This is a genomic window from Solimonas flava DSM 18980 (assembly GCF_000426685.1).
In the GTDB taxonomy this organism is placed as follows: Bacteria; Pseudomonadota; Gammaproteobacteria; order Nevskiales; family Nevskiaceae; genus Solimonas; species Solimonas flava.
On record NZ_AUFV01000010.1, the window covers coordinates 1 to 57259 of the forward strand.

Genomic DNA, 57259 nt, shown 5'->3' on the forward strand with positions numbered 1-57259 from the left:
GGGCCCGAGTACATCAGCGGCGCCTTGTTGGCGTGGGCCGAGCGTGCCGGCATCCGCATCGAGCACATCCAACCGGGCAAGCCACAGCAGAATGCCTATGTCGAGCGCTACAACCGCACCGTGCGTTACGCGTGGCTGGCTAGAACCCTGTTTGACTCGATTGAGCAGGTGCAGGACAAGGCCACTCGTTGGCTCTGGACTTACAACCATGAGCGCCCGAACATGGCGCTTGGCGGCATCACGCCAATGCAGAAACTTGCCTTGGCAGCTTAGCTCCACTTTTGGCGACCGCTGAAAGCGGGGGGATTACCCGTTGTGCTTCCATCCCCAAATCGCCCCAGCCGTTGCGACTAGCAAAGCACGAAGCCATTCGGCTTGAGGGCGCAGCCGGAGCGCGAACGGCTGCGGAGCTGGCCTAGTCGACGAACAGCGTCGCCGGGTATTCGAGCCGCGCCTTGATCGCCTGAATGAAGGCGGCCGCGTCCCAGCCGTCGACGATGCGGTGATCGAACGAGGACGACAGGTTCATCATCAGCCGCGGCACCACGGCCCCGTTGCGGATCATCGGCCGCTCGACCATCTTGTTGACGCCGACGATCGCGACTTCGGGCGCGTTGATGACCGGCGTCGAGACGATGCCGCCCATCGCGCCGAGGCTGGTGATCGTGATGCTCGAACCGGACAGCTCTTCGCGCTTGGCCTTGCCGTCGCGTGCGGCGTCGGCGAGGCGGCGGATCTCGGCGGCGGCCTGCCAGAGATCCAGCGTTTCGGCATGGCGCACGACCGGCACGACCAGGCCGCCCGGCGTCTGCGTGGCGACGCCGACGTGCGAGGCGGTGTGGCGGTGCACCAGATTCTGCTCGTCGTCGTAGGTGGCGTTGATCTGCGGAAACTCGGCGCGCACCTGCACCATTGCGCGCATCAGGAACGGCAGCAGCGTCAGCTTGCCGCGCGTCGCGCCGTGGCGGCCGTTGAGATGCTGGCGCAGCGCTTCGAGTTCGGTGACGTCGACTTCCTCGACGTAGGCGAAGTGCGGGATGCGCTGCTTGGTGCGCTGCATCGCTTCGGCGATCTTGCGGCGCAGGCCGATCACCTTGATCGTTTCGACCGCGTCGACCGGCGCGGTGGTGGCGCGCGCCGCGGCCGGCGCCGTCGCGCGGCCCGCATAGGCGGCGAGATCGTCGTGCGTGATGCGGCCGCGCGGACCGGTGCCCGGCACGCCATCGAGATCGATGCCGAGTTCGCGGCTGCGCTTGCGCACTGAAGGCGAGGTCTGCGGCTTGCCGCGCGCCGCGCCCAGCGCGGCGCTGCCGGGCCGCGCCGGCGCAGCCGGCGCGCCGGCCGCAGCGACGGCTGCCGGGGCGGCCGGCGGCACGGCGCCGAGCGCCGTGGCCTTGCCGGCCGTGGTGTCGCCGGGGTCGATACTGACTACGTCGCCGGCCGCGGTTTCGAGCACCAGCAGCGGCGCACCGACGGCGATCTTGTCGCCTTCGGCGCCGCAGCGTTCGATGACGATGCCGGCGACCGGCGACGGAATCTCGACCGCGGCCTTGTCGGTCAGCATGTCGACCAGTGGCTGGTCCTCGACGACGCGCTCGCCGACCTGCACGCGCCAGGTGGCGATTTCGGATTCGGCGATGCCTTCGCCGACGTCCGGCAGCTTGAATACGTAACGCGCCATGGTTCAGGCCTCCACGACGTTCTTCATGGCCTTGGCGACGCGCGCCGGGCCCGGGAAATAGGTCCACTCGAAGGCATGCGGATACGGCGTGTCCCAGCCGGTGACGCGTTCGATCGGTGCTTCGAGGTGCCAGAAGCAGGCTTCCTGCACCTGCGCCATCAGCTCGGCGCCGAAGCCGCCGGTGCGCGAGGCTTCGTGCGCGATCACGCAGCGGCCGGTCTTCTGCACCGAGCGCGCGATGGTGTCGAGGTCGAGCGGCACCAGCGAGCGCAGGTCGATGACCTCGGCGTCGACGCCGGCTTCCTCGGCGGCAGCGAGGCAGACATGCACCATCGTGCCGTAGGCCAGCACCGTCAGCTGCGCGCCGGGGCGCACGATCGATGCCTGGCCGAGTTCGATGCGGTAATAGTCCTCCGGCACTTCGCCGGCCGGGTGCTTGGCCCACGGCGTCAGCGGCCGTTCGTGATGGCCGTCGAACGGGCCGTTGTAGATGCGCTTGGGCTCCAGGAAGATCACCGGATCGTCATCCTCGATCGCGGCGATCAGCAGACCCTTGGCGTCGTACGGCGTCGACGGCATGACGGTCTTCAGGCCGCAGACGTGCGTGAAGATCGCCTCCGGCGACTGACTGTGCGTCTGGCCGCCGAAGATGCCGCCGCCGCAGGGCGCGCGCACCGTCAGCGGCGCATGGAAGCCGCCGCCGGAGCGGTAGCGCAGGCGCGCCGCTTCCGATACCAGCTGGTCGAAGGCCGGGTAGATGTAATCGGCGAACTGGATTTCGATGACCGGACGCAGGCCGTAGGCGCCCATGCCGATCGCGGTGCCGACGATGCCGCCTTCGGCGATCGGCGTGTCGAACACGCGCGTCTTGCCGTACTTCTTCTGCAGGCCGGCGGTACAGCGGAACACGCCGCCGAAGTAGCCGACGTCCTCGCCGAACACGACGATGTCCGGGTCGCGGCCCATCGTCACGTCGAGCGCCGAGTTGATCGCCTGGATCATGTTCATGCTGGCCATGCTCAGGCTCCCTTGAGTTCGGCGAGTTGCCGCTGCAGGTGCGGAGGCATGTCCTTGAAGACGTCCTCGAACAGCGACTCGACGCCGGCCGGCGGCGTGCCCAGCGTGCCGAGCGCCTCGGCTTCGCGCAGCTGCGCCTTGACGTGTTCCTCGAGTTCGCGCGCCAGCGCTTCGTGCTGCGCTTCGCTCCAGGCGCCGAGCCCGATCAGGTGCTGCTTGAGACGTTCGACCGGATCGCCGAGCGGCCAGCGCGCGGCCTCGTCCTGCGGCCGGTAGGCGGACGGGTCGTCGCTGGTCGAGTGCGCCGCGGCGCGATAGGTGACGAGCTCGATCAGCGTCGGTCCGTAGTTGCGCCGCGCGCGTTCGGCGGCCCACTGCGTGACCGCGTAGACGGCGAGGAAGTCATTGCCGTCGACGCGCAGGCCGGGGACGCCGTAGCCGATCGCGCGCGCCGCGAAGGTCGTGCGCTCGCCGCCGGCGAAACCCTGGAACGAGGAGATCGCCCACTGATTGTTGACGACGTTGAGCAGCACCGGCGCCTGGTAGACGGCCGCGAAGGTGAGGGCATAGTGGACGTCGCCCTCGGCGGTCGTGCCGTCGCCGACCCAGCTCGCGGCGATGCGCGTGTCGCCCTTGATCGCCGAGGCCATCGCCCAGCCGACCGCCTGCGGGAACTGCGTGCCGAGGTTGCCGGAGATCGAGAAGAAGTTCTTCTCCGGCACCGAGTACATCACCGGCAGCTGGCGGCCTTTGAGACGATCGCCGGGATTGCTGAAGATCTGGCACATCAGGTCGACCAGCGGCCAGTCGCGGGCGATCAGCAGACCCTGCTGGCGGTAGCTCGGGAACAGCATGTCGCCGTCGTCGAGCGCATAGGCCTGGGCGACGGCGACCGCTTCCTCGCCGGTCGACTTCATGTAGAAGCTGGTCTTGCCCTGGCGCTGCACGCGCAGCATGCGGTCGTCGAAGGCGCGCGTCAGCATCATGTGGCGCAGGCCGGCGCGCAGGCGCTCCGGCGTCAGCGCCGGCGCCCACGGTCCGACCGCGCGCTGCGCGTCGTCGAGCACGCGGATCAGGGCGTACGGGTATTCGCGCAGCGCCGGCTCGTCGGCGTCGATCGGCGGGCGCGCCAGCGTGCCGGCCGGCGGCACGCTCATGCCGGAGAAATCGGGTACCTCGCCGGGCCGGGCCTTGGGTTCGGGGACGTGCAGGCGCAAGGCCGCGCCAGGTTCGTGCGCAGAGGACGTCATGGGATTCAGCCTCGATGCGTGGTGCGTGCGCCGACGGTCGTTGCCCCCGGCGCGTCGAGCATGGCACGCGCCCGCGCCGTGCCGATGTCAGCGACCGGCCTGCCGGTTCGTGCGGATGCGACGCGTCTACCGCCGCCGCCGTGAGTTCTCGCGTGCACTGCCATATCTCCTCGCGCAGGCCCGGCTTCTCGGTCCGGGCGATGCGGACAGAATAGAGCGGGGCGCGCGGGATGGGATTCCGGAAAAGTCCTCTGTGACCGGCGAATCGGTTGTTTGTTCCGGAAGCCCGCTATAGATTGGAACGATGTCCCTGACGCTCGATACCCTGGATTTGCGCATCGCCGAGCTGCTGCAGCGCGACGCGACGCTGCCGATCGCCGACATCGCCGAGCGCGTCGCCTCGTCGAAGACCGTCGTCTGGCGGCGCATCCAGCGCCTCGTCGAGGCCGGCGCCATCCGCGAGCGCGTGGCGCTGCTCGATCACGAGAAGCTCGGCTTCGGCCTGCTGGTATTCGCGCACATCAAGATGGCCCGCCACGGCCGCGACGCGCTGCCGAAATTCATCGACGCGGTGAAGCTGCTGCCGCAGGTGATCGAATGCCACACGCTGATGGGCGACGTCGATTTCCTGCTCAAGATCCTCGTGCGCGACATTCACGAGTACGAACACTTCATCTGGCAGAAGCTCTCGCAGATCGACGGCGTGCAGGACATCAGCTCGTCAATCTCGATGAGCCAGCCGATCAACACCACGCGCCTGCCGCTGAAAGCGCGCTGACGGCGCGCCGGCGCGCGCTCAGGAGGCGGCCGTCGCCGCAGCCGCAGGAGCGGAGAACTGCAGCACGCCGTCGTCGAGGCGCCCGTGGCGCAGCGTCAGCACGTCGAGCGCGTAGTTCTGGTGCAGCTTCCACGGCGCGCGCGAGCCCTGCTTGGGGAAGCGTGCGATCGCGCGCTGCACGTAGCCGGACGAGAAGTCGATCAGCGGCTCCTCGGCGATCGACGGGTCGCGGCGCAGCGGTACGCACTGGCGGTAGCCGTGACGGTCCATGTGCTCGATCAGGCGGCAGACGAACTCCGAGCTGAGGTCGCACTTGAGCGTCCACGAGGCGTTGGTGTAGCCGATCGCGAAGGCCAGGTTCGGTACGCCGCTGCACATCATGCCCTTGTAGCTCAGCGTCTTCGCGAAATCGACCGGCTGGTCGTCGACCGCGAAGGCCTGGTCGTCGACCGCGAAGGCGATGCCGCCGAGCACTTCGAGCTGCAGGCCGGTCGCCGTCACCACCACGTCGGCGTCGAGCTCGCGGCCGGAACGCAGGCGGATGCCGTGTTCGGTGAAGCGCTCGATGTGATCGGTGACGACCTCGGCGCGGCCGGCGCGGATCGCGTCGAACAGGTCGCCGTTCGGCACCAGGCACAGGCGCTGGTCCCAGGGCTTGTAGTGCGGATTGAAGTGCGTGTCGACGTCGTAGCCGGGGCCGAGCGCGCGCTGCACGCGGGCGCGCAGCAGCTTGCGCACCAACCCCGGCGCGCGCCGGCACAGCTGAAAGAAGGCCATGCCGAACAGCACGTTCTTCCAGCGCGTCAGCGCGTACGCCAGCCGCGCCGGCAGCAGCGCGCGCAGCGTGTTGGCGATCGCGTCCTGGTCCGGCAACGACAGGATGTAGGTCGGCGAGCGCTGCAGCATCGTCACGTGCGCCGCGCGCTTGGCCATCGCCGGCACCAGCGTCACCGCGGTCGCGCCGCTGCCGATGACGACCACGCGCTTGCCGGCGTAGTCGATGTCCGGTGTCCACTGCTGCGGATGCACGAGGCGGCCGCGGAACTGCTCGACGCCGGCGAAGTCCGGCGTGTAGCCGGCGGCGTAGCGGTAGTAGCCGCTGCACAGGTAGAGGAAGTTGCAGCGCAGCGTGCGGCGTTCGCGCTGCGGCCCGCATTCGACCTCGACCGTCCATTGCGCCTCGGCGCTCGACCACGCCGCGCCGACCACGCGGTGCTGGTAGCGGATCTGGTGCTCGATGCCGTACTCGCGCGCGGTGTCGCGGATGTAGTCGAGGATGGCCGCGCCGTCGGCGATCGCCTTGGCCTGTCGCCACGGCCGGAACGAATAGCCGAGCGTGTACATGTCGGAGTCCGAGCGCACGCCGGGATAGCGGAACAGATCCCAGGTGCCGCCGATCGCCTCGCGCGCTTCGAGGATCGCGTAGCGCTTGTCCGGGCACTGCGCCTGCAGGTGGTAGGCGGCGCCGATGCCGGACAGGCCGGCGCCGATGATCAGCACGTCGAAAGATTCGGACTGCATGGCGCTCCTCGTGTTCTGTGCCGCCACTGTAACCGCCGCGCCGGCATCGGCCATGGCCGGCGCGCGCGGCCGGCTGGCGCGGGGGCCTTGCGCCGCGCCGCTCAGTTGCGCAGCCGGTAACCGGACTTGAAGATCCAGCGGATCAGCAGCAGGCAGGCGACGAGGAACACGCCGATCATCGCCGCGCTGACGCCGACGTGCACGTCGGAGACGCCGTAGAAGCTCCAGCGGAAGCCGCTGATCAGATAGACGACCGGGTTGATGAGCGCGATCTTCTGCCACAGCGGCGGCAGCATGTTGATCGAATAGAAGCTGCCGCCGAGGAAGGTCAGCGGCGTGATCACCATCAGCGGCACGATCTGCAGCTTCTCGAAGCCGTCGGCCCAGACGCCGATGATGAAGCCGAACAGGCTGAAGGTGACCGCCGTCAGCGCCAGGAACGCGACCATCCAGAACGGATGCGCGATCTCGTACGGCACGAACAGGCGTGCGGTGACCAGGATCAGCGCGCCGAGGATCATCGACTTGCTGGCGGCGGCGCCGACGTAGCCGACCAGCGCCTCGGCCCAGGATACCGGCGCCGACAGCAGCTCGTAGATGGTGCCGGTGAACTTCGGCATGTAGATGCCGAACGAGGCGTTCGAGATGCTTTCCGACAGCAGCGACAGCATCACCAGGCCCGGGATGATGAAGGCGCCGTAGCTGATGCCGTCGATCGCGCCGATGCGCGAGCCGATCGCGGTACCGAAGACGATGAAGTACAGCGAGGTCGACAGCACCGGCGAGGCCAGGCTCTGCATCAGCGTGCGGCCGAAGCGGGCCATCTCGAAGCGGTAGATCGCGCGAATCGCGTAGAAGTTCATGCCTGCTCCCGGACCAGGCTGACGAAGATGTCCTCGAGCGAGCTTTCGCTCGACTGCAGGCTCTTGAAGTCGATGCCCTGCTCGTTGAGGCGGCGCAGCAGCGCACCGATGCCGGTCGCCTCGCTCTGCGCGTCGAAGGTATAGGTCAGCGCGTTGCCGTCGGCCGACAGTTCCAGCGGCTCGCCGGCGAACGCGGCCGGGATCTGCGCCAGCGGCGCCTGCAGATGCAGCGTCAGCTGCTTCTTGCCGAGCTTGGCCATCAGCGCGGCCTTGTCCTCGACCAGCAGGATGCGGCCGCGGCTGATGACGCCGATGCGGTCGGCCATCTCCTCGGCTTCCTCGATGTAGTGCGTGGTCAGGATGATGGTCACGCCGCTGGCGCGCAGACCGCGCACCATCTCCCACATGTCGCGGCGCAGCTCGACGTCGACGCCGGCGGTCGGCTCGTCGAGGAACAGGATCGTCGGCTCGTGCGACAGCGCCTTGGCGATCATCACGCGCCGCTTCATGCCGCCGGACAGCGTCATGATCTTGGCGTCCTTCTTGTCCCACAGCGAGAGCTGGCGCAGCAGCTTCTCGACGAACGCCGGGTCGCGCGGCTTGCCGAACAGACCGCGGCTGAAACTGACCGTCGCCCAGACCGTCTCGAAGGCGTCGGTCGACAGTTCCTGCGGCACCAGGCCGATCTTGGTGCGCGCGGCGCGGTAATCGCGGGCGATGTCGTGGCCGTCGGCATGAATGCTGCCGCCGCTGGGCCGCACCAGGCCGCAGACCGCGCCGATCAGCGTGGTCTTGCCGGCGCCGTTCGGGCCGAGCAGCGCGAAGATCTCGCCGCGGCGGATCTCCAGGTCGATGTGCTTGAGCGCCTCGAAGCCGGAGGCGTAGGTCTTGCTCAGACCGCGGATGCTGATGATGGGGGTCACGCCTGCTCCTCGTCGCTGGTGCGCATCCTAATGCGAGTTGCGCCGCCGTGGCATTGACAGTCTGTTGCCGTCTGCCGAAGATCGCCGCATGTCCCTCCTGACGCCCTGCTGCCGTTTGCAGTTGCACGCCGGAGCCGTCGTCGCAGGCGGCTGAGCCCCGGGCCGCGCCCTCCCGTTTGTTCCGGCCCGGGGATCGCAACACCTTCCTCAGCCCAGCTCGACGGGCGCGCCGCGCGCGTCCACGGAGGTTTTCCATGTTCCCGGTCCGGATTCCGCGCGCCGCACGGCGCGCGCGCGTTGTTCCTTTTGCTTGCCTGGCGCACGCGCGCGCACCGGAGCGGCGCCGATGAGCCGCGCGTCGCGGCCGGCGCCGCCCTTGCTGATCGAGCGCGGCCAGTACGAGCGCCTGCGCGCGGTGGCGCTGGCCGCGCTCGATGCGCTGCCGGAGCTGGCCGGCACGCTGCTCGACGAGATCGAGCGCGCGACGCTGGTCGGTGCCGACGCGCTGCCGGCCGACGTCGTCGCGCTCGGCCGTGCGGTTCGCTACCAGGACGAGGCCAGCGGCGCGATCCGCAGCGTGCGCGTGGTGCTGCCGCACGAGGCCGATCCGGCGACGCAGCGGATCTCGGTGCTGACCCCGGTCGGTGCCGCGCTGATCGGCCTGCGCGAGGCGCAGCGCATGCCGTGGACGCTGAAGGGCGAGACGCGCGTGCTCAGCGTGCTGCGCGTCGGCGAACTGTCCTGAGGCCTGCCGCCGGCCGGCGTGCCTATTCGGCGCGCGCGGACTCGGCGTGCCAGCCGCCGCCGAGCGCCTGGATCAGCGCGACCGCGGTGGTCTGCCGGTCGAGCGCCGACTGCACCAGCGCGCGCCGCGCGCTGGCCGCCGAGGCCTGCGCGACGACGACTTCGCTGAAGCTGATCTGGCCGGCGCGGTACTGGTTGAGGATCAGGCGCTCGTTCTCGTCGGCGACCGCCGAGGCCTGTTCGCGCAGCGCGTGCTGGCGCTCCAGCACGCGGGCCGCGGACAGCTGGTCCTCGACGTCCTGGAAGGCGGCGAGCGTGGTCTGCCGGTAGTCGGCGACGGCGACGTCGTAGGCGGCGCGCGCCTGCGCGACCTGCGCCTTGCGCGCGCCGAAGTCGAGCAGGGTCTCGGTCGCCGAGGCGCCGAGCGACCAGATCAGCGAGGAGCTGTCGAACAGATCGCGCAGGTGCGAGGCGCTGCTGCGGTACGAAGCCGACAGCGGCAGGCTCGGGAACCAGGCCGCCTGCGCGATGCCGACGCTGGCGTTGGCGGCGGCGACGCTGCGCTCGGCGGCGGCGATGTCCGGCCGCCGCTGCAGCAGCTCGGACGGCAGCAGCAGCGGCACCTCGGGCACCACGCCGTTCCAGTCGGCCGGCGCCAGCGTGAAATCGGCCGGCGCCTTGCCGAGCAGCACGGCGATCGCGTGTTCGAGCGTCGCGCGCGTGCGCTGCACGCCTTCGAGATCGGCCTGCGCGCTGTAGAGCTGGCTCTGCGCGCTGAGCAGATCGGTGCGCGGCGCGACGCCGGCCTGGTAGCGGTTGCGGGCGATCGCCAGCGCGCGCTCGTAGCCGTCGACGGTGAAGCGCAGCAGCGCGAGTTCGGCATCGGCTTCGCGCAGCGACAGATAGTTGGTCACCAGCTCGCCCTGTGCGGAGAGCCGGGCCGCCGCGAGATCGGCGGCGCTGGCCTGGGCGCTGGCGGCGGCGTTCTCGACATTGCGGCGGATGCGTCCCCAGACGTCCGGCTCCCAGCTGGCGCCGAGGCTCGCCTGATAGGTGTTGCGCACGCCGCCGCCGCTCGACACGGTGCCGCCGGTGACGACGCCGCTCGACGATTTGTTGCCGGAGCGCGTGACGCTGGCGCTGAGGTCGATGGTCGGAAACAGCGAGGCGCGCTGTTCGGCGACCAGCGCGCGGGCCTGCGCGTAGCGGGCCTGCGCCGCGGCGATCGTCTGGTTCGAGATCTGCAGCTGCTGCACCAGCGCGTCGAGCTGCGCGTCGCCGAACAGCTGCCACCAGGCGCCGCGCTCGACCGCGTCGTTCGGTTGCGCCGGGCGCCACTCGGCGCCGGCTTCCTTGAAGCCGGCGGCCGCGGTCGCGACGTCCGGGCGACGGTAGTCGGGCCCGACGGCGCAGCCGGCCAGCAGGACGAGGCCGGCGAGCGCAGCGGCGAGCGCCGGGCGGGGCAGCGGGGAAGCGGGTCGGGCCGGCATGCGGATCATCTCGGGTTCACGGCTCAGGAGGTGGAGGCGGCACGGCTCAGCAGGTGCTCGTCGGCGCGGCGGCGGCGCAGCTTGTCGAGGTAGACGTAGACCACCGGCGTGGTCAGCAGCGTCAGCAGCTGGCTGGCGAGCAGGCCGCCGATGATGGCGACGCCGAGCGGCTGGCGCAGCTCGCTGCCTTCGCCGAAGCCGATCGCCAGCGGCAGCGCGCCGAGCGCGGCGGCCAGCGTCGTCATCAGGATCGGCCGGAAGCGCAGCAGGCAGGCCTCGCGCACCGCCTCGACCGCCGACAGTCCGCGCGCGCGCTCGGCATCGAGCGCGAAGTCGATGATGAGGATCGCGTTCTTCTTGACGATGCCGATCAGCAGGAACACGCCGATCAGTGCGATCAGCGAGAACTCCATCTTGAACAGCAGCAGCGCGAGCACCGCGCCGACGCCGGCCGACGGCAGCGTCGTCAGCACCGTCACCGGGTGCACGTAGCTTTCGTACAGCACGCCGAGCACGAGATAGATGACGACGATCGCCAGCGCGATCAGGAACGGCTGCTGGCTCTGCGACTGCTGGTAGGCGGAGGCGGTGCCGGCGAAGGCGCCGGCGATCGCGGTCGGCATGCCGATGTTGGCCTCGGCGCGCTTCACCGCGGCCTGCGCCTGCGACAGCGTCACGCCTTCGTCGAGATTGAACGAGAGCGTCGTCGCCAGCGCCGCGTCCTGGTGGTTGACCGAGGTCGGTGCCGCGCGCTCGCGGAAGTGGGCGATCGCCGCCAGCGGCACCATCGCGCTTGCCGTGGTGTTCAAGGCCGAGCCGGTCGACGGGTCGCGCAGTGAAGGGTTCGCCGATTCGCTGCCGGTGGTGTGCGTGGCGTTGGCCGGCACGTAGACGTCCTTGAGCGCCTCCGGCCCCTGCGTGTAGCGCGGCGCGCTTTCGAGGATCACGCTGTACTGGTTCAGCTCTTCGTAGATCGTCGAGGCCGAGCGCTGGCCGAAGGCGTTGTACAGCGCGTTGTCGATGTCCTTGTTGGTGATGCCGAAACGCGCCGCCGCTGCGCGGTCGATGTCGACGTAGGCTTCGATGCCGTTGTCCTGCTGGTCGGAGTTGACGTCGCTGATGCCCGGCTGCTTGGCCAGCTCCTCGGCGAGCTTGCCGGCCCAGAGCTTGAGCTGGCCGGCATCCTCGGCTTTCAGGGTGTACTGGTAGCTGGCGTTGGCCGAGCGTGCGCCCATGCGCAGGTCCTGGACCGGCATCAGGAAGGCGTTGACGCCGACCATCGACGACAGCGTCGGACGCAGGCGTGCGATCACTTCCAGCGCGGTCGCCTTGCGCTGCGCCCTGGGCTTGAGCGTGACCATCAGAAAGCCGCTGCCGGCGCGCGTGCCGCCGGTGAAGCCGACGACGTTGAGCACGTCCGGGTCGGCGCGGATCGTGTCGACGATGGTCCGCAGCTTCTGCGACATCGTCTGGAACGAAATGCTCTGGTCGGCGCGCAGCATGCCCATGATCCGGCCGTTGTCCTGCTGCGGAAAGAAACCCTTCGGCACGGCGATGAACAGGTAGACGTTCATGGCGACGACGACGAGCAGCACGGCGATGACGATCGGCCGCGCGGCGAGCGCCCAGTCGAGCTGGCGCTCGTACTGGCGCAGCATCCAGCCGAAGCCCGACTCGGCCCAGCGCGCGAGGCGTCCCGGCGTCCGCCGCGCGGCGTCCGGCTTGAGCAGCCAGGCGCAGAGCATCGGCGTCGTCGTCAGCGAGATCACGAGCGAGATCAGCACGGCGACCGACAGCGTCACCGCGAACTCGCGGAACAGCCGCCCGGCCTGGCCGCCGAGGAACAGCAGCGGAATGAACACGGCGACCAGCGACAGGCTGATCGACAGCACCGTGAAGCCGACTTCGCGCGCGCCGAGCAGCGCCGCATCGAAGCGCCGCATGCCGGCCTCGATGTGGCGGCTGGTGTTTTCGAGCACGACGATGGCGTCGTCGATGACGAAGCCGGTGGCGATCGTGATTGCCATCAGCGACAGATTGTTCAGCGAGAAGCCGAGCAGGTAGATGACGCCGAAGGTGCCGAGCAGCGAGACGACGGTGGCGATCGCCGGGATCAGCGTGGCGCGCGCGTTGCGCAGGAACAGCGAGACGACGAGCACGACCAGCGCGATCGACACCAGCAGCGTGATCTCGATCTCGTGCAGCGAGGCGCGGATCGAGTTGGTGCTGTCCGAGGCGATCTGCAGGCGGATGTCGGTCGGCAGTTCGGCCTGCAGCACCGGCACCAGCGCGCGCACCGCGTCGACCGTCTGGATGACGTTGGAGCCGGGCTTCTTGCGCAGCAGGACGATGACGGCCGGCTTGCCGTTGAACAGGCCGAGCGTGCGTGCATCCTCGGGGCCGTCGCTGATCGTGGCGACGTCGCCGAGGCGGACCGGCGCATTGTTGCGCCAGGCGACGACCAGGTGCCGGTATTCGTCGGTGTTGCGGCCGGCCAGGTCGGTGTAGATCTGGAAGTGCCGTGCGTCGCCCTCGAGCGCGCCTTTCGGGCGGTTGGCGTTGGCGGCCTCGATCGCGGCGCGGATGTCTTCGAGACTGATGCCGTAGCGGCTGAGCTGCAGCGGCAGCACGTCGATGCGGATCGCCGGCAGCGAGCCGCCGCCGATCTCGACGTCACCGACGCCGTCGACCTGCGCGAGCCGCTGCTGCACGAGATTCGATACCGCCTCGTAGATCTGCTGCGGCGTCTTCGAGTCGGACTGCAGCGCGAGCACCACCATCGGCGCGTCGGCCGGGTTGGCCTTGCGGTAGGTGGGATTTCGTTTCAGCGTCGCCGGCAGGTCGGCGCGCGAGGCGTTGATGGCCGCCTGCACTTCGCGCGCCGCCGAATCGATGTCGCGGTCGAGATCGAACTGCATGGTCACGCGCGTCGAGCCGGTCGAGCTCTGCGAGGTCAGCTCGTTGACGCCGGCGATGATGCCGAGGCGCCGTTCGAGCGGCGTGGCGACGCTGGTCGCCATGGTCTCGGGGCTGGCGCCGGACAGGTTCGCGGTGACCGAGATCACCGGGAAGTCGACCTGCGGCAGCGGCGCGACCGGCAGCGCGAAGAAGCCGCCGACGCCGGCCAGCGCGATGCCGATCGTCAGCAGCGTCGTGCCGATCGGGCGGCGCACGAAGAGGGTCGAGAGGTTCATGGCGACGCGTCCGCCGCGACGCGCCGTTGCCTCTCCCGCCTGCGGGAGAGGGCAAGGGAGAGGGCCGCTGACGCAGCAAGCGGAAGCTCGGCGCGCCGCGCGCACGTCGTGCCCGCGCTCTCGCCCCAACCCCTCTCCCGCAGGGTGGGAAAGGGGCTCGCCTCAGTGATGGCGGGCATCGGCAGTGGCGCGTACGGCTTCATGCGCCACGCGGCTCCGCGTCGTCTTCGGGACCGGCGGTGGACGGCACATCGTTCGCGCGCGGCGGCACCGGCTGGTCCTCGCGGTGGCCGGCCAGCTTCTCGAACGCCAGATAGATCACCGGCGTCGTGAACAGCGTCAGCAGCTGGCTGACGATCAGGCCGCCGAAGATCGCCAGGCCCAGCGGCCGGCGCAGTTCGGCGCCGGCGCCGAAGCCGAGCATCAGCGGCACGGCGGCGAACAGCGCGGCCAGCGTCGTCATCAGGATCGGCCGGAAGCGCAGCAGCGCCGCCTGGCGGATCGCCGCGCGCGGCGCGAGGTTTTCGTGCCGCTGCGCCTCAATCGCGAAGTCGATCATCATGATCGCGTTCTTCTTGACGATGCCGATCAGCAGAATGATGCCGATGATGCCGATCACGCCGAGGTCGTGGCCGGTCAGCATCAGCGCCAGCAGCGCGCCGACGCCGGCCGACGGCAGCGTCGAGAGGATCGTCAGCGGGTGCACGAAGCTCTCGTAGAGCACGCCGAGCACGATGTAGACGCAGACGATCGCGGCGACGATCAGCCACAGCGTGCTCGACAGCGAGGCTTCATAGGCGCTGGCCGCGCCGAGGAAGTTCAGTGTGACGCTGCTCGGCAGGCCGATCTGCTGCGCGGCGTCGCGGATCGCCGCGACGGCGTGGCCCAGCGACACGCCGTCGGCGGTATCGAAGCCGATCGTCGCCGCCGGATACTGGGCGACGTGCGTGACCTGCAGCGGCGCTTCCTGCTCGCGGATCGTGGCGATCGCCGCCAGCGGCGTCGCGCCGCCGGCACCCTGCAGGTGCAGCAGGCCGAGGCTGTCCGGCTTCGTCAGCAGGCCGGGCTTGCCTTCGAGGATGACGCGATACTGGTTGGTCTCGGTGAAGATCGTCGAGACGATGCGCTGGCCGAAGGCGCTGTACAGCGCGTCGTTGAGCGTCGAGGCGGTGATCGACAGCCGCGCGGCGCTGTCGCGGTCGAGCTTGACGAACGCGGCGCGGCCCTCGGCGCCGGCTTCGGTGGTGGCGTTGCGGACCGCATCCAGCTGCTGCATCGCCGCCGTCAGCTTCTGTGCCCATTCGGCGACTTTCTGCGTGTCGGAGCCTTCGAGCGACAGCCGGTACTGGGTCGGCCCGGTTTCGGCGTCGATCGTCAGGTCCTGGGTCGGCTGCAGCCAGATCTGCACGCCCGGCACCTTCTCGGCGCGCTCGCGCAGGCGCCGCATGATCTCGGCCTGCGAGCCGCGGCGGTCGTCGCGCAGATTGATCAGCATGCGGCCGCTGTGCAGCATCGTGTTGTTGGCCGCATCGACGCCGATGAACGAGCTGAGGTTGTCGACCGCCGGGTCGGCGAGGATGGCGTGCGCCGCCTGCTGCTGCAGCTCGGCCATGCGCGCGTACGACACCGAATCGTCCATCGCCGTGCGCGCCTGCAGCTGGCCGGTGTCCTGCGTCGGGAACAGGCCCTTGGGGATGAGCACGTAGAGCAGGACGGTCAGCACGAAGGTCGCCAGCGCGACCCACAGCGTCGCCGGCTGGCGGTCGAGCACGTACAGCAGGCCGCGGTCGTAGTGCGCGACCACGCGGTCGAAGAAGGCCTGCACCTTGCGGCCGAGCGCGTTGTCGCCGGTATCGTGGCGCAGCCAGCGTGCCGACAGCATCGGCACCAGCGTCAGCGACACCACCGCCGAGATCAGGATGGTGATCGCCAGCGTCACCGCGAACTCGCGGAACAGGCGGCCGATGACGTCGCCCATGAACAGCAGCGGGATCAGCACGGCGACCAGCGAGACGGTCAGCGAGATGATCGTGAAGCCGATCTGGCGGGCGCCCTTGAGCGCCGCCTGCAGCGGCTTCTCGCCCTTCTCGATGTAGCGCGAGATGTTTTCGATGGTGACGATGGCGTCGTCGACGACGAAGCCGGTGGCGATCGTCAGCGCCATCAGCGACAGGTTGTTGAGGCTGTAGCCGAGCAGGTACATCAGGGCGCAGGTGCCGATCAGCGAGATCGGCACGGCGAGGCTGGCGATGACGGTCGCCTGCACGCTGTGCAGGAAGAAGAAGATCACCAGCACGACCATGACGACGGCGAGGATCAGCTCGATCTGCACGTGCTCGACCGAGGCGCGGATGCCGGTCGTGCGGTCGGCGAGCACGCGCACCTCGACCGCGGCCGGCAGCGAGCCCTCCAGTTCGGGCAGGCGCGCCTTGATCGCGTCGACGGTCTTGATGACGTTGGCGCCGGGCTGGCGCTGCACGTTGAGGATGATCGCCGGCTGGTCGTTGGCCCAGGCGCCGAGGCGCGTGTTCTCGGCGCTGGCGACGATGGTCGCTACGTCCGCCAGCCGCACCGGCGCGCCGTTGGCGTAGGTGACGATCAGGTTCTCGTAGTCGGCGACGGTGGTCAGCTGGTCGTTGGCATTGATCGAGTACGAGCGGCTCGGCCCGTCGAAGCTGCCCTTGGCGGCGTTGGCGTTGGCGTTGCTGATCGCCGTACGGATCGTCGCCAGGCCGATGCCGTACGAGGCCAGCAGCTGGGTATCGGCCTGGATGCGCATCGCCGGACGCTGGCCGCCGCTCAGCGTCACCAGGCCGACGCCGTCGACCTGGCTGATCTTCAGCGCCAGCCGCGTGTCGACCAGGTTCTGCACCTCGGTCAGCGGCAGGGTGTCCGAGGTGATCGCCAGCGTCAGCACCGGCGCGTCGGCCGGGTTGACCTTGGCGTAGACCGGCGGCGCCGGCAGATCCGACGGCAGCAGCGAGCTGGCCGCGTTCATCGCCGCCTGCACTTCCTGCTCGGCGACGTCGAGCGCGATGCCGAGCGTGAACTGCAGCGTGATGACCGAGGCGCCGGCCGAGCTGACCGAGCTCATGCGCTGCAGCCCGGACATCTGGCCGAGCTGGCGCTCCAGCGGCGCCGTGATGGTCTGGCTCATGACCTCGGGGCTGGCGCCCGGGTAGAGCGTCTGCACCTGGATCGTCGGATAGTCGACCTGCGGCAGTGCCGACAGCGGCAGGAAGCGCAGGCCGAGCAGGCCGCCGAGCACGATCGCCGCCATCAGCAGCGTGGTCGCGACCGGCCGTTCGATAAAGGGACGCGAGGGATTCATCGCCGTTCCGTCGAAGGACAGGCCGCGCTTACGGGCCGCCCGGCGGCGGACCGCCCGGCCCACCCGGCCCGCCGGGGCCGCCCGCGCCGCCGTCCGGCCGGCGGCGGTGTTTGCGGCGCTCGGGGTTGGCCGCGGCGCTGGCCTTCTGTGCGGCGTCGGTCGCCTTCGCCGCTTCGCCCGGCAGCTGCACGGTGGCGCCGTCCTTGAGGCGGTCGGCGCCTTCGGTGACGACCGTCTCGCCGAGCTTCAGGCCCTCGCTGATCTGCACCTTGTCGGCGGTCTGCGCGCCGCGCTTGACGCTGCGCACGCTCACCGTGTGGTCGTCGTTGAGCACGTAGACGAAATCGCCGCTGGCGCCGTTGCGGACTGCCGACAGCGGCACCGCGACGACCTGCGGCAGGGTGTAGAGCTGCAGGCGCAGGTTGACGAACTGGTTCGGGAACAGCGCGTTGTCGGCATTGTCGAAGCGCGCCTTGCCGCCGACCGTGCCGGTGCTCGTGTCGACCTGGTTGTCGAGCGTCGTGAACGTGCCGCTGGCGAGTTCGGTGGTGCGCGTGCGGTCGAGGGCGACTGCCGGCAGCGTGCTTTCGGCGGCGTGGCGCAGGATCTCGTCGACGCTGTCCTGCGGCACGGCGAACTTCACGTCGATCGGCGCGACCTGCGTGATGACGGCGATGCCGTTGGCGTCGCCGGCGGCGATGTAGTTGCCGGCGTCGACGACGCGCAGGCCGACGCGGCCCGAGACCGGCGCGGTGACGCGGCTGTACTCGACGTCGAGCTTGGCGCTGGCGACGGCGGCGCGGTCCGCGGCGACCGTGCCTTCGAGCTGGTGGACGGTCGCCGCCTGCGTGTCGACGTCCTGCTGGGCGATCGAGTCCTGACCCTGCAGCGTGCGGTAGCGCTCCAGCTGCAGCCGGGCGTTTTCGAGCTGCGCCTGGTCGCGCTGCAGATTGCCCTGCGCCTGCAGCAGGGCGTTCTCGAACGGACGCGGGTCGATCTGCGCGAGCAGCTCGCCCTTCCTGACCAGCTGGCCTTCGCGGAACGCGATCGAGGTGATCACACCGGAGACCTGCGGCCGCACGGTCACCGTCGCCAGCGGCGTGACAGTGCCGAGCGCTTCGATCGTCACCGGAATGTCGAGCGCCTCGGCCTTGGCGATGCCGACCGAGCTGGCCATGCCGCCGCGCATGCCCATGCCGAAGCCGGAGGTCTGGCTGTTGCGCTGGAGCAGGTACCCGGCGAGCGCGGCGATCGCGACCAGCGCCAGCAGGACGATGCCGGCGCCGATCCATTTGCTGCGGGTGCTGACACGACGCGGCGCGGACGCCTGCGGGCGGGGAGGCTGGGTTTCCATCGAGGTCCTTGCTGGCCGGGGAACGGCGTGCGAACAGCCGCGATGATAGCCAAGGCCATTCGCGAATCCGCCGACTTTTACCTTCCGATACAAAAATGCGGCGGGACGTGACGCGGGCGGCGATGCGCGCCTGACTTAAAATGGGCGGACAGGCGCCCGGTCGGGCGCGATCGAACAGCAAACAGGGCCATGGCCGCCAAGCAGCGTCTCTACCGCATCAGCTTCATGAACCAGGGGCAGAAGTACGAGCTCTACGCCCGCGAGGTCAGCCACAGCGGCGGCATGCTCGGCTTCGTCGAGGTCGGCAAGCTCGTGTTCGGCGAGAAGAGCACGGTGCTGGTCGATACCAGCGAGGAACGCCTCAAGCAGGAGTTCGCCGGCGTCGAGCGCTTCTACGTGCCGGTGCACGCCGTGGTGCGCATCGACGAGGTCAGCAAGGCCGGCCCGGTGCGCATCACCGAGGGCGGCGAGTCCGGCTCCAAGGTCACGCCGCTGCCGTTCTACACTTTCGGTGGCGACGGCAAGAAGTGAGCAGGACAGTGCCGCGGCTCGGCTTGGAGGCCGTGATGGCGAGCCGCGCGGCGGCGAAGCCATGCAGTGACGGCAGCGGATCAGGTGCGTGGATCGAAGGGCGGTACGGGATGGCTTCGTCGGTCTTCGTCCTCCTCGCAATGACGGACTGCGCATGATCAGATTCGCGATGCTCGGGTCGGGAAGCAAAGGCAACGCCACGCTGATTGAGCACGGCACGACGCGCGTGCTGATCGACTGCGGCTTCAATCTGAAGGAAACCGAGGCGCGTCTGCTGCGAATCGGTGTCGAGCCCGGCTCGCTGGCGGCGGTGCTCGTCACGCACGAGCACGGCGACCATCTCGCCGGCGTCGGCCGGCTGGCGCGCCGCCATCGCGTGCCGGTCTACATGACCTACGGCACGCACCGCGTCTGGCAGGACCCGGAAGTGCCGGCGCTGGTGCGCTTCTCGCCGCACCAGCAGTTCACGATCGGCAGTCTGGCGATCGAGCCGTACCCGGTGCCGCACGATGCCGAGGAGCCCTGCCAGTACGTGATCGCCGCCGGCAACGGCGCGGCGCGCCGGCGCATCGGCATCCTCTCCGACGCCGGCCACATCTCGCCGCACATGCGCGCGATGCTCGCCGGCTGCGACGCGCTGATGCTCGAATGCAACCACGACCCGGAACTGCTGCGCGTCGGCCCGTATCCGCCGAGCCTCAAGCTGCGCGTCGGCGGCGAGCGCGGCCACCTGTCGAACGAGCAGGCGGCGGCGCTGCTCGCCGGCTATGAAGTCGAGCGCCTGCAGCATCTGGTGCTGACGCACCTGTCGGAGACCAACAACCGCCCGCAGCTGGCGCTCGCCGCGGTGCGCGCGGCGATCGGCGGCGAGCACGCCGGCCTGCGCTGCGCGCACCAGGAGCAGGGACTGGACTGGGCCGAGCTGGCCTGAGCCGGTCCGCGATGCACCGCAGCCGCAACCGGCCGGCGTGCAGGCGTCAGTCTGCGACGCCGAGCCCGTCCGGACGGCCATGCCGGCGCGCCCACGCCAGCAGCTCGCGCAGGACCGGCACCAGCGCCCACGCCGCTTCGGTCAGCGCGTATTCGACGCGCGGCGGGATCTCGGCGAAGGCCGCGCGCGATACCAGTCCGCTGGCGGCCAGCTCACGCAGCTGGGCACTGAGCATGTGCGGCGTCACGTCCGGCAGCGCGCGGCGCAGCTCGCCGAAGCGCATCGGCCCGTCCATCAGGCAGGAGATGATTTCCAGTTTCCACTTGCCGGTGATCGCGCGGGCGACGACGCGCAGCGCGAGCGTGTCGGCGCCCTGCGGACCGCAGTCCGCGCAGTCGTCGGCCGCGGCGCGGGGCCTGGCGTCGGACGCGCCCGCCGGCCTTCCGTTGGTCTGTTTTTCCATACCTGGTCTGCTTTTGCGGCGTACTTGAAGGTGGTCGGTCCGCGCCACACCCTAAGCCATTCGCGCGGTCCGGCAAAACGCAGACGGCCGCGCTTTCCCGATATGGAGAGGGCTGGATGAGCACGGTATTGGTGACCGGGGGCACGGGTTTCGTCGGTGCCTGGACGATCGCGACGCTGTTGCAGGCGGGGCACGAGGTGCGCACGACGATCCGCGATGCGCGGCGCGCGCCCGACGTGCTGGCGATGCTGCGGCGCGCCGGCGTCGCCCGGGCGGAGGCGGTCTCGTTCGTCACGGCCGACCTGACGCAGGATGGCGGCTGGCGCGAGGCTGCGAGCGGCTGCGAGTTCGTGCTGCACGTGGCCTCGCCGTTCCCGGCCGGCGTTCCCGCCGACGAGCAGGAGCTGATCGTGCCGGCCCGCGACGGCACGCTGCGCGTGCTGCGCGCCGCGCGCGAGGCGGGTGTGCGGCGGGTGGTGATGACGTCCTCGTTCGCCGCCGTCGGCTACGGGCATCCGCCGCGCACGCAGCCGTTCGACGAACGCGACTGGACCGATCCGGACGGCCCCGCGGTGCAGCCGTACATGAAGTCGAAGACGCTGGCCGAGCGTGCGGCCTGGGATTTCGTCGCGCGCGAAGGCGGCGGACTCGAGCTGGTGGCGCTCAATCCGGTCGGTATCTTCGGGCCGGTGCTGGGCCGCGACTACTCGACCTCGATCGGCATCGTCGCCGCGCTGCTGACCGGCGCGATGCGGGCCGTGCCGCGCATCTACTTCGGCATGGTCGACGTGCGCGACTACGCTGACCTGCAGCTGCGCGCGATGACGAATCCGGCCGCCGCCGGCGAGCGTTTCATCGCCGTCGCCGGCGCTCCGGTCTCGCTCCACGAGATCGCCGGGATCCTGCGCCGCCGGCTCGGCGCCGAGGCTGCGAGGGTGCCGCGCTGGCAGATGCCCGATGCGTTCCTGAAGCTCGCCGCCCGGTGGCGGCCGGCGCTGCGCGCGGTCGTGCCGCAGCTCGGCATCCGGCGCGCGGCGAGCGCGGACAAGGCGCGGCGCCGGCTCAGCTGGCAGCCGCGCGCGTACGAAGAAACGATCGTCGATACCGCCAGGAGCCTGCTGCGCGAACCCTAGACGGCGGACAGGCCCAGCGCGGCCGGCAGGTCCGCGAAGCGCTGCAGCCGCCGCGGTGCCGGACGCAGTGCCGCGAAACCCTCGGTGCCGTAGCCGTAGTCGACGCCGATGAAGCCGGTGCCGGCGGCGCGCGCGGCGTCGGCGTCGTGCCGACCGTCGCCGACCATGACGGCATCGGCAGTGGCGACGCCGAGGCGGTCGAGCGCGACTTTCAGCGGCATCGGGTCTGGCTTGCGGCGCGGCGTCGAGTCGCCGCCGATGACGGCCGCGAAGTAGCGGCGCAGGCCCAGCGCGTCGAGCACGGCCAGGCTCGCCGCTTCCGGCTTGTTGGTGCAGACCGCCATCGGCAGGCCGGCGGCGTGCAGCGTGGCGAGGGTCTCGGCGACGCCCGGGTAGGGCCGCGTCCGTTCGACCGGACGGGCGAGGTAGTCGGCCATGAACGCGGCGACGGCGGCATCGAGCGCGGCCTCGCCGGGGGCGGCGCCGACCGCCGCGAGGCCGCGTTCGAGCAGCTTGCGCACGCCGTCGCCGACCATCGTGCGGACCTGCGCGACGGCCAGCGGCGGCAGGCCGCGCGCCGCCAGCAGGCGATTCAGGCAGGCATGCAGATCGCCGACGCTGTCGACCAGCGTGCCGTCGAGATCGAACAGCAGGGCGCGCGGCTGGGCGCCGGGCCAGCGGGTTTCCCCGGTCGGAGCACGGTCCTCAAACATGCGAAAATGATAGTCCCTTCGACGTCCCGCCCCGCAATGTCCCTGACGATCCTTCCCGGTGCCGAATCGCTGTCGGCGTTCCGCGCCGAGCGCCTGCTCGCCAAGCTGCGCGTCCACGCGCCCGGCCTGCAAACGCTGCGCAGCCGCGATTTCTATCTGGTCGATGCCGTCGATACCGCCGAGGCGGACCTGCGCCGCCTGCTCGGCCCGGGCCCGGCCGGCTTCGAGACCGCCGACCTGGTGCTGTTCGTGGTGCCGCGGCTCGGCACGCTGTCGCCGTGGTCGAGCAAGGCGACCGACATCGCCCGCGTCTGCGGGCTGGCCGGCGTGCGCCGCATCGAGCTGGGCCGCGCCTACTTCCTGAGCGGCGCGACGGCGCTGCCGGCCGCAGCGCTCGACGCGCTGCACGATCCGATGACCGAGTCGGTGCTCGTCGACGAGGCTGGCCTGCATCATGTCTTCGACGGCCAGCCGCGCCGCGGCCTGCGCACGGTCGACGTGCTCGCCGGCGGCCGCGCGGCGCTGGTCGCCGCCAACCGCGACTGGGGTCTGGCGCTGTCCGACGATGAGATCGACTACCTCGTCGCCTACAGCCGCGAGGCCGGCCGCAATCCGACCGACGCCGAGCTGATGATGTTCGCGCAGGTCAACAGCGAGCACTGCCGCCACAAGATCTTCAACGCCGAGTTCACCGTCGACGGTCAGGTGCAGCCGCACTCGCTGTTCCAGATGATCAAGATGACCTACGCCGCCGCGCCCGAGGGCGTGCTGTCGGCGTACAAGGACAATGCCTCGGTCATCGAAGGCCACACGGCGATGCGCTGGTTCGCCGAGTCCGATCACGTGTACCGCGCGCACGACGAGCCGGTGCACATCCTGATGAAGGTGGAGACGCACAACCACCCGACCGGCATTTCGCCGCATCCGGGCGCCGCGACCGGTGCCGGCGGCGAGATCCGCGACGAGGCCGCGACCGGTCTCGGCGGCAAGCCGAAGGCCGGCCTCGCCGGCTTCTCGGTCGCCAATCTGCGCATTCCGGATTTCACGCAGCCCTGGGAAGCGGCGCTTTCCACGCCGCCGCGCATGGCGAGCGCGCTGCAGATCATGCTCGACGGCCCGATCGGCGCCGCCGCCTACAACAACGAATTCGGCCGCCCGAATCTCAACGGCTATTTCCGCACCTATGAAATGCTGGTGACGCCGGACGGCCGCGAACACGGCTCTGATTGCACCCGCAATCGCGGCTATCACAAGCCGATCATGATCGCCGGCGGCTACGGCAACATCCGCGCCGGGCACGTGCAGAAGCGCGAGGTCATCGAGGGTGCCAGGCTGATCGTGCTCGGCGGTCCGGCGATGCTGATCGGCCTCGGCGGCGGCGCCGCCTCGTCGATGGCGACGGGCGCATCAAGCGCCGAACTCGACTTCGCCTCGGTGCAGCGCGCCAACCCGGAACTCGAACGCCGCTGCCAGGAAGTCGTCGACGCCTGCTGGGCGCTCGGCGAGGACAATCCGATCCTGTCGATCCACGACGTCGGCGCCGGCGGCATCAGCAACGCGCTGCCGGAGCTCGTGCACGCCGACGATCGCGGCGGCCGCTTCCAGCTGCGCGACGTGCAGTCGGCCGACCCGGCGCTGTCGCCGATGGAAATCTGGTGCAACGAATCGCAGGAGCGCTACGTCATCGCCATCCGTGCCGAGGACGTCGCCCGCTTCGGCGAATTCTGCGCGCGCGAGCGTTGCCCGTACGCCGTCGTCGGCACCGCGACCGCCGAGCAGCAGCTGCTCGTCGAGGACGCGCTGCTCGGTGATCCGGCCGTCGACATGCCGATGCCGGTGCTGCTCGGCAAGGCGCCGCGCATGAAGCGCGCGAGCCAGCGCGCGAAGACCACGTTCCCGGCGCTGGCGACCCGCGAGATCGATCTCGCCGAAGCCGCGCAGCGCGTGCTGCAGCTGCCGGCGGTCGCCAGCAAGTCGTTCCTGATCACGATCGGTGATCGCACGGTCGGCGGCCTGATCGTCCGCGACCAGATGGTCGGCCCGTGGCAGGTGCCGGTCGCCGACTGCGCCGTCACCGCGACCGGCTTCGAGGCGACGACCGGCGAAGCGATGGCGATGGGCGAGCGCACGCCGCTCGCGCTGCTCGATGCGCCGGCTTCGGGCCGCATGGCGGTCGCCGAGGCGGTGCTGAACATCGCCGCCGCGCGCATCGGCAAGCTGTCCGACATCCGCCTGTCGGCGAACTGGATGGCGGCTTGCGGCCAGTACGACGAGGACGCGCGCCTGTTCGACACGGTGAAGGCGGTCGGCGCCGAGCTGTGCCCGGCGCTCGGTATCGCGATCCCGGTCGGCAAGGATTCGCTGTCGATGAAGTCGGTGTGGCAGAACGACAAGGGCGAAGCGCAGACGCAGACCGCGCCGCTGTCGCTGATCGTCTCGGCGTTCGCGCCGGTGGTTGACGTGCGCGCCTCGCTGACGCCGCAGCTGCGCACCGATGCCGGCGACACGCGCCTCGTGCTGGTCGATCTCGGCGCCGGCAAGAACCGTCTCGGTGGCTCGGCGCTGGCGCAGGTCTACAACGCCGTCGGCGACATCGCGCCGGACCTCGACGACGCGCAGCGCCTGCGCGCCGCGTTCGAGCAGATCCAGCAGCTCAACGCCGACGGCAAGCTGCTCGCCTATCACGATCGCAGCGATGGCGGCCTGCTGGCGACGCTCGCCGAAATGGCCTTTGCCGGCCACTGCGGCCTCGACGTCGCGCTCGATCAGCTCGGCGACGATGCCGTCGCGGCGCTGTTCAACGAGGAACTCGGCTTCGTCGTGCAGGTCCGTCAGGCCGACGTCGTGCTGGCGATTGCCGCGCTGAACGATGCCGGCCTCGCCGCGATCGACATCGGCACGGTGACGAACGAGGATCGCATCCGCTTCACGCGCGCCAGCCGGACCGTGCTCGAATCGTCGCGCACGCAATGGCATCGCCTGTGGGCGGAGACCAGCCATCGCATGGCGGCGCTGCGCGACAACCCGGACTGCGCGAAGGAAGAATTCGCCGCGCTCGCCGACGCCGCCGACCCGGGCTTGCACGTGGCGCTGACCTATGCGCCGGCAGTGTCGGCGCCGCACATCGCATCACGGCCGAAGGTGGCGATCCTGCGCGAGCAGGGCGTCAACGGCCAGTACGAAATGGCGTACGCCTTCCATGCCGCCGGCTTCGAGGCCGTCGACGTACACATGAGCGACGTGCTCGAAGGCCGCGTGAAACTGGCCGACTTCGCCGGCCTCGCCGCCTGCGGCGGCTTCAGCTACGGCGACGTGCTCGGCGCCGGCCAGGGCTGGGCCAAGACCATCCTCTTCAACGAGCGCGGCCGCCGCGAGTTCGCCGACTTCCTCGCCAGCCCCGAACGCTTCGCGCTCGGCGTCTGCAACGGCTGCCAGATGTTCGCGGCGCTGAAGGACATCGTGCCTGGCGCCGCGCACTGGCCGGCGTTCCGCCGCAACCGCAGCGAGCAGTTCGAGGCGCGCTGGGCGCAGGTCGAACTGCTCGATTCGAAGTCGATCTTCTTCGCCGGCATGGCCGGCTCGAAGCTGCCGATCGCCGTCGCCCACGGCGAAGGCCGCGCCGAGTTCGACCGTGCCGACGACCTCGGCGCGCTGCAGAGCGCCGCCCAGGCGACGATGCGCTACGTGACGACGCGCGGCGCAATCGCGACGACGTATCCGGCGAATCCGAACGGCTCGCCGGAAGGTCTCGCCTCGGTCTGCAACGCCGACGGCCGTGTGACGATCCTGATGCCGCACCCGGAGCGCACGATCGCCGGCACGACCGGCTCGTGGTGGCCGCAGGACTACGCGGCGGGTGGCGGCAGCGGCAAGACGCCGTGGTTCCAGATGTTCGTCAACGCGCGCCGGTTCGTGAAGTAAGGCGCATCGTCTGCGTCAGCGCGGAGCCCGGTCCCGGAGACCGGGCTTTTTCGTGCGATGCGGCTTGCCTCCGCCGGCGCTGCGCCCTCGTATCAGCGCACGGCCTGGCTGGCCCGATAGTCACCGGACTCAATGCGACACAGCGCTTCCGCGGGGCGGGTGTAGAGATAGACCCAGGCGCGGACGACGATGCCGTCCTCGAGCATGACCGGATGCATGGCGCGGACATATTCGTGTGGCTCGGGGAAGCGTGCCGAGCATTCCTCGTATTCATCCAGCGCACGGAACAACGCGTCCTGATCGCGGATGCGGTACGCCTCGCCGACGACCCGGTCGTTTCCCGCGGCGCAGGCCACGGCGCCGGGATAGCCATCGACCTCGAACAGCTTGCCGTTCAGCGTCGCGTGCGCGATGAACTCGGCATGCCGGTCCAGCGCGGCGCGCGCCGGGACGACGGCGCCCCGGCGCAGCGTGCCGTACACGAAAAGGTAGGTATCGCCCACGGTCGCGTTGTCTCCATCTGCGGGCCTTGCCCGCGTGTCCCGACAGCCGATGCTGCCGATGGGTGGCCGGCCACCCATCTTTCACGATGCGCATCGCCGCCGCCAGCGCCCGCTGCCCGTTCGCGCGGAGCCCGCCGCAGGCGCTGTGCCGAGCCGGGGCTCAGTCGTAACCGAAGTAAACCGGATTGGTGAAGGCGATGACGTCGCCGTAGAAGCCGAGCAGTTGACCGGTGAGCGGCGCTTCCGGCGTGGTGCCGCGCACTTCGACGCGGTAATAGCTGTGCGTGCCGGCGGCCGGGGCATCGGTGAAGTCGAGGTGGTCCTCGCCGATCACGGTTTTTTCCAGGAAGGTCTCGCCGTTCTTGATGACGGTGATGCGGTAGGCGGCGAGGGTGCGGGCGTTGTCGATGCTGATGCGGAAGTCGACCGGGTTGCCGGTCGCGGCGGCGTCGTCGCCCATCAGCGTCTCGTAGCCGCCGTCGTGATCGGTGTCGGCGGCGAGCGCGACGCGTTCGGCGGTCGGCGCATAGCTGATGCTGCTGTTGCCGGCCTTGAGCGCGGCGAGCACGGCGCCGGCTTTCGGCGCGCTGGCGTAGACCCAGGTCGTCGGGTTGCCGACGTTGAAGACCAGCGCTTCGTAGGTGTGCTGGTGGTGGCAGTCGCTGCCGCCGCGCGCGGCCAGATGGCGGCCGCTCTTGAGCATGCTGTCCCACAGCGCGACGGCATTGTCGTTGTTGGTCGGGAAGCGATACATCGCGTTCCAGATCTCGATGCTGTCGATGTCCATATCGAAGCCGAATTCCCACGGATCGCCGTTCAGCGGGTGGTTGACCGACAGGTGCAGATTCTGCGCGTGCGCGGCATCGGCGATCGCCTGGCCGGCCGCGTCGTCAGTACGATCGCGCAGCGCATACATCGGCAGATCGTCGAAGGGCTGCGAGCCGAGGATGTTGGCGTGGCCGCGCGCGGTCGTGTACTCGACGCCGTACAGCATCACCATCGCGTCGCTGTGATAAGCCGGATCGTCCCAGGTCGTGATGTGGCCGTCGACGTGGTTGTCGTGATCGGTGATGACGAAGAAGCCCATGCCTCTGGACTCCGCTTCCGGAATCAGTTCGGCGATCGGGTTGTCGGCGGCGTCGGTACTGTGATCGGAGTGCAGGTGCAGATCGCCCGACAGCCAGGTGCCGGCGCGCAGATCGCTGACGCCGCCGGACGAGTCGCCGGACGAACTGCTGCTGCACGCGCCGAGCAGGCCGAGCGCCGCCCCGGCCGCGGCGATGGCCGCAAAGTTCCCGAACTTCATTGCTGTCCCCCCGACGAAAAAGCTGGCAGCCTAGGGAGACGATATGACGACGGTGCGAAGTCCGGAGTCGTAAATTCAGCTCAAGCGTCGCCGCCATCGCGGCCAAGCCGGCGCGCGGAAGAGCGCTGCCGGGTTGCGGCGCCGAGGCGGCATGAGCCGCCACGACGCTGCGCAGCGGCCGCCGCCATGCGTCGGCGCCTCACTCGTCCGGCAGATCGGGCTCGACGTACTTCGCCGGCGGGTTGCCGTCGTAGACGAGGTTCAGCCGCCGCTGCAGATAGGCGGTGCGCAGGAAGACGTAGGGGTCGAGCTGCTGGTCGAGCACGCTGTCGAGATCGAGCAGCTGCGCGCGCGTGTCGACGGCCTGCGCGCCGGTCACGGCGACGCGTTCGCCGAACGTGAAGTCGCTGTACTGCAGCGGCGAGGTCCAGTTGTCGCCGACGCGACCGATCAGGTCGCGGTTGGTCGACGGCCCGAGCAGCGGGATCATCAGGTACCAGCCCTCGCCGACGCCCCAGCGGCCGAAGGTCTGGCCGAGATCCTCGTCGTTCTTGGCGAGGCCGACCATCGTCGCCGGGTCGAGCAGGCCGGCGAGGCCGAAGGTCGAGTTCATCAAGAAACGCGTGAGATCGAGGCCGGACTGCTTGAACTTGGCCTGCAGCGCGTCGTTGACGATGACCGTCGGGTAGAACAGGTTGTCGAAGAAGTTGCTGACGCCGGTGCGGACCGGTGAGGGCACATAGTCGACATAGGTCTTGGCGACCGGGCGCAGCACGTACTTGTCCGCCGTCTGGTTGAAGGCGTAGATCGGACGGTTCACCGATTCGAGCGGATCGGCCGGCTCGTACGGCGAATTGTGGGCGCAGCCGGCGAGCATCGTGGCGACGATGACAGGCGCGAGGCGCATTCCCTTGTGCATGACTTGCTCCCGATGAGCCGCCTACGCGGCCAGCTCGACCACGTTCTGCAGACCGAAGAACGTGATGAGGCCGCGCAGCTGCGGTGTCGCGTTGATGAACGCCAGCGTCTGGCCCTTGCTGAGGGCGCGACGCCGCAATTCAAGCAGTAGCGCGGCGCCAGCGCTATCGCATTGCGTCACATTGGCCAGGTCGATCGTGCCGGCGGCGGCGAGCTCGTCGGCGCGCGCGAACCAGCCTTCGGCGGTCGAAAAACTCAACGCGCCGCTGAGCGCTGCGCTCACTGCGTCTTGCCCTGCGGCTTGGCAGCGTCGGCCTTTTCGGTTTCGGCGCTGACTTCGAGCTGACCGCTGTTGAGCCGCTGGATGACCGAGGCGACGTTGCTCTTCTTGATCTCGGCGTCGATCTGCGTGCGGAAGTTCAGCACCAGCGAGATGTTCTCGGCCTTGATGTCCCAGACCTTCCATTCGCCGTTGTTGTCGCGCAGCGAGAACGTCACCGGAATCGGCGGCTTGCCGTCCTTGCGCACGATCGTCGTGTCGACGCTGGCGCGCTTGCCGTCGCCGGTCACGACGCCGGGCTTCACCTGGATGTCGACGCTGTCGTAGTACTCGAGCAGCTTGTCGGCGTAGCTGTGCACCAGCATGTCCTTGAACGCCTTCTCGAACTGCCCGATCTGCTCGGGCGTCGCTTCCTTCAGGTGCGCGCCGAGAATGACCTTGGCGATGTACGGCGTGTCGAAGTGCGGCACGATCTGGCGGTCGACCATCGCGTAGAAGGCGCTCTTGTCGGCTTGGTACTTCTGCACGTTGGCGGCGATATCGGTGCGGATCGTGTCGGTCGTGGTCTTGACGACTTGCTCCGGCGGCGTCGCCGGTGCCGCGACGGCGGCCGTCGCCAGGCCGAACGCGGTGACCGCGCCGAGCAGCGCGTGGCGGAGGATGCGGGGGGTGGTGGACATCATGGATGGGCTCCTGGGGTCACACTGTTTTTCTTGTTCTGCAGCGAATCGGCGAGCTTGCCGAGCGCGTCGGCGAGCTTGTCGTCCTTCGACTCGCCCTGCGAGGCGAGGAACTGGCCGATCAGGTTCTCGATGACCAGCGCGCTCTGCGTCAGCGTCAGCTCGCTGCCGTCCTTCAGATATTCGTCCATGCCGCCGGCCTCCAGGCCGATGTACTGGTCGCCGAGCAGGCCGGACGTGAGGATCTTGGCGCTGGAGTCCTCGGGAATCTTGTCGTACTGCTGGGCGATGTCGAGCGAGACCCTGGCCTGGAAGGTCTGCGGATCGATGTCGATCGCGCGCACGCGGCCGATCTTGACGCCGGCGATCGTCACCGCCGAGCCGACCTTGAGGCCGCCGATGTTCTGGAACAGGCCGCTGACGCGGTAGGTCTGGCCGCTGCCGCCGATGTTCTCGAGGCTGGCGACGCGGAAGGTCAGTACGAAGACGGCTGCCACACCGAGGCACACGAACAGTCCGACGAGGATTTCCAAGGCTCTGGATTGCATGATCGATCTCTAGCCCGAAGCAATTAACGGAACATGAATGCGGTGAGGACGAAGTCCATCGCCAGCACCGAAAGGGAGGACACGACGACGGTCGAGGTGGTCGCGCGCGAGACGCCTTCCGAGGTCGGCGGCGAGTGATAACCCTGGTAGACCGCGATCCAGCTGACGACGGCGCCGAATACCGTGGCCTTGATGAAGCACTGGTTGAGGTCGTGGATGTCGGTGTTGGCGCGGATCTGCGACCAGTAGCTGCCGGCGTCGACGCCGAGCAGATCGACGGTGATCAGATGGCCGCCGACCACGCCGATCGCCATCACCGAGAAGATCGCGGTCAGGATCGGCATCGCCAGCAGGCCGGCGATGAAACGCGGCGCGATGACGTGGCGCATCGGGTCGACCGCCATCATTTCCATCGCCGACAGCTGGTCGGTGGCACGCATCAGGCCGATCTCGGCGGCCAGCGCCGAGCCGGCACGGCCGGCGAACAGCAGCGCGGTCACGACCGGGCCGAGCTCGCGGATGATCGACAGCGCCACCAGCACGCCGACCGAGTCGGCGGCGCCGAAGCGGACCAGCGCGTGATGCGCCTGCAGCGACAGCACCATGCCGATGAACATGCCGCTGATGACGATGATGATCAGCGACAGCACGCCGGACATGTAGAGCTGACGCACGATCAGGCTCGGCCGCAGCAGCGCTGCCGGAACGGCGCGCAGGATGGCGAGGAGGAAGAACTGCGCGCGGCCGAGACCGGCGACGAAATTGCCGAGCACGGCACCGAGGTTGGCGATCATGCGCTTCCCAGTAGGTCGTCGCGGAGCGACCTGGCTTTGTAGTGGAAGGCGACCGGGCCGTCGGGTCGCCCCTGCAGGAACTGCTGTACGTACTCGAGCGGCGAGGCGCGGATCTCGTCCGGCGTGCCGCGCGCCAGCACCTGGCCGTTGGCGATCACGTAGGCCTGGTCGGCGATCGACAGCACCTCGTCGACGTCGTGCGAGACGATCACGCTGGTGATGCCGAGCGACTGGTTCAGCGAGCGGATCAGGCGCATCAGCACGCCCATGCTGATCGGGTCCTGGCCGGTGAACGGCTCATCGTACATGACCATTTCCGGATCGAGCGCGATCGCGCGGGCCAGCGCGACGCGGCGGCTCATGCCGCCGGACAGTTCTTCCGGGTACAGGTCGCGCGCGCCGCGCAGGCCGACCGCTTCCAGCTTCATCAGCACGATGTCGCGGATCGCGTTCTCCGGCAGGCGCGTGTGCTCGCGCAGCGGAAAGGCGATGTTCTCGTAGACTGACAGGTCGGTCAGCAGGGCCCCGTTCTGGAACAGCATGCCCATGCGCTTGCGCAGTGCGTACAGCTCGCTGCGGCCAAGACGGTGCACGTTGATGCCGTCGAACTCGACGGCGCCCGTCTCCGGCCGCCACTGGCCGCCGATGATGCGCAGCAGCGTGGTCTTGCCGGTGCCCGACGGGCCGAGGATGGCCGTGACCTTGCCGCGCGGGATGTCGACGTCGACGCCGTCGTAGATCTTGCGCGTGCCGCGGCTGAAATGCAGGCCGCGCACGCGCACCAGGGTGGCGCTGTCGGCGGCGGAGGGCTGCGGGATGGGTGGCATCGGTCTCGGTCGGAAGGCTGGTGTGAGGAGCAGCGTAGACCCTGCAACGGCCGGCTATTGTAACCGACCGTTAACGTCTGTCCGGCTGATCGTTAGTCGTCCGCGTGAACGGCGTCGTAGCCCAGATGCACCAGCAGGTGGCGCAGCAGCGCCTCGCCGGCCGCCTCGACGCTGGCCGGACCGCCGAGGTCGGACAGCTGTGTCATGCGCAGACCCTGGTAGCCGCAGGGATTGATGCGCGAGAACGGCTCCAGGTCCATCGCCACGTTCAGCGACAGGCCGTGGTAGGTGCGGGCGTGGCGGACGCGCAGTCCCAGCGAGCCGATCTTCATGCGCCGGCCGCCGGCGTCGTCGACGTAGACACCCGGCGCCTCCGGGTCGGCGTAGGCGCGGATGCCGTAGTCGGCGAGCAGCGCGACCATGCTCTGCTCGATATGCGTCACCAGCGAGCGGATGCCGTAGCCGCGCCGCTTGAGGTCGATCAGGAAATAGACGACCAGCTGGCCGGGCCCGTGGTAGGTGACCTGCCCGCCGCGATCGGACTGCACGACCGGGATGGCGCCGGGCATCAGCAGATGCTCCGGCTTGCCGGCCTGGCCCTGCGTGAACACCGGCGGATGCTCCAGCAGCCAGATTTCGTCCGGCGTGTCGTCGTCGCGGGCGTCGGTGAACGCGCGCATGCGCTCGAACGTGGTCTGGTAGTCGATCCGGCCGAGGCGCCGGATCAGCGGCTGCGCTGTGCTCGCGGACGTCATCGGGCGGCCTCCACGCGATGCGCGCAATAACGCTTACGAGCAGGAACGTTTGAGTTGTTCATTTCGGAAATCGGTCACGAATCGGCCCGCTTTTTGCGTTTCGGCGAGACGACGACAGCGTAGTCGTGTGAGGACGCAGCCATGCAGGCAGTTGCGAATGCGGTGGTGAACGAGGGGCAGCGTGAAACCGCTGATTCCACGCCACTCGATGCGAAGGCAAGATCGGAAATGGTGCGCCGGCTGTTTCAGGAACACAACCGCGCGCTGATCGGTTTTCTCGTCGCCCGCCTGCAGTCCGAGGCCGAGGCCCACGACGTCGCCCAGGAGGCCTATGTACGGCTGCTGCAGCTCGAGCAGGCCTCCGCCGTCAGCTTCCTGCGCGCGCATCTGTTCACGATCGCCGGCAACCTGGCGATCGACCGCCTGCGCCAGCGCCAGGTGCGCGAGCGCAACTCGCCCCAGGATTTCTTCGAGGACCTGCTGACCCGGCCGGGGCCGGACCGCACCGCGATCGCCCAGCAGGAGATGGGGATCATCAAGCAGGCCCTGCGCGAACTTCCGGAAAAGTGCCGCCGCGCGTTCATGCTGCATGTCTTCGCGGGCCACAGCGTGCAGGAGATCGCGGCGCAGATGAATCTGACCGACCGCATGATCCGTCACTATGTCGCGCGCGCCATGGCCACGTGCCGGCAGCGCCTGGATGAAGCCGAAAAAGGATAAAAGCAGATTGTCGGACGGTCGCAACGTGACGCGCCATGCAGTGGCGCGCCGCGGCGGGATCGTGCGGCCGCCGATAATCTGGGACAATGGCCGGCGGAGGAGCGGCACATGAATTCCAAGGAAGCGACGACGGCGCGTCTCGAACAGGCGGCCCTGTGGTGGCAGCGCCTGCGCGAGGAGAGCGTGCGCCCGGAGGAAATCAGCGAGTGGCTCGACTGGTGCCAGCGCGATCCGGACAACCTGCAGGCTTTCGAGAAGATCGAGGGCCTCGGCGCGCGTTTCGACGCACTCGATGCGGACACGCGCGCCGGACTGCTGCGTGAAATGCTCGACGAGCCGCCGGCAGAACCGGCGCCGGCCGTCGCGCCGCCCGCTCCGGCACGGCGCCGCTACGCCACCGTCGCGCTGGCTGCCGGCGTCGCCGCGCTGGCCGTTGCCATCGGCGCGTATACCTACCTCGGCCGCGGCAGCGAGGCGACCCAGACCGCTTCCTATACGACGGCCAAGGCGCAGAGCCAGGATCTGCTGCTCGCCGACGGCTCGCAGGTGGCGCTCGGCGCCGCGACGCGGCTCGATGTCGACTACACGGCCGGTGTGCGCGGCCTGCAGCTCGGCGACGGCGAGGCGTACTTCGAGGTCGCGCACAACCCGCAGCGGCCGTTCGTCGTGCGTGTCGGCCGTCTCAAGGTCATCGCCGTCGGCACCGCCTTCAATATCCGCAAGACCGGCGCGCGCGTCGAGGTCGTCGTCACGCAGGGTGCGATCGACGTCGAGGACGCGGCGCGCAATGCCGCGCTGGCCAGCCAGCAGGCGCGCCTGCCGAACGACGGCGCGATCCGTGTCGCCGCCGGCCAGCTCGTCGTCACCGAGCGCGAGGGCCTGACCGTGCGGCCGGCGGATCGCGAAGCGGCGACCGCCTGGCGGCATGGCAGCCTGCAGTTCGTCGACGAGGATCTGTCCGTCGTCGTCGCCAACCTCAACCGCTACAGCCGGCACGAGGTCGTCATCACTGACCGCTCGCTCGACGGCCTGCGCTACACCGGCACCGTCATGCAGGGTCGCGAGACCGAGTGGCTGGCGGCGATCGGGCAAGTCTTTCCGATCAGCGTGCAGCGCGACGCGCAAGGCCGCATCAACCTGCGTCGTCGCGAGCTTTCGAACGCGCCGCGCAGCGCCGGCTGACGGACCGCTTCGCGGCTTTGCGCCGCGCGCCGTATTCCTTTCTTGCAGTGCCCATGCTCCCGTGACGCCTCGCGTCGCGGCGAGCTGTGCTTTCCGATTCGAACGTCGTAGCCGTTCCTGAGGCAGGCGGATGTTCCGCCGCTGAATTTTGGAGCCGCACGATGAGCCGCATCCGGCAACGCCTCAAGAAGTACGTCCTCAACGACACGCGCCCGCAGCGGCGCGACGCCGCCTTCATGCGCCACGCGGCGCCGCACTGGCCGCAGCCGCGCCTGCCTGCGCCGCTGCAGAAAAAGCCGTCGGCGGCCGCGCCGGCAGCGTGCAGCGATGCACCGAAGCGTGACATGCCGGCACCGCGAGCGGGCACGTGAGCGCCGTGCACGTTTTTTCTGTCAGGACCGTGTCGGTCTTATTTCCGTTTTCTGCGCGCCGTCCGTTTTTGAGATCAGGGATGGGTCTGCAAGGCAGGCCTTCGTAACTGAAGCGTCAGAGCGTTCGAACGGGAGTCAGGCGTGAGTAAAGTGAATCAGATCGGAATGGCGATGGAAGCGATGCGGCTGCGCGTACCGATGCGCAGCTGGGCGTGCGCACCGCTGGTGTTGTGCGCGGCGCTGACGGCGCAGGCGGCCCACGCAGCCGAAGCCGTGCAGGGCACCGAAGTGGCGATGGCCGATGCCGCCGCCGAACCGGATGCCAAGGTCGAGGAAATCATCGTCACCGGCACGCGCCGCACCGGCATGCAGGCGTCGGACAGCCCGGCGCCGGTTCAGGTGTTGAATGCGGACACGCTGAAGTCCGCCGGCTCGCCGGACCTTATCGGCTCGTTGGCGGCGACCGTGCCGTCGTTCACCGCGCAGGCTTTCGGCGGCGATATGGCGAACCAGACGCTGTCGGCGAAGCTGCGCGGCCTGTCGCCGAACCACGCGCTGGTTCTGATCAACGGCAAGCGTCGCCATACGACGGCAAGCCTCGCCGTGCTCGGCGGACCGTATCAGGGCGGCGCCGCAGCTGACCTCAACTTCATCCCGGTTTCGGCCATCGACCACATCGAAGTGCTGACCGACGGTGCGGCCGCACAGTACGGTACCGACGCGATCGCCGGCGTCATCAATATCATCCTGAAGAAGGACGCCGCCGGCGGCGTCGCCGATGTGACCTACGGTGGCTACAAGGACGGTGGCGGCACCACGGACGGTTACTCGGGCAACATCGGCTTCGGCAACGACAAGGCCTACCTGAATCTGACGGCCGAAGTTCACAATCAGGCGAGCACCAACCGCAGCGGTCTCGACTATCGCGTCGTTGACGAGGATCGTCTGGCGACGTATCCGAACTCGAACATGCGTTACCACCCGGACTATCCGTATCTGAACCAGATTCTCGGTTCGCCGGAATTCCACAAGCAGATCGCGTTTGCGAACGCCGGCTACGATTTCGGTGCGGTCAAGCTCTACAGCTTTGCCAGCTACGGTCTCAAGCAGGCGGAGTCGCAGGAGAACTATCGCTTGCCGTCGCAGGGCGGCGGATACACCGATCCGGTCACCGGCGTCACGTCGTATATGTATCCGTACGGCTTCCAGCCGAAGGAGGCGTCCGACGAGGACGATCTGGCGTTCACGCTGGGGCTCGAAGGCATGATCGGCGAGAGCTGGCACTGGGATCTGTCGAGCTCCTATGGCCGTGATCGCGTGAAGCTGTCGACCATCGATACGATGAACTTCACGATCTATAGCGAAACGGGCGCATCGCCGAGCAAGTTCTACGATGGCGCCTTCATCGCCGACCAGCTGACGACGACCCTGGACCTCGGCCGCGACTTCGAGATCGGTCTGGCGACGCCGCTGAACGTGGCGTTCGGCCTCGAACAGCGCCGCGAAACCTACGAACTGCAAGCGGGCGACTACGCTTCGTATTACGGCGCCGGCGCGTCCTCGTTCCCGGGCATCAATCCGGCCGATGCCGGCACGCATTCGCGCGACAACTACGCGGGCTATGTCGACTTTGCGGTGTCGCCGATCGAGGCCTGGCAGCTCGACCTCGCCGCCCGCTACGAGCATTTCAGCGACTTCGGCGATACGACGATCGGCAAGCTGACGACACGCTATGACTTCACCGATTCGTTCGCGCTGCGCGGCACCGTCAGCACCGGCTTCCGTGCGCCGACGCTGGCCGAGGAGTACTACTCGGCGACCAATGTCGGTCCGGATTCGGCCATCGTGCAGATGGCGCCGAACGCTGCGGCTGCCTCGTTGCTCGGACTCGGCGACGGCCTGAAGCCTGAGAAATCGACCAACCTGAGCTTCGGTTTCGTGTCTCACATCGGCAGGCTGACGGCGACGCTCGATGCCTACCAGATCGAGATCCGCGATCGCATCGTCGCGTCCGGCACGCTGTACAGCGTGTTCGATTCGGAGCCGGTCGACGGCGCCGACGCGATCACCGCGGCGATCATCGCCAACGGCAACTCGCTCGATCCTACGGCGGCGCGCTACATCGGCGTCAGCCTGTTCGCCAACGGCCTGACCACGCGCACGCGCGGCGCCGATCTGGTGCTGACGCTACCGACGGGCTTCGGCTGGGGCAACATCGACTGGACGCTCAGCGGCAACTACAACAAGACCGAGGTGACGAAGATCAATCCGAGCCCGGCCGAACTGGGCGGTCAGGCGCTGTACGACAAGACCGCGATCGCTGATCTCGAGACGGCGTCGCCGAAGTACCGTGTCAACTTCATCGCACAGCTGACCGCCGGCAAGTTCGGCATGAAGCTGCAGGAGACGCTGTACGGACCGTCGTCGAGCCTGTCGATCGGATCGGACAATGTGTATTACAAGAACGAGGTGAAGGCCACGCCGATCACCGATGTCGAGCTCTCGTTCAAGCCGGTCAAGGCGGTGAAGCTCAGCGTCGGCGCTCTGAACCTGTTCAACGAATACCCGGACAAGATCAATCCGGAGCTGATTCGCCTGGCGCAGGAAGACAAGGACAACTCGGCGGTCGCGCAGTACCCGAGCTTCTCGCCGTTCGGCTTCAACGGCGCGTACTACTACGGCAAGCTGTCGTACTCGTTCTAAGCGTCTGGCGATGTGCGGAAGCGGCGACCTGCGGGTCGCCGTTTCCGTTTCTGCGGTGCGAAATGGTTGATTTCCTGTCTTGCGGCAGGCCGGCGGCGTCCTTAGCGTGCGCAGCGGAGCCTCGTTCGGCGGCGGGCGGATTTCCAACTATCCGGGTTCAAACGTTCAGTTTGGTGCAGCCGCAGCGAATCTCGCGGTTGCCCGTCCGTAGTCTTCAGAAGGGGAGCGATCGATGAGTTCTAGAAGCGCGCCGAGGGCCATCAGCCGGCGCGAGTTGCTGACGCTGATCGGCAGCGTCGCAGGCAGCGCCGTGTCGTATCAGGCGATGGCCAGCATGGGTCTGGTGTCCGAGTCGAATTACAAGGGGCCGATCAAGCTCGAAGGCAATCCGAAGGGCGCTTCGGTCCTGATCCTCGGCGCCGGGCTTGCCGGCATGGTCGCGGCGCTGGAACTGCGCAATGCCGGCTACAAGGTGCAGGTGCTGGAGTACAACAACCGCGCCGGCGGCCGCAACTGGTCGCTGCGCGGCGGCGATACGTACACGGAACTCGGCGGCTTCACGCAGAAGTGCGAGTTCGATCCGGGCCTGTATCTGAACCCGGGTCCGTGGCGCATCCCGTATCACCATCACGGCGTGCTCGACTACTGCCGCCGGCTCGGCGTCGCGCTCGAGCCCTTCGTGCAGGTCAACTACAACGCGATGGTGCACTCGACGCAGGCCTTCGGCGGCAAGCCGCAGCGCTATCGCGAGATCCAGGCCGACTACCACGGCCAGATCGCCGAGCTGCTGGCCAAGGTCACGCAGCAGAAGAAGCTCGATGAACTGGTCAGCGCCGAGGATCAGGAGATCCTGATGGCCTCGCTCAAGCAGTGGGGTGCGCTCGACAAGAACTACCGCTACGTGCCGGGCCGCGATTCGAGCGAGCGCCGCGGCTACGAGAAGCCGCCGGCGGGCGGCCTGTCCGGCAAGCCGGTCTACTCGAAGGACATCACCGGCCTCTCCGAGCTGCTGAAGTCGGAGCTCTGGGGTTCGATCGGCGCCGGTCACGGCTACGAGTTCCAGACCACGCTGTTCCAGCCGGTCGGCGGCATGGGCCGCATCGGCGATGCGTTCAAGCGCGAGGTCGGTGATCTGATCTGCTACAACGCCAAGGTCATCAAGATCCACCAGGACCGCAAGAAGGTCACGGTCACTTACATCGATCCGAAGACCGGCGGCGCGCCGCAGACGGCGACCGCCGACTACTGCCTGTGCACGATCCCGCTGTCGGTGCTGAGCCAGATCGAGCTCAACGTCAATCCGAAGATGCAGGCGGCGATCAATGCCGTGCCGTACGAGGCATCGGTGAAGGTTGGCCTGCAGTTCAAGCGCCGCTTCTGGGAGCAGGACGAGCACATCTACGGCGGCATCAGCTACACCAATCTGCCGATCCGCCTGATCGGCTATCCGAACACCGATTACCACAGCGCCGGCAAGGGCGTGCTGCTCGGCGCCTACGTGTTCGGGCCGAACGCCTACGAGTTCACCGCGCTGCCGCCGGCAGAGCGCGTGAAGAAGGCCTACGAGTACGGAGCGATGATCCATCCGCAGTACAAGCAGGAGTTCGAGACCGGCATCGCCGTCGGCTGGCATCGCGTGCCGTGGACGCTGGGCTGCGCCGGCGCCTGGACCGAGGAGAGTCGTGCGCAGCACTACGACGACCTCTGCCAGCTCGACAACCGTTTCCTCGTCGCCGGCGAGCACGCGTCGTACATCCCGGCCTGGCAGGAGGGCGCGATCCTGTCGTCGCTCGACGCGATCCAGCGCCTGCATCAGCACGTCGTCAACCGTTAAGGAGCCGGGCGAGATGAGCATTCACGCAAAAGCGCTGTTCGCGCTCGTGTTCGCGGCCGTCGCCGGCGGCGCGCACGCGCAGGCCGACCTGACGTCGTCGACCATTTTCAGCAGCGGCTACTCGTTCGAGGAGAAGGACGGCGAGTCGTTGTACCAGGGCATCTGCCAGGGTTGCCACATGCCGGATGCCAAGGGCGCGACCGGCGCCGGCACCTATCCGGCGCTTGCCGCCAATCCGCGCCTGGCGGCCAAGCAGTATCCGATGGTGCTGGTCGTCAACGGGTCGCGCGCGATGCCCGGTTTCGGCCGCGCGCTCAGCAACGAACAGGTGGCCGCCGTCGTCAACTACGTGCGCACGCATTTCGGCAACCAATATCCGGATACCGTGGCGCCTGCCGAAGTCCAGGCGCTGCGTCCCAAGACCGCTTCAACAGGAGAGGAATGATGATCAAGAAACTGCTGACCACCGCCGCCCTCGGCGCCACACTGCTGGCCGCCGTGCCGGCCCTTGCCGGCGACAAGGGCGTGGTCATCTACAACCCGAAGAAGGCGCCGATCGCCTCGGCGGTCGAAGTGCCGGCCGGCAAGACGCTGGTGTTCCTGTCCGGCAAGCTGTCGCAGGACGTCGTCGACCCGAAAGCGCCGAAGGATTCGCCGGCGTCGCTCGGCGATACCGAGACGCAGACGCTCGGCACGCTCAAGGTCATCGAAGCCGACCTGAAGTCGATGGGCCTCGGCATGAAGGACGTCGTCAAGATGACGGTGTTCCTCGCCGGCGATCCGGCCAAGGGCGGCAAGCTCGATTTCGGCGGCATGATGAAGTCGTATACGAAGTTCTTCGGTACGCCGGAGCAGCCGAACGTGCCGGCGCGCTCGACGGTGCAGGTCGCGGCGCTCGCCGGCCCGCAGTTCCTGGTCGAGATCGAAGTGATGGCGGTGCGTCCGTAAGGGTTCGCGGGCGGACACAGCGGCGCGCGGCCGGACGGCTGCGCGCCTTTTTTGCGTCCGCGCACCGGCGCCGTGGCCTGCGATTTGCATCGAGGTGGGCGGCGGCCCGCCATGGGACGGGCCGTGCAGCCGGTCGGTGCGCCCGCCGCAGGCTGCCGGAGGCAGATGCACAGGGCCGGTGCGGACGTGGGCGGGACAGCGAGAGCAGCGACCATCGGAACGGACGGCGAGCGGCAGGCGCGGTGGCGGGCCAGGGCTTCCTGGGCCTGCGCGGCGCTGCTGCTCGCGCTGCGCAGCCCGATGGCGCACGCCGATCTTGCCACCGAAACCGACTTCCGCATTGCGCCGCAGTCGCTGGCGACGGCGCTGACCGCCTTCTCCGAGCTGACCCACATCCAGGTCGTCACCGCCGCCGCCGACCTGCGCAGCCTGCGCTCGCCGGGTGTCATGCAGCGCGCGACGGCGGCCACGGCGCTGCAGGCCCTGTTGCGCGGGACATCCCTGCGCTTCCAGGTGGTCGGCGCCGACACCGTGGTGATCGTCGCCGCCGACGCGACCGAAACCGCGCCGCCGCCGCCGCCGCCGCCCGGTTCGCCCGAGCTGATCGACGACCTGCTGGTGATCGGGCACGGCTACACGCGCGCTTCGAACACGCTGGCGCCGCGCGACGCGGCGGCGCGGCTGAGCGGCGCCCCCGCGCAGACGTTTCTGGCCGAGCTGCCGGGCGTCAATATGCAGAACAGCGATCCGTTCGGCCTCTACGAGTTCGGCAATTCGCTGCGGGTCCGCGGCTTTTCGAGCGAGCAGGTCGGCACTTCACTCGACGGCGTGCCACTGGAGACCTACGACGTGCGCGACGGCAGCCCGCCGGAGCGTTTCGTCGACAGCGAAGAGCTGTCGACGGTGACGGTCGCGCAGGGTTCCGGCGACGTGATGATGCCCTCGTATCACGCGCTCGGCGGCTCGGTGCGTTACTTCACCGCCGAGCCCGGCGGCGACTGGCACGCGGCGCTGTCCTCGGTCGTCGGCAGCAACGACCTGACGCGCGTCTACGCACGGCTCGACACGCCGGCCTGGTGGGCCGGCGGGCCGATCGCCTACGCGAGCGCTTCGCGCACGCGCGCCGTGCAGTTCGACAATTCGCGCGCGGAAATGGCGGTCGACCACGCCACGTTCAAGCTGCGCCAGGATTTCGCGCTCGGCAGCGCGCTGCTCAGCTACCGCTACGGCCAGCGCGACGATCACGACATGCAGGACTACGATGCGCGCGGCCGCGTGTCGACGAGCTTCGATCTGCTCGAACAGCCGACCGGCGACGCCGAGCGCGATGCGCTGTACTACGGCTACTGGACCAACGGCCGCACCGATCACCTGCTGAGCCTGCGCTGGGAGTCCGAGCTGGCCGGCGGCTGGAAATTCGATGCGCTGCCGTACTTCGAGCACAAGCGCGGCTACGGCTACGCCGGCGTCGCGCCGTCGGCCGCGATCTCGCAATACGACGAGGCGACGTCCGCCGACACCGGCGTGCCCGGACGCACCGACATCGTGCCGTACGACGGCAGCGGCATCACCCAGCGCCTGGAGTCGCTCAAGGGCGATCGTCGCGGTCTGACGCTGGGCCTGCGCTACGAGGCCTGGCGCCACACGGTGCAGGCCGGCGGCTGGGTCGAGCGCTACCGTTTCGCGCAGGACCGGCCGCTGTACAACGTCGACGACGACGGCCGCATCGAGGACGGCGGCGTGCCGATCCTCGTCTACTACGATCGCCACTACGACACCCAGGTCGCGCAGTACTACCTCAAGGACAGCAGCCACTGGTTCGACACCCGGCTGCAGCTCGATGTCGGCTTCAAGGGCCTGTACGTCGACCGCGAATTCCACGGCATTCCGAATCGCGATGCGTTCAACCTGCAGCAGACGGCGCACATCGACCGCGTCGACCGCGACGCCTTCCAGCCGCAGCTCGGGCTGACCTACCGCCTCGACGAGGCGCTCGAACTGTTCGGCAACTACGCCGAGAACTTCAGCACCGCGCCGCGCAACGCGATCGGCTCGGTGACCTACGATCCGGCCCTGCGCCCGGAAACCTCGCACAACGTCGACCTCGGCCTGCGCGGCCACGGCGAGCAGTTCAGCGCCGCGGTGTCGGCGTACTACATCGACTACGCGCATCGCATCCTGACGCTGACGGTCACCAATCCGTACCGGATCAGCGAGGAGGTCTATCGCAATGTCGGCTCGATCCACACCTACGGTCTCGAGGCGGCGTCCTACTGGAAGCCGGCGCGCGGCTGGCGTTTCGGCTCGACGCTGTCGCTGAACCGCTCGCGCTTCCAGAACGACTACGCGCGCTACGACGCCGCGTTGCAGGAGACGATGACGGTCGCGGTGTCCGGCAAGACGCTGCCGGACACGCCGGATCTGATGGCGAGCCTCAGCGCGCAGTATCGCCACGGCGGCTTGTCGGCCAGCGCCGAGGCCAAGTACACCGGCCGCCGTTATTCGACGGCGACCAACGACGAGCACGTCCCCGGCAATACCGTCGTCAACGCCGCCGTCGCTTACGAGTTTGCGGCGACGCGCGCGCAGTGGCCGGGTCTGCAGCTGCAGCTCACCGTCCACAATCTGTTCGACGAGCACTACGTCGGCTACATCTCGCCGTCCGAGTTCGTCGACAACGACAACCACGGCAGCTTCCGGCTCGGCGCGCCGCGCAGCGTGTACCTGAGTCTGGCGATGGACTGGCGCTGAGCCGGCGGCACCCCGCGCAAACGAAAACGGCGGCCGCAAGGGCCGCCGTCGGGTGCCGCGAACGCGCCTACCAGCCGAACCAGAGCCGGATCGTATCGATCAGGCGGCGGAAGAAGCCGCCCTGCTCGACGTCGGCGAGCGCGACCAGCGGCACGGTCTTCAGTGTCTTGCCGTCGAGCGTGATCGTCGCCGTGCCGAGCGGCTGGCCCTTGGCCAGCGGCGCGACGATCGGGGCGTTGACGGTGGCGGCGATCTGCACGCGCTCGGCGTTGCCGCGCGGCAGTGCGAGCGCGACCGGCTCCAGCGTGCCGATCGCGACGCTGTCGGCCGCGCCCTTGTAGACGCGCGCCGTCTGCGCCGGCTTGTCCGGACCGAACAGGCTGGTGGTGTCGAAGAAGCGGAAGCCGTAGTTCAGCAGTTCGAGGCTGGCCTGTTCGCGGTAGGCCCAGCTCTTGGTGCCCATCACGGCGGCGATCAGGCGGCGGCCGTCGCGCTGCGCCGAGGTCAGCAGGCAGTAGCCGGCCTCGGAGGTATGGCCGGTCTTGATGCCGTCGATCGAAGGGTCGCGGCCGAGCAGCAGATTGCGGTTCGGCTGCTTGATCTTGTTGTAGACGAACTCGCGTTCCGAGAACAGCTTGTACCAGTCCGGGAAGTCGTGGATCAGCGCGCGGCCGAGGATCGTCAGGTCGCGGGCCGTGGTGTAGTGGTTCGGGTCCGGCAGGCCGGAGGCGTCGGCGAAGTGCGAGTTCTTCATGCCGAGCTTGGCCGCGTACTGGTTCATCAGGTCGGCGAACACCGGCTCGCTGCCGGCGACGTGCTCGGCGACCGCGACCGTCGCGTCGTTGCCCGACTGGATGATGATGCCGCGCATCAGGTCGATCAGCTTCACGCGCGAGCCGACCTGGATGAACATGCGCGACTCGCTGGAGTCGATGCCCTGGCGCCAGGCCTTCTCGCTGATCAGCACCTCGTCGTCCGGCGACAGACGCTTCTGGGCGATCTCGTCGAACACGATGTAGCTGGTCAGCACCTTGGTGATGCTGGCCGGCGCGACGCGCTGGTCCGGATTGGACGCGGCCAGCAGTTCGCCGCTGGCGTAGTCCATCAGCGCGTAGGCGGTGGCGTCGATGGCCGGCGGATCGGGGATCGCGGCGGCGTGTGCCAGCGGCGCGGCGAGGGCGAAGGCGGTGGCGAGTAGCAGCTTTTTCATTGTCGGTACGTCGAAACCTTGTGCGGCGGTACGGGGGGAACTGCGGCGGGGCCTGCAGTTTACGGCAGCGCGCCGCCGCTGTCGGCGGCGCGCGGCGATCTCATTCCTTGAGCCAGAACGCGGCGTAGCCGGCGCCGTGCAGCCAGTCGCGCACGTCCTGGGCATCGGCCTCGGAGGCGTAGGGGCCGATGACGACGCGATGCAGCTTGCCGCCCTGGCCGTCGCGCACGGCGACGCCGGACAGGCCGCGTGCCGACAACGTGTCACGCATCGCCACGGCGTTGATCGGGTCGGCATAGGCGGCGACCTGCAGCCAGCGGCCACCCGGACTCGAGTCGGTGCGCACGATTTTGGCCGGCGGCGGGCGCGACGGCGCGGCGGCAACCGGGTCGGGAAGGCGTTCGGCCGAGGCGACGGCGCGGCTGTCGTCGCCCGGCTGCAGCGCGGCGATCTGCACCTCGGCGTGGCCGTCCTGGATGATGCCGAGGCGCGCAGCCGCGGCGTATGACAGGTCGATGATGCGTTCCGAGTGGAACGGTCCGCGATCGTTGATGCGGACCACCGCGCTGCGGCCGTTGTCGAGATTGGTGACGCGCACGTAGCTCGGGATCGGCAGCGTCTTGTGCGCGGCGGTCATCGCGAACATGTCGTAGGGCTCTCCGCTGGCGGTCTTGCGGCCGTGGAATTTCTTGCCGTACCAGGAGGCGCGGCCGCGCTGCGTGAAGCCCTCGGTGTTGTCGAGTATGCGATAGACCTCGCCGAAGGCCTCGTACTCGACCGGGTTGCCGGACCGGCTGCGCGGCTCCCATTTCGGCACCGCGTCCGGCGTGCTGGCGACGTCGGCGGGGATCTCGCCGCGGACCGGGGCGCTGTCCTTGACGTCCGGCTCGGCGATGACGACGCGCGGGCGCGTATGTCCGCGCGTGCCGCCGCCGCTGCTGCCGGCGGTCGTCGGCCGGCCCGGTTCGGGCTGCGGCGCCGGGCCGACGCAGGCCGCCAGCGGCAGCAGGGCGAGCGCCGCGGCGAGCGCGTGCCACGACCTCATGGCGGCGTCGCGCCGGCGGCGGTCTCGACGCGCTGGGCCAGCTGGGTAACGGCCATCGCGTAGAAGATGCGGGGGTTGTAGGTCATGATCGAGTAGAAGTTCGGGAAGGCGAGCCAGTACTCGCGGCCGCCGTCGTCGAGCGGCAGCTCGACGATTCCGACCAGGGTATCGGCCGGCAGTTCCATCGCCGGCGCGAGCCCGGCCCGGACCAGGTCGCCGACCCGGTAGAAGTTGTCGCGCGAATTCGGCACCGCGCCCTTGGGCAGCGCGTCGCCCTTGAGCGTCGCCGGCACCGCGATCGGTTCGCCGCGGCGCCAGCGCCAGTCCGGCTGGTAGTGCGTGAAGTAATTGGCGATCGAGCCGATCGCATCCGGCAGCGACCACAGATCGCGCTGGCCGTCGCCATCGTAGTCGAGCGCCAGCCGGCGGTAGTTGCTCGGCATGAACTGCGCGTCGCCCATCGCCCCGGCGTAGGAGCCCTTCGGTTGCAGCGGGTCGAAGCCGGCGTCGCGGCACAGCACGAAGAACTCGGTCAGCTCGCTGAAGAAGAACTTGCTGCGCGTCGGATGATCGAAACCCTGCGTGGCCAGCGCGTCGAGCACGCGCACGCCGCCGGTGATGCGCCCGTAACGGGTCTCGATGCCGAGAATGCCGGCGATCACCGCCGGCGGTACGCCATATTCGAACTCGGCGCGCGACAGCTCCTCGCGGTGCTCGCGCAGCAGCGCGGCGCCGGCGCGGATGCGCGCTTCGTCGATGCGCCGCGAATACTGCGTCCAGGTTTCGGTGCGTTCCGGCGCTTTCTGTTCCTGCGAGATCAGCTGCGGCAGCTGCTTGGCCGCAGCCAGCGCGGTGCTGACCTGCTGCAGTTCCGGCTCGGAAAAGCCGTAGCGCTGGCGCAGCGTGTCGAGCAGCTCGGGGGTGCGTGGGTTGGCGCTGTAATCGATGCCGTCGGCGGACGCCGGCAGCGGGGACAACAGGCAGCAGAGCAGGGCGGCGCGGGCGATCGGCCTCATCAGTTCGCGAGCAGCTTCCGGTGGGTATGGATGGACATCAGGATACCGAAGCTCGCGAGCAGGGAAACCGCCGAGGTGCCGCCGTAGCTCACCAGCGGCAGCGGCACGCCCACCACCGGCAGCAGGCCGATGACCATGCCGATGTTGATGAACACGTAGATGAAGAAGGTCATGCCGAGGCTGCCGGCGAGCAGGCGCTGGAAGGTGTCCTGGGCGCGCGCGGCGATCCACAGGCAGCGGCCGACGATCGCCAGGTACAGCACCAGCAGCAACATGACGCCGATGAAGCCGAGCTCCTCGGAGTACACCGCGAAGATGAAGTCGGTGTGCGCTTCCGGCAGGAAGTCGAGCTTGGCCTGCGTGCCGTTGAGCCAGCCCTTGCCGAAGGCGCCGCCGGAGCCGATCGCGATCATCGACTGGGTGATGTGGTAGCCGGCGCCGAGCGGGTCGGACTCCGGATCGAGCAGGGTCAGGATGCGCTGCCGCTGGTAGTCCTGGAGCTGTTCCCAGAGGATCGGCGCGGCCGCGCCGATCGCCAGCAGCGCGCCGATGATCCAGCGCCACTGCAGGCCGCCGAGGAACAGCGCGAAACCGCCGGCGGCGACGATCAGCAGCGCGGTGCCGAGGTCCGGCTGCTTGGCGATCAGCGCCGACGGCAGGCCGATCAGCGCCAGCGTGACGAGGATCGTCAGCAGCGTCGGCGGCAGGCGCCGCGTGTGCAGGAACGCGGCGATGGTGGTCGGCATCGCTAGCTTCATGAACTCGGACGGCTGGAAGCGGATGATGCCGAGATCGAGCCAGCGCTGCGCACCCTTGGCGTGGTCGCCGAGCAGTTCGACGAGTACCAGCAGCACAATCGTGCCGAGGTAGGCCCAGGGCACCACGGTCCGGTACAGGTCCGGTGGCGCCTGCGCGATCACCGCCATCACGACGAGGCCCAGGCCGACGCGCTGCGCCTGGCTGATGACGCCGTCGATCGAATGCCCCGACGCCGAGTACTGGATGAAGATGCCGATGCCGGCGACCGCCAGCAGCAGCAGCAGCAGCCAGATGTCGATGTGCCAGCTTTCGAGCCAGTCGGCGAAGCCGGGCTCGGGCTTGTCCGGACGCTTGCGCATCGGGTGCAGGACGTCAGCGATCAACGGTCTTCCTCCTCCGGCGCGGCTGCGTCCGGCGCATCCGGTGTCGGTGCCGCAGCGGCCGGCGCGCCGGACGGTACCGGTTTCTGCAGCATCTGCTGCAGTTCCGGCGGCACCGGCAGGCCCGGCACGATCGACGGTGTCACGCGGCTCGAAGCCTCGGTCGCGTTCTCGTTGCCGTACAGCACGTAGCCGAGCAGATACTGGTCCATGACCTGGCGCGCGATCGGCGCGGCGATCGAGGCGCCGTGGCCGCCGTGCTCGGCCATCACGGCGACGGCGATGCGCGGCGCCTCGGCCGGCGCGAAGGCGATGAACAGCGCGTGGTCGCGCAGCCGCAGCGGCATGTCCTCCTGCTTCGGCGCGCGGACCTCATCCTGGCGCAGACCGGCGACCTGCGCCGAGCCGGTCTTGGCGGCGATGCGGTACGGCGCGCTGCGGCCGATCGCGTAGGCAGTGCCGCCGGGTTCCTGGGTGACCGCTTCCATCGCCGCGATCACCGTATCCCAGTTGGCGTTGTCCTTGAGGTCGATCTTCGGCAGCGGCTCCGGCTGGATCTCGGACAGCTTGCGCGTGATCGGGTCCTCGATCGCGTGCAGCACGTGCGGCTTGTAGCCGTCGCCGCGCATGGCGATGCGCGCCGTCATCTGCGCGAGCTGCAGCGGCGTGACCAGCACGTAGCCCTGGCCGATGCCGGTGTTGAGCGTCTCGCCCGGATACCAGTTCTCGCGGCGCGCCTTGCGCTTCCATTCGCGTGACGGGTACAGGCCGCCCTTCTCGAGCGGCAGGTCGACGCCGGTCACGTGGCCAAGCCCGAAGCCGGTCATCGCCTCGTGCATGCGGTCGATGCCGAGCATCGTCGCCAGGTTGTAGAAGTAGATGTCGCAGGAGCGCTTGACGCCTTCGAGCATGTCGACCGCGCCGTGGCCGGAGCGCCGCCAGCAGCGGTACTTGCGCGACGAGCCGGGCAGCGTCATTTCGCCGCGGCAGTACTCGGTGTGCTCGGGCGTGACGACGCCGTACTCGAGCCCGGCCAGCGCCATCGCCGGCTTGACCGTCGAGCCGGGCGGATAAAGGCCCTGCAGCGAGCGGTTGAACAGCGGCCGCTGCGGGTCGTTCAGCAGCGTCTGGTAGGTGCCGTTGTCGATGCCGCCGACGAACAGCTGCGGATCGAAGCCCGGCTTGCTGACCATGGCAATGACTTCGCCGTTGCGCGGATCGAGCGCGACCACCGAGCCGAGGAAGTTGCCCATCGCCTGCTCGGCGACGGCCTGCACCTTGGTGTCGATCGACAGGTACAGGTTGCGGCCCGGGTAGCCGCGCCGGTAGTCCAGCTCGCGCAGGGGGCGGCCGTAGGCATTGGCCTCGATGATCTTGGCGCCCGGCTCGCCGCGCAGCAGGTCTTCCTGGCTCTTCTCGACGCCGTTCTTGCCGATCTGGGTCAGGCCGAGGAACTGGCTTTCGTTGGCGGCGCGCAGCTCTTCCTCGCTGATGCCGCCGACGTAGCCGACCAGGTGTGCGGCCGAAGCGCCGAACGGATAGTTGCGCGTCAGGCCGGCGTTGATCTCGACGCCCGGGAACTGGTAGCGGTCGATCTCGTAGCGTGCGACCTCTTCCATCGTCAGGTTCGAGCGCAGCGGCACGCCGCGGTAGCGCGGCGACTTGCGCACGCGATCCTTGAAGCGGGTGACGTCGGCGTCGGTCAGCGTGATGACGTGTTGCAGCCGCGCCAGCAGCTTGTCCATCGCCTCGCGGCTGCCGACCTGTTCCGGCGTCACTTCGAGTACGAAGGCCGGCTGGTTCTGCGCCAGCAGCGAGCCGTTGCGGTCGTAGATCAGGCCGCGCACCGGCGCGACCGGCGTGACGCGCATGCGGTTCTCGTCTGCGCGCGTCTGGTAGTGCTCGTGCTCGACGATCTGCAGGTCGACCAGACGAGCGACCAGCACCACCACGCCGACGAAGCAGAACAGCACGGCGACCCCGGCGCGGCGCAGGAAGGCGTCGCGCTCGGCGTGGACGTTCTTCAACGCGTCACGACGCCGCTTGCCGAACAGGGCCATCAGCGCAAGACCTTAATCATCGTCTCCGCCCGGCCGGCGGATCAGTTCCATCACGCTCCACAGCAGCGGCCAGAACAGCGTCGTCGAGATCGCCGGCAGCCAGCGCAGCCAGATTTCCGGGCGATGGTTGGTGGCGCCGTCGATCCAGAACATCAGGAAGCAGTACAGCACCCAGGCCGGGATCAGCGCGAGCGTCGCCTGCCACAGCGGGAACATGATGAAGAAGCTGCGCAGGCGCACGACCAGATACACGACCACGACCAGGCCCAGCGCATGCTGGCCGAACGGCGCGGCGTACAGCACGTCGAGCATCAGGCCGATCAGGAAGGCCGGAATCAGCGACGGCAGCTGCGGCTCGCGCAGCGCCCAGTAGGCCAGCATCAGCGGCATCCACAGGGGGCGCGCCGCCGACAGCGAATCGGGCAGCTCGACCAGCTGCAGCAGCAGGCCGACGATCAGGCTCAGCAGGAAGGCGGCCCAGACGGCCTGCGGACTCGGACGGCTCATGGCTTCTTCGCCGGCGGGTTGGCCGGCTTGCGGGTCGGGGCGGCGGTCTTCGGCGCGGTGGGCTTCGGGGCGGCGGGCTTCTGAGCCGCCGTCTTCGCCGCCTCGGGCTTCGGTGCGCCGGCCGTGCCGCCGTCCGCCGCGGCGGCGGGCGCGGTCCCCGCCGTGCCGGTGCTGCCCGGCTGCGCCGGCGCGGCGGCCGGATCGGCGCTGGCGGGCGTATCCGCTCCGCCGGCGGCGGCCGGCACAGCGGGATGCGTGGCGGCGTCCGGGTCCTCCTGGACCGCAGCGCGCTCGGCGGCCGCGGCGGCTTCGGCCTCGGCCTGTGCGCCGCGGTTCCAGACCAGCAGCGCCTGGCGACCCTGGTTCAGCTTGGCGGCCGGATAGGCGTAGGCCTCCATGAAATGCTCGCCGGCGACCGGCTTGACGTCGTAGACGAGGCCGACCGGATAGCCGGCCGGGAAGCGGCCGCCGAGCGAGGACGACACCAGCAGGTCGCCGTTCTTGATATCGGCGTTCGACGGCAGGAACGGCAGGCGCAGGCCGCGCTCGTCGCCGAGGCCGACGGCGATCGTCTGCAGGCCGGTGCGGTTGATCTCGACCGGCATGCCGTGGTCGGGGTCGGTGACCAGCAGCGCCTTGCAGCTGTTCGGCGCGACGTCGACGACCTGGCCCATGACGCCGTGCGCGTCGACCAGCGCCTGGCCGATGTAGATGCCGTCGCGCGAGCCGCGGTTCAGCGTGATCTGGTGGCGGTACGGGTCCTGGTTGACGGCGACGATCTCGGCCACCAGCACCTGGTCGGGCAGTTGTGCCGACGAGGCCAGCAGCTCGCGCAGGCGGCGGTTCTCGGCCTCCAGCGCCTCCATCTTCGACAGCTGCGCCGAAAGCACGAACTGCTGCGCCTTGAGCGTCTCGTTTTCCTGCTCGAGGCTGTTGCGCGTGTCGATGCCGCGCGCCAGGTTGACCAGGCGCGCCGGCACCGCGGCCAGCCAGATGACCGGCGTCAGCGCATAGGCCGTCCAGGCGCGCGCGGGCTTGAGCGTATCGCCGCGCATGTCGTAGAAGATCAGGGTCAGCGCCAGGCCGATGAGGAGCAGCGTCCGCAGGCCGAAACCGGGTCCGCGCGGGAACAGCGGTCGGTGATAGGAGTCGTGCAGCGAGTTCAAGGGCGCGCTGTCAGGCTTGCGAGGTGGTTAAAAACTGGCCGCAGCATAGAGGCGCGGGACATCTCCGGCAATGCCGGACGCCGGTGCCCGCCGGCCATGCGGGCACCGGCCCTGGGGCTTTCAGTCCAGGCTGTAGAAATCCGACTGGCGATCGAGCATGTCGAGCACCATGCCGCCGCCGCGCGCGACGCAGGTCAGCGGATCGTCGGCGATGATCACCGGCAGGCCGGTTTCCTCGGAGATCAGCTTGTCGAGATCGCGCAGCAGCGCGCCGCCGCCGGTGAGCACGATGCCGCGCTCGGCGACGTCCGAGCCCAGTTCCGGCGGCGTGCGTTCGAGGGCCTGCTTGACGGCCTTGACGATGCCGGACAGCGGTTCCTGCAGCGCGTCGAGGATCTCGTTCGAGTTCATCGTGAAGTTGCGCGGCACGCCGGCGGCCAGATGGCGGCCGACGACGTCGATTTCCTGGACCTCGTGGCCCGGGAACGCGGTGCCGATCTGGATCTTGATGCGCTCGGCGGTGGCCTCGCCGATCAGCATGTTGTACTGGCGGCGCACGTAGCTGACGATCGCCTCGTCGAACTTGTCGCCGCCGATGCGCACCGACTCGGCGTAGACGATGCCGTTGAGCGAAATGACCGCGACTTCCGAGGTGCCGCCGCCGATGTCGACGACCATCGAGCCGCGCGCCTCGCCGATCGGGATGCCGGCGCCGAGCGCGGCGGCGATCGGTTCCTCGATGACCCAGACCTTGCGCGCGCCGGCGTTCTCGACCGATTCGCGGATCGCGCGGCGTTCGACCTGCGTCGAGCCGTACGGCACGCAGACCACGACGCGCGTCATCGGCCGGGTCATGCGGCCCTTCTGCACCTTGCGGATGAAGTTCTGCAGCATCTTCTCCGTGACGGTGTAGTCGGCGATCACGCCGTCGCGCAGCGGGCGCACGGTGGTGATGTTGGTCGGGGTGCGGCCGAGCATCTGCTTGGCCTCGATGCCGACCGCCTGGACCTTCTTGGCGCCGCGCGCGTCGACGCTGATCGCGACCACGGACGGTTCGTTGAGGACGATGCCCTCGTCGCGGACATAGACGAGGGTATTGGCCGTGCCCAGGTCGATGGACAGGTCATTGACAAACAAGCGGCGTACGGCGTCAAACATCTCGGGAGGCCTGATGGGATACGGTTTCAGTTTTTAGTCCCGGCAGCCTGGTGCCGCCGGAAACGCTGTGTCGCCGCATCGGGGCGGCGATGCACCTTCTCACATTCCAGTAGAATTGTGCATTCGCACATCATAAACCATTTCCCGGGCCCGTCAGGCCCCCGGAACGGCGTCAAATCCGGCCGGTCGCAACAGCCCGAAAACCCCGTCAGACAAAGCCCGCCACCGCGATGAGTCTCTCTCCCGAAAACGTCAAGCAGGTCGCCCATCTGGCGCGCCTCGAACTGCCGGCCGAGAAGATCGGCCCCTATGCCCAGCAGCTGTCGAACATCCTCGATCTGGTCGGCCAGCTGTCGGGTGCCGACACCGCCGGCGTCGAGCCGATGGCCCACCCGCTCGACATGCAGCAGCGTCTGCGTCCGGACGCCGTGACCGAGCCGGATCGCCGCGAGGCCTTCCAGGCGATCGCGCCCGAGGTCGACAACGGCCTGTATCTGGTGCCCAAGGTCATCGAGTGAATTCGCGTGCCGCCCGCCGACGCGGGCGGCCCGGCGCCGGCCCTTGCGGGCAGCGCCGCCAACCGATCCGGAATCGAAGCATGCACACGCTTTCCATCAAAGAAATGTCCGAGGGGTTGCGCGCGAAGAAGTTCTCGTCGCGCGAGCTGACCGCCCATTACCTCGCGCGCATCGAGCGGCACGACGGCACGCTCAACAGCTACATCACCGTCACCGCCGAGCGCGCGCTGAAGCACGCCGAGGCCGCCGACGCGCGGCTGGCGCGCGGCGACGCGCATGCGCTGACCGGCATCCCGCTGGCGCAGAAGGACATCTTCTGCACGCTCGGCGTCAAGACCAGCTGCGCGTCGAAGATGCTCGACAGCTTCATCGCGCCGTACGACGCCACCATCGTGCAGAAGCTGCACCATGACGCCGGCATGGTGATGCTCGGCAAGTGCAACATGGACGAGTTCGCGATGGGCTCGTCGAACGAGACCAGCTTCTACGGTCCTGTGAAGAATCCCTGGGACACGACGCGCGTGCCCGGCGGTTCGTCGGGCGGCTCGGTCGCCGCCGTCGCCGCCGGTCTGGCGCCGGCCGCGACCGCCAGCGACACCGGCGGCTCGATCCGTCAGCCGGCCGCGCTGTGCGGCCTGACCGGCATCAAGCCGACCTACGGTCGCGTCTCGCGCTACGGCATGATCGCCTTCGCCTCCAGCCTCGACCAGGCCGGCGTCGTCGCCCGCTCGGCCGAGGACGCCGCCCATGTGCTGCAGGCGATGTCGGGCTTCGATCCGCTCGACTCGACCAGCATCGAGCGGCCGGTCGACGATCTGGTCGCCGGCCTCGGCGCGTCGATCAAGGGCCTGAAGATCGGCCTGCCGAAGGAATACTTCGCGGAAGGGCTCGCCGCCAGCTCGCGCGAGAAGATCGACGCGGCGATCGGGACGCTGCAGTCGCTCGGCGCCGAGATCGTCGAGATTTCGCTGCCGAACTCGCCGCTGTCGGTGCCGACCTATTACGTGGTCGCGCCGGCCGAGGCGAGCTCCAATCTGGCGCGCTTCGACGGCGTGCGCTACGGCCATCGCGCCGAAGGCGTGAAGACGCTGGAAGAGCTCTACAAGCGCTCGCGCGGCGAGGGCTTCGGCGCCGAAGTGCAGCGTCGCATCATGATCGGCACCTACGTGCTCAGCCACGGCTACTACGACGCCTACTACCTGCAGGCGCAGAAGGTCCGCAAGCTGATCTACGAGGACTTCAAGCGCGCGTTCGAGCGCGTCGACCTGGTGCTCGGGCCGACCGCGACCGACGTCGCCTTCGGCCTCGGCAGCAAGACCGACGATCCGGTCGCGATGTACCTCAACGACATCTACACGATCGCCGCCAACCTCGCCGGTATTCCGGCGATGTCGCTGAACTGCGGCTTCGTCGAGGGGCTGCCGGTCGGTCTGCAGCTGATGGGCAATTATTTCAGCGAGGCCAAGCTGCTGAACGTGGCGCACCAGTTCCAGCAGGCGACCGATTTCCACAAGCAGATGCCCAAGGCATACGTTTAAGGGCGCACCGACATGGCATACGACAGCTCTACCTGGGAAGTGGTGATCGGACTCGAAGTCCACTGCCAGCTTCTGACGCAGTCCAAGATCTTTTCCGGCGCGGCGACCGCCTACGGCGCGGCGCCGAACACGCAGGCCGATCCGGTCACGCTGGGCCTGCCCGGCGTGCTGCCGGTGCTGAACCGGAAGGTGCTCGAATACGCGGTGAAGTTCGGTCTGGCGGTCGACGCCAAGATCGCGCCGCGCTGCGTGTTCGCGCGCAAGCACTACTTCTATCCGGACCTGCCGAAGGGCTACCAGATCTCGCAGTACGAGTTGCCGATCGTGTTCGAAGGCCATCTCGACATCGAGGTCGACGGCGCCAACGGCAGCAAGACCGTCAAGCGCATCGGCATCACCCGCGCGCACATGGAAGAAGACGCCGGCAAGTCGCTGCATGAGGGCTATGTCGGCCAGTCGGGCATCGACCTCAACCGCGCCGGCACGCCGCTGATCGAGATCGTCTCCGAGCCGGACATCCGCTCGGCGGCGGAGGCGGTGGCCTATCTCAAGAAGCTGCACCAGCTGGTCGTCTATCTCGGCATCTGCGACGGCAACATGCAGGAAGGCTCGTTCCGCTGCGACGCCAACGTCTCCGTGCGCAAGCGCGGCGAAACCAAGTTCGGCACGCGCACCGAGACCAAGAACGTCAACTCGTTCCGCTACGTCGAGAAGGCGATCGAATATGAAATCGAGCGCCAGATCGACGTCATCGAGTCGGGCGGCAAGATCGTCCAGGAAACGCGCCTGTTCAATCCGGACACCGGCGAGACGCGCTCGATGCGCTCGAAGGAAGACGCCAACGACTACCGCTACTTCCCCGATCCGGACCTGCTGCCGGTGGTGGTGACGAACGAGGATGTCGAGCGCATCCGCGCGACCATGCCGGAGCTGCCGGAAGCCAAGCGCGCGCGCTTCGTCGAGCAGTACAAGCTGCCGGCCTACGATGCCGGCGTGCTGACCGGCGAGCAGGCGCTCGCCGATTACTACGAGGCCGTGGTTGCGACCTCGAAGGCCGATGCCAAGACCTGCGCGAACTGGGTCATCACCGATCTGCTCGGTGCGCTCAACAAGCTCGGCAAGGGCATCGAGGATTCGCCGGTGACGGCGCCGATGCTGTCCGGTCTGGTCGTGCGCATCGCCGACAAGACGATCTCCGGCAAGATCGCCAAGGACGTGTTCGAGGCGATGCTGGCCGGCGAGGCGACGGGTGACGACGCCGCCGACCAGATCATCAAGGCCAAGGGCCTCGTGCAGATCACCGACGAGTCGGCGATCGTGGCGGCGATCGACGACATCATGGCGAAGAACCCGCAGCAGGTCACCGACTACCGCGCCGGCAAGGACAAGCTGTTCGGTTTCTTCGTCGGCCAGGCGATGAAGGCGACGCAGGGCAAGGCCAATCCGGAGGCGCTGAACCGGCTGCTGAAGGAAAAACTGGCGGGCTGAGACGCCGGACGAGGCGCAGCGCGCGGCGACTGTCGCGCGGGCGCTGCGCGTTCGAGCCTGGCGAAGCCGTGCCGCCGCGCCGGCTCTCGCCGCGCGCGTCCCGACGGGCGTGGAGCCGCAGCCGGACTGACAGCGAGTCGCTCCGGCTGCGAGGGCCGGGCTTCTCGTGCCTCCCTCGCGTCATCCGCCTTCGCTCGCTACGCTTCGCCGGCGTTTCATTCAGATTGATTTCGTGCACGCAGCCCCGATATTGCGCCGATGAACAACCGACTGACCGAATTCCTGCTGCCGGAGCTGGGCGTGCGCGGCGCCGTCGTCGAGTACGAGGCCGGAGTCGACACCATGCTCGGCTCGCGCCCGTACGCGCCGGACGTGCGCCGGCTGCTCGCGCAGGCGATCGCGGCGATGCCGCTGCTCGCCGCCCATACCAAGCTCGAGGGGCGCATCAGCCTGCAGTTCCAGCGCGCCGAAGGGCCGGTACAGCTGTTGGTGACGCAGGTCGAATGCCACCTCGGCGAAGGGCGCAGCAACGGCCCGGGATCGGCGCTGCGCGTGCGCGGCATGGCCAAGGCCAGGGCCGACGCCGGCGGCGATTTCGCCGAACTGTTGCACGGCGGCCAGCTGGGCCTGCTGCTGGAGCCGGAGCAGGGCGGCCAGAACTACCAGGCCGTCGTGCCGATCGAGGGGCACCGTCTGGCCGACGCGCTCGAGTTCTACTTCGAGCAGTCCGAGCAGTTGCCGACGGTCCTGCGCCTGGCTTACCACGGCGGCTGCATCCGCGGCCTGATGCTGCAGCGCCTGCCGCTCGGCGAGAAGAACAGCAGCGAGCTCAACTGGGAGCACGTCGAAGCGCTGTTTGCGACGCTGGGCGAGGACGAGCTGGCGACGACGCCGGGCCTGACGATCCTGCGCCGACTGTTCCATGAGGAGACGGTCCGCGTCTTCGATCCGCAGGCGGTGGAGTTGAGCTGCCGCTGCTCGCGCGAGGGCATCGGCGCAATGCTGCGCTCGCTCGGCGAGGAAGAGATCGCCGACCATCTGAAAACGCACGGGCAGTTCGACGTCACCTGCGAATTCTGCGGCCGGCAGTACGTATTCAGCGCCGATGACGTGCAGCAACTGTTCCTCGGCGCGCGCCTGCAGCCGTCGAACCAAACGCGGCATTGAACGGGCTGGACGCACGGCCGACGCGGCGCCCGTCGACCGCTGCGGTCGGCGCCGCGTTTGAATGCGTCGACGCGGCACGATCGCGGACCGGTCGATCCGGCGCGCGGCCGGTGATGGGGCTGCGCAGGCCCCGCCGCCGTTCGATGCGGATGGTCACGGCCTGATCGAGCCCCGCGGCCTTCGGCGCGGTGCGCCGGTCCGAGCCTTGCCGTGCCGACCCGGCGCGAAGTGCGGCGCCCCCGTTTCGCCCGGGCGGGCAGTACACGGCCGCGTGCCGCCGACGCACCTG

At 68.9% G+C, this 57259-nt stretch carries 48 protein-coding genes; 19 read left to right on the forward strand and 29 right to left on the reverse strand.

Going from position 1 to position 57259, the window contains the following annotated elements; genetic code table 11:
- Positions 1 to 273 (forward strand): integrase core domain-containing protein (locus tag K343_RS0111610; RefSeq protein WP_028008228.1); only part of this gene is annotated, 273 nt, incomplete at its 5' end.
- A 142-nt stretch (positions 274 to 415) separates the two neighbouring features.
- On the opposite strand, the gene K343_RS0111615 is transcribed toward K343_RS0111610, so the two are convergent.
- From K343_RS0111615 to K343_RS0111625, 3 genes are read right to left on the reverse strand one after another with little or no spacing between them, the layout of a single operon-like run.
- The gene (locus K343_RS0111615; RefSeq protein ID WP_028008229.1) at positions 416 to 1681 is read right to left on the reverse strand and encodes a dihydrolipoamide acetyltransferase family protein; all 1266 of its coding nucleotides are present in this window, start codon (positions 1679 to 1681) and stop codon (positions 416 to 418) included.
- 3 nt (positions 1682 to 1684) lie between these two features.
- On the reverse strand, positions 1685 to 2698 hold the full coding sequence (locus K343_RS0111620) for an alpha-ketoacid dehydrogenase subunit beta (RefSeq protein ID WP_211226241.1): 1014 nt from the start codon (positions 2696 to 2698) through the stop codon (positions 1685 to 1687).
- Between the two features lie 2 nt (positions 2699 to 2700).
- Positions 2701 to 3948: a thiamine pyrophosphate-dependent enzyme gene (locus tag K343_RS0111625; RefSeq protein WP_028008231.1), complete on the reverse strand. Its 1248-nt coding sequence runs from the start codon at positions 3946 to 3948 to the stop codon at positions 2701 to 2703.
- Positions 3949 to 4252: 304 nt separating this feature from the next.
- Between K343_RS0111625 and K343_RS0111630 the strand changes: the two genes are divergently transcribed.
- Positions 4253 to 4726: an Lrp/AsnC family transcriptional regulator gene (locus tag K343_RS0111630; RefSeq protein ID WP_028008232.1), complete on the forward strand. Its 474-nt coding sequence runs from the start codon at positions 4253 to 4255 to the stop codon at positions 4724 to 4726.
- Positions 4727 to 4744: 18 nt separating this feature from the next.
- On the opposite strand, the gene K343_RS0111635 is transcribed toward K343_RS0111630, so the two are convergent.
- From K343_RS0111635 to K343_RS0111645, 3 genes are all read right to left on the reverse strand, one after another.
- Positions 4745 to 6247 carry a flavin-containing monooxygenase gene (locus K343_RS0111635; protein WP_028008233.1) on the reverse strand — a complete coding sequence of 501 codons (1503 nt, stop codon included), beginning with the start codon at positions 6245 to 6247 and terminating at the stop codon, positions 4745 to 4747.
- A 101-nt stretch (positions 6248 to 6348) separates the two neighbouring features.
- Positions 6349 to 7110, reverse strand: coding sequence for an ABC transporter permease (locus tag K343_RS0111640; protein WP_028008234.1), 762 nt, complete (start codon positions 7108 to 7110; stop codon positions 6349 to 6351).
- Positions 7107 to 8033, reverse strand: coding sequence for an ABC transporter ATP-binding protein (locus K343_RS0111645; RefSeq protein WP_028008235.1), 927 nt, complete (start codon positions 8031 to 8033; stop codon positions 7107 to 7109). Before K343_RS0111645 ends, K343_RS0111640 begins: the two co-directional genes overlap by 4 nt.
- Positions 8034 to 8379: 346 nt before the next feature.
- On the opposite strand from K343_RS0111645, the gene rnk reads away from it, so the two are divergent.
- Positions 8380 to 8778 (forward strand): nucleoside diphosphate kinase regulator, encoded by a 399-nt coding sequence (rnk, locus tag K343_RS0111650; protein WP_028008236.1) that lies wholly within the window; start codon positions 8380 to 8382, stop codon positions 8776 to 8778.
- A 22-nt stretch (positions 8779 to 8800) separates the two neighbouring features.
- On the opposite strand, the gene K343_RS0111655 is transcribed toward rnk, so the two are convergent.
- The 4 genes from K343_RS0111655 to K343_RS0111670 form a co-directional block, all read right to left on the reverse strand.
- Positions 8801 to 10276, reverse strand: a complete 1476-nt coding sequence (locus K343_RS0111655) for an efflux transporter outer membrane subunit (RefSeq protein WP_028008237.1) — start codon at positions 10274 to 10276, stop codon at positions 8801 to 8803.
- A 14-nt stretch (positions 10277 to 10290) separates the two neighbouring features.
- Entirely contained in the window at positions 10291 to 13461 is a 3171-nt protein-coding gene (locus K343_RS0111660; RefSeq protein WP_028008238.1) for an efflux RND transporter permease subunit, read from the reverse strand.
- 199 nt (positions 13462 to 13660) lie between these two features.
- Positions 13661 to 16792: an efflux RND transporter permease subunit gene (locus K343_RS0111665; protein ID WP_028008239.1), complete on the reverse strand. Its 3132-nt coding sequence runs from the start codon at positions 16790 to 16792 to the stop codon at positions 13661 to 13663.
- Positions 16793 to 16820: 28 nt separating this feature from the next.
- Entirely contained in the window at positions 16821 to 18146 is a 1326-nt protein-coding gene (locus tag K343_RS0111670; RefSeq protein ID WP_028008240.1) for an MdtA/MuxA family multidrug efflux RND transporter periplasmic adaptor subunit, read from the reverse strand.
- Between the two features lie 189 nt (positions 18147 to 18335).
- Between K343_RS0111670 and K343_RS0111675 the strand changes: the two genes are divergently transcribed.
- A complete protein-coding gene (locus K343_RS0111675) occupies positions 18336 to 18677 on the forward strand; it encodes a DUF1820 family protein (protein ID WP_028008241.1) in 342 nt (113 codons plus the stop codon).
- Positions 18678 to 18831: 154 nt separating this feature from the next.
- Positions 18832 to 19608 (forward strand): MBL fold metallo-hydrolase, encoded by a 777-nt coding sequence (locus K343_RS0111680; RefSeq protein WP_043112629.1) that lies wholly within the window; start codon positions 18832 to 18834, stop codon positions 19606 to 19608.
- 46 nt (positions 19609 to 19654) lie between these two features.
- Here the strand turns inward: K343_RS0111680 and K343_RS21830 are convergent, their stop codons facing one another.
- A complete protein-coding gene (locus tag K343_RS21830; protein WP_051278267.1) occupies positions 19655 to 20071 on the reverse strand; it encodes a winged helix-turn-helix transcriptional regulator in 417 nt (138 codons plus the stop codon).
- Between the two features lie 116 nt (positions 20072 to 20187).
- Between K343_RS21830 and K343_RS0111690 the strand changes: the two genes are divergently transcribed.
- The gene (locus K343_RS0111690; RefSeq protein ID WP_028008243.1) at positions 20188 to 21204 is read left to right on the forward strand and encodes an SDR family oxidoreductase; all 1017 of its coding nucleotides are present in this window, start codon (positions 20188 to 20190) and stop codon (positions 21202 to 21204) included.
- On the opposite strand, the gene gph is transcribed toward K343_RS0111690, so the two are convergent.
- Positions 21201 to 21917: a phosphoglycolate phosphatase gene (gene gph, locus K343_RS21835; RefSeq protein ID WP_051278269.1), complete on the reverse strand. Its 717-nt coding sequence runs from the start codon at positions 21915 to 21917 to the stop codon at positions 21201 to 21203. The genes K343_RS0111690 and gph overlap by 4 nt on opposite strands.
- 36 nt (positions 21918 to 21953) lie before the next feature.
- On the opposite strand from gph, the gene purL reads away from it, so the two are divergent.
- Entirely contained in the window at positions 21954 to 25838 is a 3885-nt protein-coding gene (gene purL / locus K343_RS0111700; RefSeq protein ID WP_084615844.1) for a phosphoribosylformylglycinamidine synthase, read from the forward strand.
- Between the two features lie 92 nt (positions 25839 to 25930).
- Here purL and K343_RS0111705 read toward each other — a convergent pair whose 3' ends face one another.
- From K343_RS0111705 to lipB, 9 genes are all read right to left on the reverse strand, one after another.
- A complete protein-coding gene (locus K343_RS0111705) occupies positions 25931 to 26341 on the reverse strand; it encodes a gamma-glutamylcyclotransferase family protein (protein WP_028008245.1) in 411 nt (136 codons plus the stop codon).
- Positions 26342 to 26501: 160 nt separating this feature from the next.
- On the reverse strand, positions 26502 to 27647 hold the full coding sequence (locus tag K343_RS0111710; protein WP_051278271.1) for a CehA/McbA family metallohydrolase: 1146 nt from the start codon (positions 27645 to 27647) through the stop codon (positions 26502 to 26504).
- Between the two features lie 199 nt (positions 27648 to 27846).
- Positions 27847 to 28566, reverse strand: a complete 720-nt coding sequence (locus tag K343_RS0111715; RefSeq protein ID WP_028008247.1) for an MlaA family lipoprotein — start codon at positions 28564 to 28566, stop codon at positions 27847 to 27849.
- 21 nt (positions 28567 to 28587) lie between these two features.
- Positions 28588 to 28848 carry an STAS domain-containing protein gene (locus K343_RS24785; protein ID WP_043112630.1) on the reverse strand — a complete coding sequence of 87 codons (261 nt, stop codon included), beginning with the start codon at positions 28846 to 28848 and terminating at the stop codon, positions 28588 to 28590.
- On the reverse strand, positions 28845 to 29525 hold the full coding sequence (locus K343_RS0111725) for an MlaC/ttg2D family ABC transporter substrate-binding protein (protein ID WP_028008248.1): 681 nt from the start codon (positions 29523 to 29525) through the stop codon (positions 28845 to 28847). Before K343_RS0111725 ends, K343_RS24785 begins: the two co-directional genes overlap by 4 nt.
- Positions 29525 to 30073: an outer membrane lipid asymmetry maintenance protein MlaD gene (gene mlaD / locus K343_RS0111730; RefSeq protein WP_043112632.1), complete on the reverse strand. Its 549-nt coding sequence runs from the start codon at positions 30071 to 30073 to the stop codon at positions 29525 to 29527. The genes K343_RS0111725 and mlaD overlap by 1 nt, the downstream gene beginning before the upstream one ends.
- Before the next feature lie 23 nt (positions 30074 to 30096).
- Positions 30097 to 30867: a lipid asymmetry maintenance ABC transporter permease subunit MlaE gene (mlaE, locus tag K343_RS0111735; RefSeq protein WP_028008250.1), complete on the reverse strand. Its 771-nt coding sequence runs from the start codon at positions 30865 to 30867 to the stop codon at positions 30097 to 30099.
- A complete protein-coding gene (locus K343_RS0111740; protein WP_043112633.1) occupies positions 30864 to 31694 on the reverse strand; it encodes an ABC transporter ATP-binding protein in 831 nt (276 codons plus the stop codon). Before K343_RS0111740 ends, mlaE begins: the two co-directional genes overlap by 4 nt.
- A gap of 92 nt (positions 31695 to 31786) precedes the next feature.
- Positions 31787 to 32449 (reverse strand): lipoyl(octanoyl) transferase LipB, encoded by a 663-nt coding sequence (gene lipB, locus K343_RS0111745; RefSeq protein ID WP_028008252.1) that lies wholly within the window; start codon positions 32447 to 32449, stop codon positions 31787 to 31789.
- A 141-nt stretch (positions 32450 to 32590) separates the two neighbouring features.
- Here lipB and K343_RS0111750 point away from each other — a divergent pair, with 141 nt between their 5' ends.
- The 8 genes from K343_RS0111750 (at position 32591) to K343_RS0111785 (ending at position 42958) form a co-directional block, all read left to right on the forward strand.
- Positions 32591 to 33169, forward strand: coding sequence for an RNA polymerase sigma factor (locus K343_RS0111750; protein ID WP_245585185.1), 579 nt, complete (start codon positions 32591 to 32593; stop codon positions 33167 to 33169).
- A gap of 108 nt (positions 33170 to 33277) precedes the next feature.
- Positions 33278 to 34351, forward strand: coding sequence for a FecR family protein (locus K343_RS0111755; protein ID WP_028008254.1), 1074 nt, complete (start codon positions 33278 to 33280; stop codon positions 34349 to 34351).
- Positions 34352 to 34512: 161 nt separating this feature from the next.
- Entirely contained in the window at positions 34513 to 34722 is a 210-nt protein-coding gene (locus tag K343_RS0111760; RefSeq protein WP_028008255.1) for a hypothetical protein, read from the forward strand.
- Positions 34723 to 34872: 150 nt separating this feature from the next.
- Positions 34873 to 37425, forward strand: coding sequence for a TonB-dependent receptor plug domain-containing protein (locus K343_RS0111765; protein ID WP_245585186.1), 2553 nt, complete (start codon positions 34873 to 34875; stop codon positions 37423 to 37425).
- A gap of 232 nt (positions 37426 to 37657) precedes the next feature.
- Positions 37658 to 39259: a flavin monoamine oxidase family protein gene (locus K343_RS0111770; protein ID WP_084615848.1), complete on the forward strand. Its 1602-nt coding sequence runs from the start codon at positions 37658 to 37660 to the stop codon at positions 39257 to 39259.
- Positions 39260 to 39272: 13 nt separating this feature from the next.
- A complete protein-coding gene (locus K343_RS0111775) occupies positions 39273 to 39704 on the forward strand; it encodes a c-type cytochrome (RefSeq protein WP_028008258.1) in 432 nt (143 codons plus the stop codon).
- Between the two features lie 2 nt (positions 39705 to 39706).
- Positions 39707 to 40207, forward strand: coding sequence for a RidA family protein (locus K343_RS0111780; protein ID WP_028008259.1), 501 nt, complete (start codon positions 39707 to 39709; stop codon positions 40205 to 40207).
- A 300-nt stretch (positions 40208 to 40507) separates the two neighbouring features.
- Positions 40508 to 42958 (forward strand): TonB-dependent receptor, encoded by a 2451-nt coding sequence (locus K343_RS0111785; protein WP_051278275.1) that lies wholly within the window; start codon positions 40508 to 40510, stop codon positions 42956 to 42958.
- 67 nt (positions 42959 to 43025) lie between these two features.
- Here K343_RS0111785 and K343_RS0111790 read toward each other — a convergent pair whose 3' ends face one another.
- From K343_RS0111790 to K343_RS0111825, 8 genes are all read right to left on the reverse strand, one after another.
- Positions 43026 to 44168: a D-alanyl-D-alanine carboxypeptidase family protein gene (locus K343_RS0111790; protein ID WP_028008261.1), complete on the reverse strand. Its 1143-nt coding sequence runs from the start codon at positions 44166 to 44168 to the stop codon at positions 43026 to 43028.
- 100 nt (positions 44169 to 44268) lie between these two features.
- Positions 44269 to 45213 carry a septal ring lytic transglycosylase RlpA family protein gene (locus tag K343_RS25175; RefSeq protein ID WP_051278277.1) on the reverse strand — a complete coding sequence of 315 codons (945 nt, stop codon included), beginning with the start codon at positions 45211 to 45213 and terminating at the stop codon, positions 44269 to 44271.
- Positions 45210 to 46229 (reverse strand): lytic murein transglycosylase B, encoded by a 1020-nt coding sequence (gene mltB / locus K343_RS0111800; protein ID WP_028008262.1) that lies wholly within the window; start codon positions 46227 to 46229, stop codon positions 45210 to 45212. The genes K343_RS25175 and mltB overlap by 4 nt, the downstream gene beginning before the upstream one ends.
- Positions 46229 to 47347: a rod shape-determining protein RodA gene (gene rodA / locus K343_RS0111805; RefSeq protein ID WP_028008263.1), complete on the reverse strand. Its 1119-nt coding sequence runs from the start codon at positions 47345 to 47347 to the stop codon at positions 46229 to 46231. Before rodA ends, mltB begins: the two co-directional genes overlap by 1 nt.
- 20 nt (positions 47348 to 47367) lie before the next feature.
- On the reverse strand, positions 47368 to 49428 hold the full coding sequence (mrdA, locus tag K343_RS0111810) for a penicillin-binding protein 2 (RefSeq protein ID WP_028008264.1): 2061 nt from the start codon (positions 49426 to 49428) through the stop codon (positions 47368 to 47370).
- A gap of 12 nt (positions 49429 to 49440) precedes the next feature.
- Positions 49441 to 49935, reverse strand: coding sequence for a rod shape-determining protein MreD (mreD, locus tag K343_RS0111815; protein ID WP_028008265.1), 495 nt, complete (start codon positions 49933 to 49935; stop codon positions 49441 to 49443).
- On the reverse strand, positions 49932 to 51101 hold the full coding sequence (gene mreC, locus K343_RS0111820) for a rod shape-determining protein MreC (RefSeq protein WP_051278279.1): 1170 nt from the start codon (positions 51099 to 51101) through the stop codon (positions 49932 to 49934). Before mreC ends, mreD begins: the two co-directional genes overlap by 4 nt.
- Before the next feature lie 120 nt (positions 51102 to 51221).
- On the reverse strand, positions 51222 to 52259 hold the full coding sequence (locus K343_RS0111825) for a rod shape-determining protein (protein ID WP_020648980.1): 1038 nt from the start codon (positions 52257 to 52259) through the stop codon (positions 51222 to 51224).
- Positions 52260 to 52489: 230 nt separating this feature from the next.
- Here K343_RS0111825 and gatC point away from each other — a divergent pair, with 230 nt between their 5' ends.
- The 4 genes from gatC (at position 52490) to hslO (ending at position 56970) form a co-directional block, all read left to right on the forward strand.
- Positions 52490 to 52777 (forward strand): Asp-tRNA(Asn)/Glu-tRNA(Gln) amidotransferase subunit GatC, encoded by a 288-nt coding sequence (gene gatC / locus K343_RS0111830; RefSeq protein WP_028008267.1) that lies wholly within the window; start codon positions 52490 to 52492, stop codon positions 52775 to 52777.
- Between the two features lie 80 nt (positions 52778 to 52857).
- Complete coding sequence (gene gatA, locus K343_RS0111835; protein WP_028008268.1) at positions 52858 to 54315, forward strand: Asp-tRNA(Asn)/Glu-tRNA(Gln) amidotransferase subunit GatA; 1458 nt, start codon at positions 52858 to 52860, stop codon at positions 54313 to 54315.
- Positions 54316 to 54327: 12 nt separating this feature from the next.
- Positions 54328 to 55803 (forward strand): Asp-tRNA(Asn)/Glu-tRNA(Gln) amidotransferase subunit GatB, encoded by a 1476-nt coding sequence (gatB, locus tag K343_RS0111840; RefSeq protein WP_028008269.1) that lies wholly within the window; start codon positions 54328 to 54330, stop codon positions 55801 to 55803.
- Between the two features lie 258 nt (positions 55804 to 56061).
- Positions 56062 to 56970, forward strand: coding sequence for an Hsp33 family molecular chaperone HslO (gene hslO, locus K343_RS21850; RefSeq protein ID WP_051278282.1), 909 nt, complete (start codon positions 56062 to 56064; stop codon positions 56968 to 56970).
- Positions 56971 to 57259 lie beyond the last annotated feature (289 nt).

Excerpts from the sequence above, each read along its gene's own strand:
- K343_RS0111615 (WP_028008229.1), bottom strand. The coding sequence starts at position 1,681 with ATGGCGCGTTACGTATTCAAGCTGCCGGACGTCGGCGAAGGCATCGCC.
- K343_RS0111620 (WP_211226241.1), bottom strand. The coding sequence starts at position 2,698 with ATGGCCAGCATGAACATGATCCAGGCGATCAACTCGGCGCTCGACGTG.
- K343_RS0111625 (WP_028008231.1), bottom strand. The coding sequence starts at position 3,948 with ATGACGTCCTCTGCGCACGAACCTGGCGCGGCCTTGCGCCTGCACGTC.
- K343_RS0111630 (WP_028008232.1), top strand. The coding sequence starts at position 4,253 with ATGTCCCTGACGCTCGATACCCTGGATTTGCGCATCGCCGAGCTGCTG.
- K343_RS0111635 (WP_028008233.1), bottom strand. The coding sequence starts at position 6,247 with ATGCAGTCCGAATCTTTCGACGTGCTGATCATCGGCGCCGGCCTGTCC.
- K343_RS0111640 (WP_028008234.1), bottom strand. The coding sequence starts at position 7,110 with ATGAACTTCTACGCGATTCGCGCGATCTACCGCTTCGAGATGGCCCGC.
- rnk (WP_028008236.1), top strand. The coding sequence starts at position 8,380 with ATGAGCCGCGCGTCGCGGCCGGCGCCGCCCTTGCTGATCGAGCGCGGC.
- K343_RS0111655 (WP_028008237.1), bottom strand. The coding sequence starts at position 10,276 with ATGATCCGCATGCCGGCCCGACCCGCTTCCCCGCTGCCCCGCCCGGCG.
- K343_RS0111660 (WP_028008238.1), bottom strand. The coding sequence starts at position 13,461 with ATGAACCTCTCGACCCTCTTCGTGCGCCGCCCGATCGGCACGACGCTG.
- K343_RS0111665 (WP_028008239.1), bottom strand. The coding sequence starts at position 16,792 with ATGAATCCCTCGCGTCCCTTTATCGAACGGCCGGTCGCGACCACGCTG.
- K343_RS0111670 (WP_028008240.1), bottom strand. The coding sequence starts at position 18,146 with ATGGAAACCCAGCCTCCCCGCCCGCAGGCGTCCGCGCCGCGTCGTGTC.
- K343_RS0111675 (WP_028008241.1), top strand. The coding sequence starts at position 18,336 with ATGGCCGCCAAGCAGCGTCTCTACCGCATCAGCTTCATGAACCAGGGG.
- K343_RS0111680 (WP_043112629.1), top strand. The coding sequence starts at position 18,832 with ATGATCAGATTCGCGATGCTCGGGTCGGGAAGCAAAGGCAACGCCACG.
- K343_RS21830 (WP_051278267.1), bottom strand. The coding sequence starts at position 20,071 with ATGGAAAAACAGACCAACGGAAGGCCGGCGGGCGCGTCCGACGCCAGG.
- K343_RS0111690 (WP_028008243.1), top strand. The coding sequence starts at position 20,188 with ATGAGCACGGTATTGGTGACCGGGGGCACGGGTTTCGTCGGTGCCTGG.
- gph (WP_051278269.1), bottom strand. The coding sequence starts at position 21,917 with ATGTTTGAGGACCGTGCTCCGACCGGGGAAACCCGCTGGCCCGGCGCC.
- purL (WP_084615844.1), top strand. The coding sequence starts at position 21,954 with ATGTCCCTGACGATCCTTCCCGGTGCCGAATCGCTGTCGGCGTTCCGC.
- K343_RS0111710 (WP_051278271.1), bottom strand. The coding sequence starts at position 27,647 with ATGAAGTTCGGGAACTTTGCGGCCATCGCCGCGGCCGGGGCGGCGCTC.
- K343_RS0111715 (WP_028008247.1), bottom strand. The coding sequence starts at position 28,566 with ATGCACAAGGGAATGCGCCTCGCGCCTGTCATCGTCGCCACGATGCTC.
- K343_RS0111725 (WP_028008248.1), bottom strand. The coding sequence starts at position 29,525 with ATGTCCACCACCCCCCGCATCCTCCGCCACGCGCTGCTCGGCGCGGTC.
- mlaD (WP_043112632.1), bottom strand. The coding sequence starts at position 30,073 with ATGCAATCCAGAGCCTTGGAAATCCTCGTCGGACTGTTCGTGTGCCTC.
- mlaE (WP_028008250.1), bottom strand. The coding sequence starts at position 30,867 with ATGATCGCCAACCTCGGTGCCGTGCTCGGCAATTTCGTCGCCGGTCTC.
- K343_RS0111740 (WP_043112633.1), bottom strand. The coding sequence starts at position 31,694 with ATGCCACCCATCCCGCAGCCCTCCGCCGCCGACAGCGCCACCCTGGTG.
- lipB (WP_028008252.1), bottom strand. The coding sequence starts at position 32,449 with ATGACGTCCGCGAGCACAGCGCAGCCGCTGATCCGGCGCCTCGGCCGG.
- K343_RS0111750 (WP_245585185.1), top strand. The coding sequence starts at position 32,591 with ATGCAGGCAGTTGCGAATGCGGTGGTGAACGAGGGGCAGCGTGAAACC.
- K343_RS0111755 (WP_028008254.1), top strand. The coding sequence starts at position 33,278 with ATGAATTCCAAGGAAGCGACGACGGCGCGTCTCGAACAGGCGGCCCTG.
- K343_RS0111760 (WP_028008255.1), top strand. The coding sequence starts at position 34,513 with ATGAGCCGCATCCGGCAACGCCTCAAGAAGTACGTCCTCAACGACACG.
- K343_RS0111770 (WP_084615848.1), top strand. The coding sequence starts at position 37,658 with ATGAGTTCTAGAAGCGCGCCGAGGGCCATCAGCCGGCGCGAGTTGCTG.
- K343_RS0111775 (WP_028008258.1), top strand. The coding sequence starts at position 39,273 with ATGAGCATTCACGCAAAAGCGCTGTTCGCGCTCGTGTTCGCGGCCGTC.
- K343_RS0111785 (WP_051278275.1), top strand. The coding sequence starts at position 40,508 with ATGGCGCACGCCGATCTTGCCACCGAAACCGACTTCCGCATTGCGCCG.
- K343_RS0111790 (WP_028008261.1), bottom strand. The coding sequence starts at position 44,168 with ATGAAAAAGCTGCTACTCGCCACCGCCTTCGCCCTCGCCGCGCCGCTG.
- K343_RS25175 (WP_051278277.1), bottom strand. The coding sequence starts at position 45,213 with ATGAGGTCGTGGCACGCGCTCGCCGCGGCGCTCGCCCTGCTGCCGCTG.
- mltB (WP_028008262.1), bottom strand. The coding sequence starts at position 46,229 with ATGAGGCCGATCGCCCGCGCCGCCCTGCTCTGCTGCCTGTTGTCCCCG.
- rodA (WP_028008263.1), bottom strand. The coding sequence starts at position 47,347 with ATGCGCAAGCGTCCGGACAAGCCCGAGCCCGGCTTCGCCGACTGGCTC.
- mrdA (WP_028008264.1), bottom strand. The coding sequence starts at position 49,428 with ATGGCCCTGTTCGGCAAGCGGCGTCGTGACGCGTTGAAGAACGTCCAC.
- mreD (WP_028008265.1), bottom strand. The coding sequence starts at position 49,935 with ATGAGCCGTCCGAGTCCGCAGGCCGTCTGGGCCGCCTTCCTGCTGAGC.
- K343_RS0111825 (WP_020648980.1), bottom strand. The coding sequence starts at position 52,259 with ATGTTTGACGCCGTACGCCGCTTGTTTGTCAATGACCTGTCCATCGAC.
- gatC (WP_028008267.1), top strand. The coding sequence starts at position 52,490 with ATGAGTCTCTCTCCCGAAAACGTCAAGCAGGTCGCCCATCTGGCGCGC.
- gatA (WP_028008268.1), top strand. The coding sequence starts at position 52,858 with ATGCACACGCTTTCCATCAAAGAAATGTCCGAGGGGTTGCGCGCGAAG.
- gatB (WP_028008269.1), top strand. The coding sequence starts at position 54,328 with ATGGCATACGACAGCTCTACCTGGGAAGTGGTGATCGGACTCGAAGTC.
- hslO (WP_051278282.1), top strand. The coding sequence starts at position 56,062 with ATGAACAACCGACTGACCGAATTCCTGCTGCCGGAGCTGGGCGTGCGC.